Below are 57,671 nucleotides of genomic sequence, written 5' to 3' on the forward strand. Positions count from 1 at the left end.
ATAAAGTCGAAATCTTCGTAAGAAGAATAGGGTTGTGCAACTCTTACATCATAATCTACCCCTGCTGCACGTAAATTGGGACCTGTGAAACCATAGCTTAATGCTCTTTCTGCAGAGATTGCTCCTGCTCCGATGGTTCTATCCATAAAAATTCTGTTTCTTTCTAATAAAGTACCGAATTCTTTGAATCTTGCCGGGAAAGTTTTAAGAAAATCCTTTAATAACTCATGGAACTTTGGTGTGAAATCTCTTTCAAAACCTCCGATTCTTCCCATATTGGTTGTCATTCTCGCTCCGCAAATCTGCTCGTACATATCATAAATACGTTCTCTTTCGATAAACATATAGGTAAGACCTGTAATCGCTCCTGCATCCATCCCGGTTACCCCATTACAAATAAGGTGGTCACCGATTCTTGCTAATTCCATTAAAATTACACGCATATAATCTACACGTTTAGGAACTTTAACACCAATTAGTTTCTCAACTGTCATGTGCCAACCTAAATTGTTGATCGGTGCAGAACAGTAATTCATACGGTCGGTAAGGGTAGTGATCTGAGAATAATTTCTTCTTTCGGAAATCTTTTCAAATGCTCTGTGGATGTACCCTACAGTCTGCTCTGCGTGAAGGATTCTTTCTCCATCCATCGTTAAGATATTCTGGAAAATCCCGTGCGTTGCAGGGTGAGTGGGTCCTAAATTGAGGGTGTATAACTGACCGTCAATCTGCTCCTTACTTTCGTATTGGTTTAGTATATTAGATAATGAGTTATCTTTCATAATATATAATTGATATTGATAAGCGATAATTGAGTATTAATCAATCATCATTAATCATTTATATTTTTTATCTTCCGAACATGCTATCGTTCTTGTCTGTTCTTGTGCCATCTTCAAGACGATACTCCTTCAACATTGGGTGATATCCAAGATCTTCCATATTTAAAATAGCTCTAAGATCAGGATGTCCTTTAAATTTGATTCCGTAGAAATCAAAAGTTTCTCTTTCCATCCAGTTGGCTCCTGCGAATAATTCTACAAGAGAATCAACCTCGATATTTTCTCTGGACATAAAGATTTTAAGACGCAATCTGAAATTAGCCATCATATTATGCAAGTGATAAACAACGCCTATTTCCTTGTCCGGAAATTCCGGGTAATGGATTCCACAAATGTCTGTAAGAAAATTAAATTCCAACGATGAATCTCTAAGATAATGAATAATCTTCTTAATATCTTCTTTCTTCACTTCGATCGTCAACATTTCATAAGGCTCTGAACTAGAAATTACAGACTCCGGAAATTCTCTCGTGATTGCTTCTAATACAAATTCGTTCGTCATTCCGTTAGTTGCTTATGTTGTAAGAATCTAATAATTTTTGGTATTCAGGCATATCTCTTCTTCTGATGCTTTCGCTTTCTGCCAAAGCCTGAACCTGCATTACACCTTCGATAATCTGCTCCGGTCTAGGAGGACATCCTGGAACGTAAACGTCTACCGGGATAATTTTATCAATTCCTTGTAATACTGAATAGGTATCAAAAATACCACCGCTGGAAGCACAAGCTCCAACTGCAACCACCCATTTTGGTTCTGCCATCTGAGTGTAAACTTCTTTTAGGACAGGTCCTAATTTCTTAGATATAGTTCCGCAAACCATCAACATATCTGCTTGTCTTGGCGAGAAAGAGTTTCTTTCCATACCAAATCTCGAAGCATCATAAGTGGGGTTCAGGGTAGCCATAAACTCGATACCACAACAAGAGGTTGCAAAAGGTAACGGCCAAAGTGAGAACTTTCTTGCCATCCCGATTACACTGCTCAGTTTCGTTGCGAAAAACCCTTCTCCTTCAAATCCTTCCGGAGCAGGTGCATCTGTTCTTATTACTGGTTTGTTATCTGACATTTTAGTAGATTTTAGATTTTAAATTAGATTCTAAATTGTTGTTAATGTTAACTTTAATTCAAAATCATCATCTAAAATTTATAATTTTTAATTTAAAATTTTTATTTATCCCAATCTAGTGCGCCACGCTTCCAGACATAGAAAAATGCCATGAAGAAAATCGCCACGAACATCAATACTGCCAAGAATCCTTCCATTCCGAATTCTCTGAAGTTTACAGCATAAGGATAAAAAAATACGATTTCAATATCGAATAGTACGAATAATACCGCAGTCAAAAAGTATTTAATGGAAAACGGCGTTCTTGCATTTCCTTCTACTGGGACTCCACATTCCCAGCTTTGGTTTTTCACAGAATCTCCTTTTTTCTGTTTTGGACCTAAAAAATGCGCTCCAAGCAAAGAAACAGCTACGAATGCTATCGCAACACCTGCTTGTAATAGGATTGGAATATAACTTTCAGGTAAATTCATTTTTGCATTATTATCTCAATTTGCAAATTTAGCGAATAAACAAGAAAGCATGAAATTAATAAGCTTAAAAGTGGAATTAAAATGAGGAAAATAGGTAATTTAGAATCAGTAAAAATTAGCTATTGATAATTATTTTTTTGGTATATGTTTCCCCTTTTTTTGTACTTACCGTCAATAAGTAGTTTCCGTTCGAAATACCGGAAATATCTAAGCTTTCAATATCTGTCTGATACATGATATTGTTTTTTGCAGAATTAATGAATTTCCCTTATTTCTTCATTTTTTTAAGCAGAGAAAATCCCATAAATGAAATATAGGCAAAAAGAATACTTGCATATAAGATATTAACAATAGTATTCATTCTGTCGTCTGCAATTTTGAAAAACAGATTGTAAACGATAAATCCAGCAATTAAAATAGCGAAAATTATGAGGTGCGGCTTCATTTTTGAGTGTTAGCGTTTGAGTATTTTATTGTATTATTTTGAGTAAAAAATTACTCATGACCAATTACTCATTATTTATAGTTAACGAATACGTTCTTCTTCGTTTATGATTTGTAGGATTGTAATCTTGCCAAAGAACCTGAACGCTTTTATTCTCTTCCAATTCAGGATTTGTTTCGGCAAACTCGATACCCATACTTGTGAAGCGTTCATAGATTTCTTTAAAAATAACCGCTGTTACGCCACGTCTCTGATATTCAGGGTGAATACCGATCAGATAAAAATTAGCACGGTCATTTTTTCTTTCAGCCTGCATAAAATGCCACCAACCAAAAGGTAAAAGTTTTCCTTTCGATTTTTGTAAAGCTTTTGAGTATGAAGGCATTGTAATGGCGAAAGAAACCAATTCATCGTTTTCATCAACTACACAGATTACATAATTTTTTGCAATCAGCGGGAAAAATTTTTCTCGGTAGGTTTGTATTTGCTCTTTCGAAATAGGAGTGTAGGTAGAAAGCGTCTTATAAGTTTCATCAAGCAGCTTAAACATCGGCTCCACATAAGGTAAAATCTCCTCTTTGTTGTTGAATTTAAGAACTCTTAATTTATATTTCTCGGCAATCAATTTGCTGAATTTTTCTACTCTTGGAGGTAAAATTTTAGGGAAATTCATTTCGAATTCTACCCATTCTTTTTCTTTTACCAGTCCCAGACTTTCAATATGTTGTGGGTAATATTCGTGATTATAGATCCCGATCATTGTCGCGATTTTTTGAAAACCGAAAGTCAGCATTCCTGCTTTATCAAGATTGGTAAAACCCATTGGTCCTTCAATTTTCTCTATCTGATGCTCTTTTGCATAGTTGATCACCGTATCGATCAATGCTTTAGAGACTTCTTTATCATCAATAAAGTCGATCCAGCCGAAACGAACCTTTTTTATACCGAGTTCTTTTTCTTCTTTATGATTGATAATTACAGCGATTCTGCCTACAATTTTGTTGTCTTTTTTGGCAATAAACTGTTTGGCTTCACAATAGCTTAATGCAGGATTTTCTTTCGGATCCCAAACATTTATTTCATCTTTAATAAAAGAAGGAACGTAATAAGGATTATTTTTATAAAGATCCATCGGAAACCTTACAAATTGTTTTAATTCGCTTGGGTTTTTTACTTCAAGGATTGAAACTGTAGACATAGATTTATGAGGTAATTTAATAGCAAATATAAAATAAAATGTAATACTTTGGCACAGTTTTTACACCTTGGATAGTAAATTATTCATAAATGTAAATAGAAAAAATGGGTGGTTATTATATAATTATTATAATTTCAATGATCGTGAGCTGGTATGTTTCATGGAAATTGAAATCCAAATTCGAATTTTATTCCAAAGTACACCTCAAAAATGGGCTTTCAGGAAAAGAAATAGCAGAAAAAATGTTGAGAGATAATGGGATTAATGATGTTCAGGTAATTTCTGTTCCCGGACAATTAAGCGATCATTACAATCCTTCCGATAAAACGGTAAATCTTTCAGAGTCGGTTTATATGCAGAGAAATGCAGCTTCTGCGGCAGTTGCGGCACATGAATGTGGTCACGCTGTACAACATGCAGTAGGATATTCGATGCTTCAGCTTCGTTCGAAATTGGTTCCTGTTGTGGATGTCAGTTCCAATTTAATGCAATTCGTGCTTATTGCAGGAATTTTGATTATGGCGGCAACCAGAACGATACACGATCCTAATGGAAATACAATCGTATTGGCAATCGGAGTTTTGATGTTTTCATTCACCACTCTTTTCGCATTTATTACGCTTCCTGTGGAATATGACGCGAGTAACAGAGCCATGAAATGGTTAAAAGATACCGGAACGGTAACTTCTGAAGAATTTGTAGGAGTTCAGGACAGTCTGAAATGGGCAGCCAGAACGTATGTGGTTGCTGCAATCGGATCTCTCGCACAACTGCTTTACTGGGCATCTTTGTTGATGGGAGGAAGAAGAAGTTAGTCTTTAAATTCAAAAGAAATATGCTGCATCTCTGAAAGTTTTTCTGAGATGTTTTCTTTTTGAACCAGTTTTAAAGAAGCAGTGAGAATACAGTTTTCATCAGCATCAAAATTCAGAACTTTTGCATCATATTTTGAAAGCAATGTGAAAATGGTATTTTGTTGATTAAAATTAAACTGAATCTCAATCACGGTTTCCAGTTCTTTTGTAATGATATTGGCTTCTTCCAACGTTATTTTTGCACATTCTTTATAAGCTTTCACCAAACCGGAAACACCCAGTTTTGTTCCGCCGTAATAACGAACAGAAATTACCAGAACATTTGTAATTTCGTGAGCCAGCAATTGATTATAAATTGGTAAACCCGCACTTCCGGAAGGCTCTCCGTCGTCGTTTGCACGATAATTCTCACCATTTAAACCCATTCTGAAAGCATAACAATGATGCGTTGCTTTCGGATGCTCGGTTCTTACTTTTTCCAATGCATTTTTGAGATCTTCTTCATTATTGACGGGGAAAGCAAATCCGATGAACTTGCTTCCTTTTTCTTTTAATAAAGTATTTTCTATGGGTTTTTCTATGGTTTTGTATTCAAACGTCATAATCCGGCTTTGGTTTGCAAATGTATAAAATGCTTTACAATCTCTATGGGTATTAATGAAAAATACCGTCGAAAGACGGCATTTGTATGATTTTCTGTTGAATATTTTCTACTCAAACAAAAGAAAGCGTTTCCGCCTTTTAATTTATGAGATCGGATCTATAAGAAAACATAAGTTTTGATTTTGACGGCAAGATCCATCGGGACATTTATAATATCCGGGTTTGCACGGGCAATACAATGTTCCGTTTGCTAAATAGTAACAAGCTTGTGCTGCTCCTTGAATTGACTTCAATTCTGATTTTGATAATTTTTTTAAATTTTTCATGGTTGGATATTTAGTTTGATTTGATAATTACCAAGTTAGTGAATTATTTTAACTTAAAATTTAAAAATGGATAAAATAATATAGTGTAAAGTTGAATAAACAATAAAAGAACCTATTTCAGACTCTTTTTAGCTTAGAGTCTGTTTAAATTTGATTCAAACATTTTAAAATTTACTGCTCATTTTTTAACGCAAAGTTTTAATTCAATATTAATTAAATTTAAGTGAGCAAAGATGAATCAACAAGTTGATTTGATGAAGCGTCGTTTTCACGCTTCGCGAAGCAAATTTTATTTGCCTTTGCCTTCTAAAAATAATGCGTAATGTAAATATAATCTTTGCGTTAAAAAAAATAGCGTATTCTGTTTGAAAAGATCTTAAGTCTTTCAATACAAAGCTTTCAGTTTCAAAATATATAAAACCCATATTTCAAATAAGGTTATAAAAATTTGTAATATAAAATTTAAATAGGCTCTTATATAAAAGTGATTTTTAATGTTTAAAAAATAAAATAGTATTATCTCTGAAACTTTCATTTTTAACAGGAATGAATTCAAATTCCGGAGCTTTTGTTCCATTTACCAGCTTCAGGTTTTCATTTTTAATAATAATCGCTTCGTCCCAAAAATTGGCATTAATGAATTCCTGCAAAGTAAATCTTCCGCCTTCAATAATGACAGACTGAATTTGTTCTTTATATAAAACATCCATTAAATCAGATAAAAAGTTTTCTTTTTCTATTTTAATAAATTGAATATTGTCCTGAATTTCTTCTTTAACGGAATTAAAAACAAGCGTTTTCGCATCCTTATTATAAATGTTGAAATCACGCGGAACTTTCAAATCAAAATCAATTAAAATCCTTACAGGATTTGTTCCTTCTACATTTCTTACATTTAAACTCGGGTTGTCGTTCAAAGCGGTTTGTGTTCCTACTAAAATAGCGTGTTCATCGGCTCTTAACTGATGTACAAATTGATTGACCAAAGAATTTGAAATAGAAGTAGGTTTAAAATCTTTATCTAAAAATCCATCTCCGGATTCTGCCCATTTCAAAATAATATAAGGTCTTTTCTTTTCGTGGTACGTGAAAAATCTTTTGTTTAATTCAATACATTCGTTTTCCAACACTCCAGAAACCGCTTCAATTCCTGAATCCTGAATTATTTTTTTGCCTTTTCCGTTTACTTTATCATGAGAATCCATCGCACCGATCACCACTTTTTTGAATCCCAGTTCTTTAATTTTTAAAGCACACGGCGGAGTTTTTCCGTAATGAGCGCAAGGTTCCAGAGAAACATAGATCGTAGATTCCGGAATCAGGCTTTTATCTTTAACCGAATTAATCGCATTGATTTCTGCATGATTTTCTCCGGCTTTATGATGATACCCTTCACCAATTATTTCTCCGTTATGAACGATCACGCTTCCTACCAAAGGATTCGGATATGTTTTACCAATAGCTTTTTGAGCCAGTTCGATGCATCTTTTTATGTAAAATTCGTCTTGCATAGGAAAGAAAAAAGCGAAGACAAATTGCTTTGCTCCGCCTTTTTAGATTTTTTAAATTATTTTATTCTCCGGCAATAATGCTGTGAAGATTTTGTTTTAAAGTTTCCAAATGAGCTTTTTTCTCGTCGATCGTATTGAAGGTGTCTCTCAACAGAGCGTTTTCTCTTGACGGGTTTTTGAAGAACGCCAAATTGTTTTCCAATTTCACAATTTCACCTTCAAGATCAGAGATTTGGCTCTTGATTTTTCTTGCTTTATCAGTTAATTGATTTTCAGATAAACCTTCTTCTTTAAGCTCTAACTCATTGATTTTGTTTAATTTCAATTTTTCTCTCAACGTTTTGTTGAATTCTGTGTTAATTGAAATTTTATCTCTAGGTACTTTTCCAATATTGTTCCAAGCTGTTTTAATTGCTTCAATTCTTTCGATACTTCCTTCTTCGTCGGTAACAGTTTTCAGATCATCAAGAATTACTTTTTTGTTCTTATAATTTTCTTTCCAGTTATCATTAGAAGCATTGCTTTTTTCTCTGTAATTGTTGAAGAAAGCGTTACAAGCATCACGGAATTCGTCCCAGATTTTATTCGTCATGCTCTTTGGAACGTGCCCGATTTTTTTCCAGTCTTCCTGAAGTTTTTTGAACAACGGAACCGCAATATCCCATTCTTCATTGCCCGCATTATCTTGAGCAGTCTGAATTAATTTTAATTTTTCATCCAGATTAGCTTGCTGAGAACCTTTTAAAGATTTATAATAGGTATTTTTTGTCGTATTGAAACTTCTTAAAATGGTTTTAAAATCATTCCAGTTTTGGTTGGAAAGTTTTCTTGGTACGCTTCCTGTTTTTAAGAATTCTGAACGAAGATCTTCCACTCTTCTTATCGAGGTCTGCCAATAATTGTGGTTTGGATTTTCAGAAGGTTCAGTCAGTTTTTTAATTTCAGCGATAATCTGATTTTTCTTTTCAAGATTGGCATTCTGCTCCGTTTCGATGGCTGCAGAAAGTTCAGATTTTCTCTCGTGAATTTTGTTTGAAATTTCTTTAAACTCTTCCCAAGTCTTTTCACGGAATTCTTCTGAAACAGGTTCTGCTTCTTCTTTCCACAACTTATGAAGATATTGAAGTTCGTTTAACGCTTTTTGAATGACAGGCTCATGTTCAAGCTGTTTTGCACGCTCGATGATGTGTTGTCTTTTTTCAAGATTATGGCTGTATTCCTGCTCCAGAAATTCTTTGTTAAGATCCAACATCTGATAAAACTGATTCAAATGGTGGAAATAATTATTGTTAAGAATTTTGAATTCAGATTTTGCAACCTGTCCTGCATTCGACCACTCTTCCTTTATATCACGAATAGATTTAAAAAGATTGGTTCCAGGTTCAGAGTTGGTATACAAATTTTTAAGCCTTTCAATAATATTCTGACGGTGATCCAGATTTTTCTTTTGCTCTTCTTCCTGACCTTTTTGGTAATTGTCGTGTTTTTCTCTGAAGATATTCACCAAAGCAGAAAACCTAGCCTGAGAAGGATGTTCATAGCTGAAATTTTCAGAAGCGTTTCCTGCATCTGCGTATTCATGTTTTTTATCTTCCACTTCATCATGAATAAAATGACTTGCTTTTTCTTTTAACAGATTGAATTTTTTGAAGTCTTCACCCGCATTTGCCGTGTTGATGATTCTCTCCATTTCCTTCAAAGCATCCGCTAAAGTGATATCTGTATCTACATGCTCTTCTTCATGATCGGCTTCCCCATCGTGTACTTTTTCATCGGTGGGTACGGTATTTTCTGATGTTTCTTCTGGAGATACTTCGTTAGAATTTTTCATTTCTTCGTTTTCAGAAAGATTGTTTTCTGTAGTCATAGCAAATCGTTTATGTGAGTGGCATTAATATCCTCTAAATATAGCTAAAAAGCCAAATAAAGTACTAATTTATGTTATTTTTTTTGAAAATTCCAAATTTCCCAAGCTTTTTCTGCCTGCTGTTCCAACATGTAATATCCGTTCACTGTTTTGGCTCCTTTTTCTGAGGCTTTAATAATGAATTGGGTGTAATTTGGGTTGTAAATTAAATCTATAATTAAATGATCTTTAGAGATTCCTTCAAACGGAAAATTAAGACAATCTTCAACATTCGGGAAGGTTCCGACCGGAGTACATTGGATAATAAGTTGATGGTTTTCTACCGTTTCCTGATCCAGATTCTCGAAATTGGTTTCCGAGTTTCTGGAAACTGTAATAGAAGAAATTCCATGTTTATCTAAAACATATTTTACAGCTTTTGCAGCACCTCCGCTTCCTAAAATCAAAGCAGAATTTTGATGTGGCTTTTTATGGAGAAGCAATGTTTTTTCAAAACCGAAAGCGTCTGTATTATAACCTGTTTTTTTTCCGTTTTGAATGAGAACACAATTTACCGCACCTATTTTTTCGGCTTCGTCGCTTAAAGCGTCTAAATAATCAATGATTTTTTCTTTGTAAGGAATCGTTACATTGAAGCCCAGAAGATCCGGAGTGGAAAGTAGATTTTCAACTTCATTAATTTCGTTAAGATCAAAAATGTTGTAAGAATAGCCTTTTAACATTAGCTTTTGAAATTTGTCTTCAAAGAATTTTTTCGAAAAAGAGTAGGAAATGTTTCTTCCGACCAACCCTAGTTTTTTATTAGAATCCATACTATAAAAATAAAAAAAAGACCGGAAAAAACCGGCCTTTACTATGAAATATTTTTTAAGTCTTAGTCTACGATGAATTTTGTAGAGAAAGAATCTGTTTTAAGGATGTAATTTCCTTTTACCAATCCTTTAAGGTTGATTTTATTAGAGTTTTTGAAAGGGTTTTCAATCGTCTCAATTAATTTTCCTGAGAAATCATAGATCTGAGCTTTTGAAATTTTGCTTAAGTTTTCACCTTTTACAAATAATTCGTTGTTTTTAATAGGATTAGGATACACTTTGAAACCAGATTTATCTTTCGTAGTTTCTGCAGTTCCTAATGTACTGAAACAAGTCCAGCTTAGATCGTCGATGGCAACTCTGTTTCCTGAAACCGGATTTATAAGTTTGATAACAACATTTCCGCTTACATTAATATTGTTGATTGTAACTGGTGCTAAAGTTGTTGCAGTGTAAGGTATTGTTCCTACCACAACGCCATTAATTTCAACATTTAAACTGCTGTCGCTACCTGTGAATTTTAACTGTGCTGTTACGGTAAGACTTTGGATTCCTCCCGAAATAGAACTGCTGGTAAGATTTCCGTTTCTGATTGTAATTGCCTTATTTCCTGTACCATTTATATTTTGATCTGTTCTTGCATCTGTTGCAATCCATGTGATATTATTGTTTGTCCATGTCTGAGTTGCGTAGCTTGTAGCACTTGGTGGAATAGTAGAGAAATCCTCTGTACCACAACTTCCTCCTCCTCCAGGTTGCCCTGCAAGCGTAGTTCCTGTTGCTGTATTACTTTGTGGAGATGGGTTTCCTGCTGCATCTTTAGCAATAATATAGAAATTATAAGTTGCAGACGGATTTAATCCGGATACGGTTGCAGTAGTTCCTGAAACGGTAGAATAAAAAACTCCGTTTACATAAATATCGTAACCTGCTACACCGATATTATCAGTAGCGGCTGTCCAGCTTAATGAAATTGAATTTGATGTAGGATTGCTTGTTGCCAAATTTGTAGCAGCAGTAGGAGCTTGAGTGTCAACTACCGGAGTTCCCCAGATCTGAGCAACATATTCCGGGTGATCAATATATGGATTTCTGTTTCCTTGGTAAACGTAAGATGCATTATTTCTAGCAATCTCAGCAGGAGAAACCGGGTCTAACGCGCTCCAAGCCAATAATTGATTAAGTTCCCAAGTCTGTAATCCCGGGAAGGCTGAACTTCCAAGCATATCTCCGGAGTCGAATCCTGAAAGCTGAGTTTCATATCTTGTTACAAAATAAAAGATCATTCTTGCGATATCTCCTTTGAAAGCATCAATCGGCTCAAAAACTGTTCCTGAATATCCTGCAGAAACAGATGTTCCTAATTTTGATCCGTTTTGAGAAGTGTAAGATGTTGAGCCTACTTTTCCGTATGGATAGTTTGATCTCATCCCATTTACTTTTCCATCAGTAGGACGGATAAAATTGATGTCCGATTTCATTGGGAATTGCTCATTAAACAAACTTTGAGGAACAACATGTTCTCTGTTGTAGCAATCTCCCTCACCGCTGTAACTTCCACATTGGTTTGATCCGTAAGTGAATGTGTAAGGATCTGTACCATTGGGATTTTCAGAGTACATATCTAAGATTGTATTGTCGTTTTCATATCCTGAAATTCCGGCAATATTATCGCGGTCAGTCGTTTGGTAACCAGTCCATAAACCATTATAACCATGATCAACATGACCAGCCGTAATAATTTGTTTAAGTTGAGTTTTTAAAGCAGCTCCCGAAAGACCTGCAGTCGAGTCGTAATATCCCGTAGGAATCTGAGCAAATGCACTGATAAAGGCAAAACTCATTAAAAAAGAGAGTAGAGTACGTTTCATTTTTAAAAATTGGGACGCAAAGGTACGAAAAAATGAAAGCCTATAGTGTTAATTTTTAGTAATATACTCCTTGCTTATTTTTGAAAATACCCATGAAATACCGATCCCAAAAACAGATGCGGTGATCGCTACAGTAAGGTAGTTTTTACCTACAATTTTTACAGGAAAAGGTAACGTTTCATTGGCTTTGAAAAATTCTGAGTATTGCTGGAAATAGCAAAGTGCCGTTCCAAGAATCAAGCCTGAAATTACCCCTAAAACGACAATGAGAATTCCTGTATAAAAATAGATTTGTCTTAAATGGCTTAAAGGAAAACCTAATGAAATAAGAGATTTTGCCTGTTCTTTTTTGTCTAATTGTAAAATAATAATCGCACCCGCCAAATTGAAAGTCGTAATGAAAATTACCAAAGCAAAAATTAAATAGATAAATAATTTTTCGGTATTAATCATCTTCCAGAATGCTGCATTTTCTTCTTCTTTCGTTTTAATCTCAATATTTTTACCAAGAGAAGAAAGCAGTTGTTGTTTTACGGAATCTGTATTATCCGAATTTTTTAATTTAACAACAATTTGATAAGCAGAATGTTTGGGTAAATTTAAGAGCTCTTCCGTCAGTTCGATTGGAGTAATGATGTAATTATCCAATTGATCTTTTCCCGGGAAAACTCCCGTCACCAAAATGTCTTTTTTGTTATAAATATCTTCTTCTTTATTAATGATTCCCGTTCCCGGTTTAGGCATGAAGATGGTTGCGTAATCGCTGTTTGAAGAAACAGGAACCGATAATCTGTTGTCCAGAGAGTTTTCCATCAACGCTTCATTAGAATATTTGAAGGTAGGATAAGATCCGTAGAAAACATCCTTGTTAATAGGATTTACCTTTGTATAGGCTGAATCAACACCTCTTAAATAAGCAATATCGCCTTTTCCGTTATAACTGACGTAAATTTTCTCCTCAATTACCCTTGAAAAACTGCTGATTTCTTTATTATTTTTAAGAACAGCATTAATTTTATTAAAATCTTTCAACGTTTTTCCGGAAGTACTTTTAATCGTAAGATCCGCATGAAGATTAGAAATTAAATCTTTATTAAGGTCTTCAAGCCCCGAAAAAACGGAAATAATGACAAACATTGCAGTAACGGCAACCGTCATCGCTCCCACAGCCAACCACGTAATAAACGTGACGGCAGTACTCCCTTTTTTTGCTAAAAGGTATCGTGAAGCTATGTAAAATGCAATGTTTTTCAAGTTCTATAAAATAGGATTGTCGCCTTCTCCTCTTAATTCTTTTTCTAATTTTTCAACATCATCAAGAGCGGTATCCAAATAAAAATTAAGATTAGGAATTACACGTACCTGTTTTGCCATTTTCTGACCGATGAAATTTCTGTATTGCGCTCTATTTTCTTCAATTTCTTTCATCACAGCTTTACGATGTTCCTGCGGAAATATGCTTAAATAAATTTTGGCAATACTAAGATCTGCAGATATTTTCACATCTGAAACCGATACCAAAATGCTCTGCTTGCTTTCTGAAGCCTGCTTGCGGAAAAGCTCTGCGAAGTCTTCCTGAATAATCTGAGCTACTTTTCTTTGTCTGTTACTTTCCATAATTTCTGCAAATTTAGTACTTTTGTTTGAATTGATACTTTGAAATTTGGTCGCTGTATCAAATTTACAACTTAATTTATTTAAATATTTTATGAAATTAGAACATATCGGTATTGCCGTGAAATCTTTGGGCGTTTCTGACGAGCTTTTTACAAAACTTTTAGGAAAAGAATCTTACAAAAAAGAATCTGTGGAAAGGGAAGGAGTGGTAACTTCATTTTATGCCACTGGAGAAAGCAAAATTGAGCTTCTGGAAGCAAGTAAAGAAGATAGCCCGATCTCAAAATTCATCGATAAAAAGGGAGAAGGCATTCATCATTTGGCTTTTGGGGTAGAAAATATCCTTGAAGAGATTGAAAGATTAAAAAAAGAAGGATTTCAGTTTATTTCCGAAGAACCGAAAGAAGGCGCTGATAATAAATTAGTTGTCTTCCTACACCCTAAATCAACGAATGGGGTACTGGTAGAACTTTGTCAAGAAAAGCAATAAAAAGTTTTGTAGTGAAAGAAATTTTGCTATTTTTGCAATCACAAAATTTAACCAAATTTTGAGGTCCTATAGCTCAGTTGGTTAGAGCACCTGACTCATAATCAGGTGGTCCCTGGTTCGAGCCCAGGTGGGACCACTACAAAAACTCAAGCCCCTGTTTATGGGGCTTTTTTATTTCTAAAAATCGCAACACTGAAATATACGCTTAAACTTTCCCGCAAAAACCTTGCTGGATTGAGTTTATAATGATGTGGGTTCTATTTTAAAATAAAAATTAAATGATTTTGTGATCACAAAACTGGAGATGTCAATCACTTTTTTTTAATATCAACCCTTAAAATCTTAACTAGTTAATGTTGGAAAATGTTTACAAAAAAATTAAACAGACTCTTAAAAAATAATCACTGCTAGTTGAATGTCTAAAAGAAAAGTTTAGACTTTAAGGGTAAAAAGATGATAATTTTCATCACTTAATTTATATATATTAACATATGAGAATAGAAAAATATATTATAAATTATTATATTTGCATAATAAAATACACCAAGTGTTGATTTAAACTAATAAAATAATATAGTTTATTTGTAGTATGGAGAATGCTTTTAAAATCAAGGAGCTAAGATATGTGCCTAGGTGGTTAATTTTTTTTGTTGATATTGCAATCATTTTTTTTTCAATTTTACTTTCCTATTTCTTTTTACAAACTCTGAATGTGAAAATTAATTTTCCGGAGTATTATGATGAAAAAATTTTTGGAATTATATGTGTCAATATTCTTTTTATGTTCCTTTTCAAAACATATGCAGGAATTATAAGATATTCTACTTTTTTTGATTTTTTTAAAATTGTCTGGTCTTCAGGGGGTACTCTTATTGTACTTTTGGGGGTAAGCTTTATATCAGGTCTGATCTTTGGTAAATCAATCTACGTATATCCGGTTATTTTCTTTGTTTTTTTCGTCTCTGTTTTTCTGATGTTTTTTTTCAGAATGTCTACCAAACAGTTTTTCAGCATGGTTTTGAAGTATAAAGGTAAAGATATTTCATCCAAAATAAAAGTTGCTGTTGTTGGTATAGAAGACGATTCAGTGATGTTAGCCAACGCAATTATTCATAATCCTAATCATGCATATCAGTTGGCGGGATTTTTTAGCGCAAGGTTGGATTGTAGAAAAGCAATGTTGCTTGGCTATAAAATTTATAATAGAAAAATACACTATAAAAGCCATACTTTAACAAGTCTGTTTGATGCAATCTTAATCAAGGATACGATTAAGAAATCAGAAATGGAAGCATGGACTACCTTTGCATTAGATAATGGATTGAAAGTATTAAAAGGTAAAATAACGGCAGACAATATTGTGGGAAATATCCGCCCCCTTCAAATTGAAGATTTGCTAAACCGCTCTCCTATAAAAATGGAAAGTGAAGAAGTGACGAGACATCATTATAATAAAAGTGTTTTAATAACCGGAGGAGCCGGTTTCTATAGGAAGTGAGATTGTGAGGCAGGTTGCCCAGTTAAGTCCATCGCTTATTGTGATTATAGATCAGGCAGAATCTCCTTTATATGAATTGAAACTTGAGTTGCTGGAAAGATTCCCCAATCAAAATTTCAAATTTGTACTGGCAGATATTTCTAATAATAACAGATTAGAAAAGTTATTTGAAGATTATAGATTTTCAATAGTTTATCATGCCGCGGCATACAAACATGTTCCTTTGATAGAAGATAATCCGCATGCAGCTATTTTAGTAAATATTAAAGGGACTAAAAACTTAGCTTTATTGTCTAGACAATACAAAGTTAATCACTTTGTAATGATATCTACAGACAAAGCGGTGAACCCGACCAACGTAATGGGAGCTTCTAAACGGGCTGCTGAACTTTTTGTACAATCATTACAAAACTTGCCGGATACCAATACAAAATTTATTACAACGCGTTTTGGAAATGTTTTAGGCTCCAACGGCTCTGTAATACCGCATTTCAGAAGGCAGATCGAAAAAGGAGGTCCCGTTACCATAACTCACCCGGAAATCATACGTTATTTTATGACCATCTCCGAAGCTTGTGAATTGGTACTGCAAGCGGGATCGATGGGAAGAGGAGGTGAGATATATGTTTTTGATATGGGTAAACCTGTAAAAATACTAGATCTGGCAAAAAAGATGATAAAATTATCTGGATATACACCGGATGTTGATATCAAAATTGATTTTGTTGGCTTAAGACCTGGTGAAAAACTTTATGAAGAACTTTTAACAGATAATTCTACTACAATTCCAACATTTCATGAAAAAATAATGATTTCAAGAGATGAGGTGATGGAATTTGAGGAGATAGAAATTTTATTTGAGCAGATTGTGAGAGCTGCTCAGCAAAAAGATAGTTTTCATGTTGTTAAAATTTTAAAAATAATTGTGCCCGAATTTTTAAGCAATAATTCGGAATTTGAAATCCTGGATAAAACCCCAGAACTACAAGTGTCACAATAAATAAGTAAATAAACCCCAATTAAAAACTTAGGAAAAAGCAATTTTAATATTATGTTAAATCCTATGTTAAATATAATTCTTGTGGTATTTATTTATTAATCGGAACGAAAATTGCTAATTAAAATATTTTTTACAATTTAAAGAATACTATTTTTACTGTACTCTTATATAATAATAAATTGAGCCTAACTTTCAGGTGATAAATCGAATATGAAGAAAACTATTATTACATATATAATACTGTTATCAGTTATTTTACTTTCATGTAGGCCGAAGCAGAATATGGTATATATGTCAAAACATGACATGACAGAGGAAGTTAACATGGCAAAGTTTCAGGGTTTGCATATTCAGGAAGGGGATGTACTTCTCATTCTTGTTTCTGCATTGGATGAAATTGCCGTAAAACCTTTCAATCTTAATACAGTAAATAAGGTAGGAAGCGAATCTAACGCAGGAATAAACCAATATGTACAGCCAAGTGAATATTTGGTAAATGAAGAAGGAAATATATATTTTCCGGTAATAGGAAATGTATATGCTAAAGGAATGACTCAGATACAACTAAAACAAGATCTGGAGGCTCGATTAAAAAGGTATCTTACTGACCCTATGGTTACAATTACCCTGAAAAACTTCAATGTAAGTATTTTAGGAGAAGTAAAAAATCCTGGGCAGAAGGAAAGCGTTTCCCAAAAGATTAATATCTTTCAGGCATTAGGTTTGGCGGGTGATATGACGGATTATGGAGATCGTACAAATGTGAAGCTTATCCGTACAGGAGACGATGGGGTTGACCAAATTGTTCAAATTGATCTTACCAGATCCGATATCGTTAGTTCGCCTTATTATTACATGAAGCAAAACGACATATTATATGTACAGCCGGATAAAAACAAACAAGTTCTGGCAAACACTAATCCGAATAGAGCTCTTACGTTCCAGATTATTGGGGCATTATTAACGGCAGGAACCCTTATTATTGCGTTAACACGAAAATAAATATGCAGAAGATAGAAATTCAGGCACAAGAAGAAAGATTAGATATTAGGAAAGTTGTATCTAAATATCTGTATAAATGGCCGTGGTTTATTGCCTCTGTATTGTTATTCTTAGCAGGGACTTATGTTTATCTGAGGTATAGTGTCCCTCAATACCAATCAAAAACTACCCTTAAATTTGATAAAAAACAAAATGATCTTTCGTCAGCTTTATCCGATCTCGATAATCTTGGGATAGGTTTAGGTAATGCTGATGAGCTGAAAAGTGAGGCAGCGGTTGTGAATTCGAGACCCATACTCATGCAGGTTGTACAAAATCTTAATCTCAATGTAGAGTATTACAATTCGGGAGAAATTAAAGATTCGCAGCTATTTTCCAATGTTCCCATAACTGCAAAGATTATAACTTATAATAACAATAAAAAATTCGTATCCTCTCAATACACGATAACAAGTGTAAAAGGCGATGAATTTACTCTTACAAGTCAGAAAAAAGAAAGTTTTAAGGGAAAATTCAATATTCCTTTACAGTTGGACTTTGGAATAGTGGTATTACAAAGAAATCATTCTCTTCCTTTTAAACCGGAATACAAAATTATTTTTTGGAATCCGATCGAGAAGGTAAAAAAACTGGAAAAAACAATTCAGGTTAATTTACCGGATGAAAAGGCAATGTTGATGGATATCAGTCTGATCGGTTCTCTTTCTGAGAAATCAGAAGCTATTCTGAATGAAGTGACAAAGCAATATAATATCGACGGGCAACGAGATAAAAATTTACAAGCTGAGAATACTCAGAAGTTTATTGATAAAAGGCTTGAGGTGATCACCAGAGACCTTTCCGGAGTAGAAAACCAGAAAGAAGATTTCCAAAACCGCAATCGTATTGTTGATTTGCAGGCACAGGCAGAGCTCGCGCTTCAAAATACAAGTGAAAATACCAAAGCTCTTCTTCTTCAGCAGACGCAGCTTGATCTCCTGAACTCTCTTACAGCAGAAGCTTCGAAAAACACGAATCAGCTTATGCCGTCTAATTTAGGATTAAGCCCTTCATTGGAGCAATCGATTTCTCAGTATAACCAACTTCTTATCACGAGAAACAAAACCATGAAGCAGGCAACCAATGAAAACCCTGCTGTCATAGAAATGAACAAAGAAATTGTTTCATTAAAGGATATCATTCGCGACAATATTCACGAACAGAAAACAGCTGTACAGGCGGGTATTTCTCAACTTCAGAATCAAATCACGACCAGCAATAGCGTCATAGAAAAAGTTCCTGGTCAATCTAAAGTGTACAGAGGAATTGAACGTCAACAGACTCTTAAAGAACAACTCTTTTTATTCTTACTTCAAAAAAGGGAAGAAAACGCAATCAATCTGTCAGTAGATGTACCGAAAGCCAAAATTGTAAACCCTGCCTTTACAGAAGATATTCCGGTATCACCTAAAAGAGGTGTTCTTCTTCCGGGAGCTTTGTTCTTGGGATTATTAATTCCTTTTGCAATTTTCTATATCCTATTTGGGTTAGATGACAAGATTTATTCAAGAGATGATATTAAGGAACGTTCCAAATTAGGTATTTTGGTAGATATACCATCACTTAAAGACAGTGAAAACCATTTGGTACAGAAAAACGACTTTTCGGAGTTGGCGGAAGCATTCAGGGTACTTGTTTCCAACCTTAAGTTTGTTTTACCTGTAAAAGATTCTGCGAAAGTTATTATAGTAACTTCTTCGGTAAAAGGAGAAGGGAAAACCCTTGTCTCTGTGAATCTTGCCCTTACTTTAGCCAATAAAAACGGAAGAGGTCTTTTGATAGGTTCAGATATTCGTAATCCTCAGCTTCAGAGATATGATAGTGAACCAACGAGAAGAAAAGGTCTTACAGAATATTTATATGATGATTCGGTAAATGTTGAGGAGCTTATCCATACATCAACAACCAATCCTTCATGTGATGTGATTTATGCAGGAACAATTCCTCCGAATCCTCAGGAACTACTTTCCAACGGAAGATATCAGAAGCTTATCGCTCAGATGTCTTCTCAATATACTTATATTATTATTGACTCTGCACCGCTTATGCTGGTCTCAGATACACTAAGTATCGCTGATACCGCAGATGCGACTTTATACGTAGTAAGATCAGGAGAATCAAGAAATATATTGATTGATTTTGCTAACGATCTGGTGAATGACAAGAAATTGAACAATGTATCTTTTGTCATTAACGATGTTTCAAAACGCGCAGGAGGTTACGGATATAATTACAGCTATGGCTATGGTTACAGTCAAACGAAGGATAAGAAAAGTTGGTGGAAGAAAATGTTTAAATCATAGAAATGCATAAAATTTTAATTACAGGCGGAGCTGGTTTTATTGGTTCTAACTTAACCGAATATTTTTTAAATAAAGGCTATTACGTAGTTTGTTTAGATAATTTTGAAACAGGTCATCGTCACAATGTCGAGCCTTTTCTTCAAAACCCAAATTACAAACTAATTGAAGGTGATATACGCGACTTGGAAACCTGCCAAAAAGCAGTAGAAAATGTAGATTATGTGTTACATGAGGCTGCATTAGGTTCTGTTCCAAGATCTATTAAAAATCCTATCACAAGTAATGATGTGAATGTTTCAGGTTTTTTAAATATGTTGATTGCTGCGCGTGACGCCAATGTAAAACGTTTCGTATATGCTGCTTCATCATCTACGTATGGTGACTCTGCATCATTACCGAAAGTAGAAGACGTAATCGGAAAACCATTATCACCTTACGCCATTACCAAATATGTCAATGAATTATACGCTGATGTATTCTCAAAAACATACGGAATGGAGTGTATCGGTTTAAGATATTTCAACGTATTCGGACGCAGACAAGATCCCAACGGAGCTTATGCAGCCGTGATTCCTTTATTTATAAAACAATTCATGAATCATGAATCTCCTAAAATCAATGGAACGGGAGATTATTCGCGTGATTTCACTTACATTGATAATGTCATTCAGATGAATGAACTAGCGATGTTAACTGAAAATCCGGAAGCAATCAATACAGTCTATAATACAGCAGTCGGAGATCGTACAACATTGAATGATCTTATTGGATACCTTAAAAAATATTTAAGCGAATTCGATGAAAAAATTGCCGAAGTTGATGCTACTTATGGCCCGAACCGTGTCGGTGATATACCGCACTCATTAGCTTCGGTTGAAAAAGCAGAAAAATTATTAGGATATCAACCTACCCATACTATAGAAAAAGGCTTACAGGAAGCTATAAGCTGGTATTGGGAAAATTTAAAATAACATTTTTAAATCGAATCTTTTTGGAAAAACAATTTAAAATTGCCGTTATCGGATTAGGATATGTAGGTCTGCCTTTGGGGAGATTATTTGCAACCCAGTATCCGGTTGTAGGTTTCGATATCAATCAAAATAGGATTGAGGAACTGAATACAGGAGTAGACAGTACTTTAGAGGTAGAGCCCGAAGTATTGAAACCCATATTAACACAGGAAAACCCTTTTCAAGCCGATCAGAATGGATTGTACTGCTCTTATGATATCAATGATATTAAGGATGCAAACGTTTACATTATTACAGTTCCGACTCCGGTTGATAAACACAACCGTCCTGATCTGACGCCTTTGTATAAAGCTTCAGAAACGGTAGGTAAGGTATTATCTAAAGGGGATATTGTGATTTATGAATCTACCGTATATCCCGGCGCTACTGAAGAAGAATGTATTCCTGTTTTGGAAAAGGTTTCAGGAATGAAATTTAACGAAGACTTCTTTGCAGGCTATTCTCCGGAACGTATTAATCCCGGAGATAAAGAACATACGGTAGAAAAAATCTTAAAAGTGACTTCTGGTTCGACACCCGAAATCGGAGAAATTGTAGATTCTTTATATAGATCTGTAATTATTGCAGGAACCCATTTGGCACCAACAATCAAGATCGCTGAAGCAGCCAAAGTAATTGAGAATTCACAAAGAGATATTAATATTGCTTTTGTGAATGAATTGGCAAAAATTTTCAATCTTTTGGAAATTGATACTCATGCTGTATTAAAAGCTGCCGGAACGAAGTGGAACTTTTTACCTTTCAAACCCGGATTAGTAGGCGGTCACTGTATCGGAGTCGATCCTTATTACTTGGCACAAAAAGCACAGGAAAATGGGTATCACCCGGAAATTATATTAGCAGGACGTCGTCTTAACGATTCAATGGGGCAATATGTTGCTTCACAGTTGGTGAAAACGATGATTAAAAAGAAGCTTACTATAAATGACGCTAAAGTTTTAAACTTAGGAATCACTTTTAAAGAAAACTGCCCGGATGTACGTAATACAAAAGCGGTAGATGTGATTCGTGGGCTTGAGGACTATGCATTGCAGGTAACTACTTTTGATCCGTGGGCTGATCCTGCGGAAGTAAAGCATGAATACGGTCTTACAGTTGTCAATGAGATTCCGGATGAGAAGTTTGATGCGATTATTCTTACCGTTGCACACAACGAGTTTATGAATTTAGATTTACGTAAGCATTTAAAAGAAGGAGGGGTGATTTATGATGTAAAGGGAATTTTAGAAGAATGTGATTCTAGACTGTAAGATAATAAATATAAGAATTTATTGAATAATATTATTTATTATAAACCGCAATTATAGCACACTTTAATAAGGTTGTTTGAATGAATTTAGATAAGACTTTAATTATATATGATTCTATACAGTACTTTGTACCCAGTATAGAAAAGAAAGGGGTGAGATGTTTCCCATCCTTCAGAAAGGTTAATAAGATCGAAAAAATTTTTAGAAAAATTTCATTCAAAACTGGCATTAAAAAAAGTGGTTGGTATGGTGACTGGAGAAAGCATGTTACAACTATTGATACTGTAATTATATTTGCAACTAACCGATTTGATTTTATCGAATATCTTGCAGATAATTACCCCGATATACGCATTATAGTATGGTATTGGAATCCTGTTTTTAGGTGTTTTGACCCGAGTAAATTAAAAAGAAAAAATATAGAATACTGGTCTTTTGATGAAGATGACTGTAAAAAATATAATTTGAAGTTTAATACTACATTTTATTTTGACAATATTGATGTTGATAAAAATGAAGCAATAAAATTTGATGTAATTTTTCTAGGTGCAGATAAAAAAAGAAAATCTGTTTTAGATAAAATAAATAAAGACTTGACTGCCATTAAAATTAAAACATTGTTTCATATTGTACCGGATAAAGGTCAACCAAATCCTCAAGATATTAAACCTTTACCTTATTATGATTATTTAAAGCTAGTTTCTCAGTCAAGCTGTATCCTTGATTATATACAGGCAGGGCAATCAGGAAATACTTTAAGACCAATGGAGTCCATCTTTTTTAGAAAAAAACTGATAACGAATGACAAAAATATTAGAAAGGAGCGCTTTTATGATCCTGCTAATATTTTTATACTGGATCATGATAATTTCGAAAATATAAATGATTTTATTAATGGTTCATATCATGAAATAAGGTCAGAATTAGTTAATTATTATGACTTTTCTACTTGGTTAAATAGATTTTAATTTTTATGAATAATTTCTTAAAAGCATTTTTATCCTTTGGATTGGCAACATCTATTGAAAAGTTGTTAGGTTTTATTCTTCTGCCTATCTATACTAAGTATTTCAATGCAACGGAGTATGGTATTATAGATATGATAGGAACTATTTTACAGGTTACTTGTATATTTGGCTTATTACAACTGGAAACGTCTCTACAAAGATATTATTATGAATATAATTCTCTTAAGAAGAAATTATTGGTTTCTACTGTTTATTATTGGATTTCAGCTTGTTCAATAGTTATTGGTTTATTAATATTTTTTATCTCACCTTTTTTATCACAGTGGCTTTTTGGAAGCGTTGAATATTCTCTGTTGATTAAAACAATAGCAATACAACTTCCATTAACTAACATAAGTATGCTGGGACTTGTTCTATTACGATTTGAAAAAGAGAATGTAAAATTTTTAATAGTTATTGTTACAAAAGTTGTTACAACATTATTGTTTGTCTATATTTTTATTATTTACCTTAAATTGGGGTTAAAAGGAGTATTTATCGCACAGGTAAGCGCTATATTTTGTTCGACTGCCTTGGTCACGTTTTATGTTCGTAAACAATTTGTATACAAATTATCTAATATAATGTCCCGTAAAAATTTGCAATATGCTTTGCCTCAATTTCCCGCAAGAGTAGGGAGTATGGTGTTAGGTCAGGCTAATCGCTTTTTTATGTTGGGATACTTATCTTTAGCGGCTATTGGTATTTATTCTGTGTCTATGAAACTTGCATCTTCGATACAGTTGGTGAATACAGCTTTCATTATGGCATGGGCTCCTTTCATGCATGCTCAGTTTAAAAAGGATAACAACAAAAAGTTGTTTGCCGATGTATTCCCAATTGTTGTTGGGGTTACTTTCCTATTTGTTTGTTTGATCAGTTTATTTTCTCTGGAACTGGTTAAATTACTAGCAACAAAAGAATTTTATTCAGCATATAAGTATGTAGGCGGGCTATCATTATTCTTTTCATTATATATAATTAAAGAAACGGTTGATATAGGTCCTAAAATAAAGGAAAAAACAAAATATTTATCCTTTACTTTTATTTTATCAGTAATTGTTAATATTATCTCTCTTTTTGTCTTAATTCAACTGTTAGAATTAAAAGGCGTTGTTTTAGCTATGGTGATTACCAATTTATTTTTAGTAATCTTATCTTGGTTTATTTCCAATAAGCTTTACCCAATACCTTTTAGTATAGTTAAGTTCGTACTAATGTTAGTACCTACATTGATTGTAGTTATATTGATCATGTACATTGAAATTAGTTTATTTATAAGAGTATTAATAGGAATAGGAATTTGTTCGTTCTTTGGAATAAATCTAATATTTGCGTATAAAAAGACAAAGGAAATAACAGAATGATTTACTTAATAGTCTTTATTTATTTATTTATACTCTCTATATCTTTTGACTTTTTAAAAGCTAAAGGACCTAAAAACTTTTTTTATTACCTGTCAATGATTATCCTTATTCTTATTGCAGGTTTGAGATGGAAAGTTGGAGGAGATTCTTTAGTATATCAGGATAGATTTGAAAAACTAATTTATCCAATATATCAATTGGGCAATACAAATTTTCTTAAAGTAGGATGGGAACCGGGATATATTTTGGTAAATTCTTTATGCAAAACAATTGTTCCTGAGTTTTGGTTTTTTCAATTGGTACAGGCGACATTTGTTAACATTTTTGTTTTTCAATTCTTTAAGCGCTATACACAGTTTTATTTTACAGCTGTTTTGTTTTATTCTGTGTTGTATTATTTCTATTTTAATATGGAAATTTTAAGAGAAATAATTCCGATATGCATTTTTGCCAGATTTATGTTTCCGGCACTGAAGGAAGAAAATCACAAAAAATATTATATAGTGAATATTATAATGATTTTTTTCCATACTTCTGCAGTGGTTTTGCTGTTGCTTCCTTTTCTTAGTAAGTTTAAGTTAGATAAAAAAGGACTAATTATTTTAGGTGTTGCGGTATTAATAACTACGGCATTATTTTCATTATTTCCTAATATTGCAGGTGTTTTTGCTTTTACAGATAGCTTATCATCAAAATTTGTTAAATATTCTAGATATTCCCTAAGTATCAACGGGATGATTTATAATTTCATTATTTTTGCTTTATTCCCATATTATCTTATTAAGCTGAATGAAAAATATTATGATAAGTTGGATTTTGAAAAATTAATTTTTCCTTACTTTTTTATAATTTCTATTTATATTTCTTATTCCGGGTTTGGTCGTTTTATTAATTATTTTGGATTATTTATGTTGGTGTTTTTTGTAAATACACTGTATTTGGTAATGCATGTAAGTGTATTTAAAAAAGTGAGATTAATATTAATTCTTTTGTTGTCATTTTGTCCATTATATTATAAATATCAATATTATTCAACTTCATACGATCACATTATTAGAGAGGCTAATAAATTTAATATGTATTACCCATATTCAAGTATTTTTAATAAAGAAGATTATTATAAATACAGAGCAATTATTCATAGTAGGGGCATGAGCGATTCTTATAACAATTCTAATAAAGGAAAGAATTAAAGATAGATGATTGAATTGATAAGAAAATTATTTATTCTGCCAATATTTGGGAATCACTTTAAATAGTTTTTAGTCTTAAAGTGCTTGTTTATATCTTAAAATTAAATAAAAATCAACTTAAAAAATGATTAAATTAAATATAATATTTTTCGGAATATTTCAATTTTTTTGCTGTTTTGCTCAAAAGGTAAATACTACGGAATATGTTGATATTAAAAATCAATACTTTAAAGATGCGGTTAATATTGAAAAGTATTTACCTAAAAATATAGATAAAAAAGGGGGAACAGATTATACAGATTTGTTTCAAAAAGCTCTTGATGAAAATACAAAACTGATATTACCAAATTATCCGGTACTTATCTCTGATAAAGGGCTTAATTTACATTCAAACCAATATATTTTATTTCAGCCGAATTCAAAAATAATCTTAAAGAGCAGTATTAGAGGAGGTTATAAATTAATTAATATAAGTAATGTTATGAATGTTACTATCTTCTTTTTAAATATAGAAGGAGATAAATATACTCATCTGTCCAATGAAGGAGAATGGGGAAATGGTGTGTCAATAAAATCAAGCAGCAATATCAAGTTGTTTAAGCCAATGATTTCAAAATTTTGGGGAGACGGCATTTATATTGGGCAAGAAACTACAGTTCCCAAAAATATAACTGTAAATGGTGGGCTAGTAAATGATAACAGAAGAAATGGAATTTCTATAATATCAGGAATCAATATTTTGATAAAAAATACTACGATTAGTAATACCAGAGGTCACAATCCACAAAGCGGTATTGATATCGAACCCAACTCAAGTAGTAATGAAATAACAAATGTGGTATTAGACGGTATTATCACAAAAAATAATGCGGTGCATGGCATTATTGTTTCCACGGGGAATTTAAACGGTACCATTAAGCCTATTTCAATTAAAATAAATAATCATCGTGATATTAATTCAGGAATTGCTTTAGGTCTATCTATTACCAGAAGTAAATTAGATTACAAGCAATTACTTGCCGGGAAAATTATAATTACTAATTCTAACTATACTTTACCTGGTAAAGCATTTATTAGGAACTATGAGGGCAAAAAAAATAATGTAAGCTTAATATTAAAAGATATGAAGTTTAATAAATCAACGGCGTCAAAAAACTCTGCTAATTCTGTTAATCAATTTTTATCTGATTATACTATTAATAAAAATAGTGATATAAAATGAACATATTAATTTTTTGTTAATAATTCCCTAGAAATAATAAATTATTGGTTAGTATTATTCAATCGCATGTGAGATATTATTTTTTTTGTATATTTGATCTAAATATAGAAATATATAAACTCAAAATATAATTATATAGCAATATGATAATATAATTATATTGTTTTCGGAATAAAATTTTATTTCATTGCTAAGATATCGTAACACACAGATCTGAAAAAAATCATCTTTATTAATAAAAACATAACAACATTTTCGGGATTTGAATCTCTGAGAATATGGTGATTATTGATTCATAGTAGCTTAAAAAAGACTTATAACCAATTTTATCTTATGAGAATATTAATAATGAAAGTGAAATAAAAAAATGAATATAATTTTCCTTGAAGCCGTTCAAATTCATGGTGGCGCTCGTAAAAGTACTATCGAATTGGCCAAAAGATTAAATGATGAAGGACATAATTCGGTTATCGTAGATTTTTGGGGTAATTGCAACGAATTTGTTGATGACGTACAAGCTAACGGTATCCAAATTAAGATATTAAAGAAAAATGATACCCCAATTGCGATTTTCAGTTCCAAAAATCCGGTTAAGATATTTGTAAATATCATTTTATTCTTATTGGATTGGTTTAAGCTGAAAAAAGAATTTAATACTTTTCAAAGTACCTTTAAACCTGATGTAGTAATTGTAAATAACATTAAAACCAATTCTATCTTAAAGAAAGGGAAGAACTATAAGATAGCCTATTTCGCAAGAGGCTGGTTCGCTTATAATTCTATTGGTTTTCTTAAAAAATTAATGTTTAAGTATAATTCCGATTATTTCATCGGAGTGTCTCAATCTACAAGACAGGCGATATTTACAGGAGGTTTGGCTCCTTTAGAAAAGATTTTTGTTGTACCGAATGCCATTGACTTAACAAAAGTTGATCAATATAAAAACAGCAGAGAAGAGCGTAAAAACAGTGATCCTATGGTCATTTTGCATTGCGGTGGATTTTTACCGGCAAAAGGGCAAAACGTATCTATTTCTTTGGCTAAGAGATTAAAAGAAAACAACATTAATTTTAAGATGATCTTAATGGGAGCTGTTTATGATACGCCCGTTTCAGAGAATTTTTTGAAAAAGATCCGTAATGATATTAATCAGTTTAAGCTTGATGATAATGTAGAGATTTTGCTTAATCAAAAAGATCCTTACAGCATTTTTAAAAGCAGTGATATTTTAATACATCCGTCTGATACTGAAGGTTTACCTCGTGTCATCATGGAAGCGCTGGCTTTTGAAATGCCGGTTATCGCAAATCCTGTAGGTGGAGTTACAGATTATATTTTACACAATTTTACAGGATATATCACGACTCATAATAATGTAGATGACTATTATGAATATGTTTATAAGCTTTATCATGACAGAGAGTTATACCAATTTATTGCAAACAACGGAAAGTCGTTAATCGTCAATAATTACGGTAAAAAGAATCAGGTTGAGGAGTTTGATAAAATATTTAAAAAATTGGGTCAATAATGAAATCAATTACCGTTTTTACCCCAACTTTTAATAGAGAAAAAACTCTCAAAAGGCTTTATGATTCTTTGTGCAATCAAAGCAGCCAGGATTTTAAGTGGATCATTATAGATGATGGCTCAAGCGACAATACCTCCACCCAAGCCGATAAATGGATAGAAGAAGGCAAGATCGAAATACAGTATCATTATCAAAAAAATAAAGGAAAACTGGCAGCTCAGATATTAGCCTTGGATTATATTGATACTGAATTGTTTACTTGCATAGATTCCGATGATTATATGCCTGAAGATGGTATCCACAAAATATTAAAATTCTGGAATGCCAATAAGAAAAGCAATTCTGCAGGAATTATCGGTTTAGATGCTTATGAAGACGGTTTCTGTGGCGGGTGAACTTTTACCGGATATCAAAGAATCTACCTATTCTGATTTAGTGGATCATTATAAGATTAAAGGAGACAAGAAATATATTTTCGATACAGAGAAATATAAGAAGTATCTGCCTTACCCTTATTTTGAAAATGAAATTTTTCATGAAGTAAGCTGGATATTTCCATTAATTGATCAGGAGTATAAATTTATTCTCTCAAACGAGATTTACTGTATCATAGAATACCAGCAGGACGGATTGTCCAACGGATTATATAAAAGATATAAAAATAGCCCCAACTCATTCATAGAATATAGAAAAATGAAAATGAAGTATGGGATTAATAAAAAAGTAGTGCTGAAGAACTCAGTACATTATATATCCTCATGCGTTTTTGCCAAAAAATGGAATTTTTTCAAAGATTCCCCCAACAAAACATATACACTCATCGCCATTCCTTTCGGAATACTGCTGAATGTATATATCAATTATAAGGTAAAACAAAACACACATAGGATAAAACAAGGAAAATTGATATAGAATGAAGAATGCTATAATAGTCCCCGGAGTAACAGATTTGAATAAAGGAGATCAGGCATTGGTCTGGGAAAGCTGGAGGCTTGCCAAAGATACCGGGCTTTATGATGAAGTATATATTTTGGATGCGGGTGATAATGCAGAAGAAAGAGCATTGCTGTGCAAACAGTCTGAAGAACATGGTTTTAAATTATTAAACAATATTTTAAAACATCCTCGCAGAGGACAACATAAGTCAGGAGAGCATATTAAAGAATCAAAGTTTGAACTTTTAAAACAGATTAGAAATGCAGGACTGGATTTTAAAAATACGAGACATCTAATTAAAATCTGCAATGATCTCGAGAAAGTAAAGAAAAATTTTGATGATAAAACATATCAGACGGTAAAACAATTCCATGATGCAAAAACTATTTTTGTAAAAGGGGGAGGTTTTATTCATGCGTATGGTGAGAAAACGGCGCCGTATTTAATGTGGTATTTTTTATTTTATGTAAGACTGGCAAAAGCATTAGGAAAGAAAGTTGTCTTTTTACCCAACTCATATGGTCCGTTTATCGGATTAACGGTGAAGCAGCAAGTACGCACAGTTTTTAATCAGCTGGATCTGGTTTATGCGCGAGAGAATGTTTCATCTCAAAGTTTAGGGGAGTTATTAGAAAAAAAGATCCCGGTAGAAATGGATCTTGGTTTTTTCTTAGAAAAAGGAAGTCAGGAAGAAGCTTTGAAGATTTTAGAGAAATATAATTTAACAACAGAAGACAAGATTGTCGGAGTTACAATTAGACCTTGGCGTTTTCCAGGCTTATCAAATCCGGAAGGGTTATATAAAAAATACATCGACTCGGTTGTAGATCTTACAAAACATATGTTGAGTAAAGGCTACAAAGTGGCTTTATGTAATCAGTCATTAGGACCGAATTCTCATGAAGATGACCGTAATGCTATTAAAGATTTGCTTAAAAAGGTTCAGGATCCGAATATCATCTGGATTAATGAAAATTTACCTTGCGACACATTAAAAGCACTGTACTCCAACTTTTACTTCTTCATAGGAACGCGTTTTCATTCAATCATATTTTCATTGACTTCATTAGTGCCTTCGATTGCGATCGGATATGGTGGTAATAAGGCTTTGGGAATCATGGGAGACTTTAATTTGGATGATTATGTAGTTCAGATTCAGGATGTACAGTCTGATTTGCTGATTACTATGTTTGATAAAGCTATTTCAGAATATGACAATATAAAATCGCAGTTGAATCAGTCGATGAGTTTGGTGACAGACAGCAGGAACAGGTTAATAAAAGACATACAATCCTTATACTAATATGAAAATAATTCGGACATCAACAGTACCATTGTCTTTGAATGTTTTATTGAAAGGGCAATTGAAGTTCTTAAATGAGTTTTATGATATTGTAGGAATTTCTTCTGAAGGCGAATTGCTCGATGAGGTAGAACAGAGAGAAGGTATAAAAACAATTGAAGTGAATATGGAAAGAGGGATCAGCCCTTTAAAAGATTTAACTTCTCTTTATAAATTATACAAAATTTTAAAAACAGAAAAACCGGTAATTGTACATTCCATAACGCCTAAAGCAGGGCTTTTAACGATGCTTTCTGCGAAAATGGCGGGAGTGCCGATCCGTGTTCATACCTTTACGGGGCTTATTTTTCCGACGAGAAAGGGTATGATACAGAAACTTCTCATAGGTATGGATAAGCTGTTGTGCTCGGCAGCCACTCATATTTATCCGGAAGGAGAAGGAGTAAAACAAGATTTGATTGATTATAAAATCACTTCAAAATATTTAAAAGTTATCGGAAATGGTAATGTGAATGGGATCGATCTGGAGCATTTTTCACCCGACCGGGTTTCCCAAGCACAGAAGGAGTTCCTAAGAAAAAAATTAAATATTAAAAATGAAGACTTTATTTTCGTATTTGTAGGTCGTTTGGTAGGAGATAAGGGAATTAATGAGTTGGTGAAAGCTTTTTTTCTTTTAAATAAGACAAAAGATCCGCAGCACCGATTTAAATTATTATTGGTTGGTCCTTTGGAACAGGAATTAGACCCTTTGCCTGAAGATATTTTATATGAAATTAAGAATAATCCGGATATCATAGATGTAGGTTTTCAGAAAGATGTTCGCCCTTATTTTGCGATTTCAGATGTATTGGCTTTTCCAAGTTATCGTGAAGGCTTTCCCAATGTAGTAATGCAGGCGGGAGCAATGGGATTGCCAAGTATAGTTTCTGATATCAACGGATGCAACGAAATCATTGTAGAAGGAGAAAACGGAACAATAGTTCCTGCTAAAAATAGTAAAAAACTTAGCGAAGCAATGAAAATGATGGTGTCAGATAGCGATTATTACGAGAAATTAGAAGTAAATGCTCGACCAATGATTGAATCCCGTTATGAGCAATCAGTAGTTTGGAATGCCTTGTTAAATGAATATAAAGGCTTACTTCAAGAACAAGTCTAGACAATATAATTATCTATCATCAGATAAAATTACAAACCTTTCTAATTTCAGGAAGGTTTTTTTGTGTTCATTAACAGCGACTTACTTAAAAATACTAAAATTTTTCCAACCCTTTTCCAACTTTCTGCATCTTTATAAATAGAGACGTTTGTTACACTACAAATTCACTTTTTATGAAAAGCTTATATATAAAATTACTGTTGTTTTTCCCCGTTCTGTGTCTGGCGCAGGTTCCGACCATTGAAACGGCGGATGGGAAAGGGGGATATGAGAAAAATAATCAGGTCATTCTTCAGAAATTAAATATCGAAACCAAAATCACGGGCAGAATTTCTACCAATGTTGTGACCATGGTTTTTAAAAATAATTCGAACAGATTGAGAGAAGGGCGACTCACTTTTCCGCTTCCGGAAGGAGTAAATGCGAGTGGTTATGCTTTGGATATTAACGGAAAACTTCGAAATGCCGTTCCTGTAGAAAAAGAAAAAGCCAAAGAAGTCTACGAAACCATCAAAAAAAGGAATGTCGATCCCGGAGTGTTGGAAAAAGTGGAAGGAAACAACTTCCGTACAACGATTTACCCGATCAATGCGAATGGCGGTGAAAGAACAGTTCAGATTACTTATAATTACGAATTAAAAAAATCAGGGAACAATTATCAGTATTTTTTACCATTAAATTATACTTCTGAAATTCCGGAGTTCAATATTAAAACAACTGTTTTCCAGAATACGGATTCTCCACAATTGGAAGAAAAACCGGATGGAAGTTTTGATTTTGTTAAAAATGGAAATGTTTGGGTTGCAGAAATTCACAAGACAAAATACAAACCCGGAAATAATTTAAAGATAAATTTACCGCAAAATAATGAAAACCAAAGTGTTTTGATTCAAAAGGCTTCCGGCGATTCAGCCTATTTCCTGGCAAATCTGAATATTAATCCAAACGAAAGAGCAAAAAAGCTTCCCAATAAACTGGCGATTGTCTGGGATAATTCTTTAAGCGGAAAAAAACGCGACCACACCAAAGAATGGAGCTTGCTGGAAGAATATTTTAAGACCAATAAAAATCTGACCGTAAAAACATATTTCATTAATAACACGTTCGATGAAGGAAAAACCTTTAAAATAAATGATGGAAACTGGACGGAATTAAAAGCCTATTTATCTCAGACAACATATGACGGCGGAACAGATTTCGGACAACTGAAATCAGTAAGAGAAGATGAAATTTTGTTTTTCACAGACGGATTATCTTCTTTCGGAGCATTGAAATTAGGCTGGAACAAACCGACTTACACCATTTCATCATCCAATAATGTGAATTTTAATCAGTTGAAATTCATCAGCAATAAAACCGGAGGAGAATTTTTGAACTTAAATGAAAATGATCCCAAAAAAGAAGTCAAAAAATTATTATCTCAGCCTTTGAAATTTTTAGGAATTGAAAATAATGATTCGCTTTCGGAAGTTTATCCTTCTTTGACGCAAACGATTTCGCAGGATTTTGTGTTGACAGGTATTCTGAAAGGAAATCAAACAACAATTACAGCGAAATTCGGGTACGGAAATGAAGTGACAGAAACAAAAACAATGAGTTTAAATGTTAGTGAACAAATCATAAAAGATTGGGAAATTTCAAAATTTTGGGCTCAAAAAAAACTGAACGAACTGGAAATTTTTGAGAAACAAAATAAAGATGATATTAAAACTGTAAGCAAGCAATTCGGTTTGGTTAGCAATAATATGAGCTTAATGGTGCTAGAAAATGTGGAAGATTATGTTCGGTACGATATTACTCCGCCTGCAGAATTGAGAACTCAGTTTAATGAAATCGTAAAAAACAACAGAACGGCAAAAGATGAAAGAGTAAATGATCTCATGAGTGACGCCGAAGAAATGACCCAAAACCTGAAAGAATGGTGGAAAAAAGAATATAAGCAAAACGATAATAAACGTTATCCTGAACCTAATCAAGATTATGTAGATATAGATTCTGCTACAGGAAGAAGTATGAGAATTGAAGAAGTTGTAGTAACAGGAGTTTCCTCTCAAGCAACGGCTGCACCAACTTATGCACCAACTCCTCCGGTAGCAAATACAGTTGCAGATGCAGCACCACAATCTGACGAAGCTGTTGAGATTAAATCTGAATCACCAGTTGCTGATCGTCGATCTAATGACATACAAGAAGTTGTGATGGTAGGTTATAACAAGGTTTCTCGAAAAGAAGCACAAACTTCTTCATCTGTGAGTATTACTTCTGAACCTGTACGGGAACAAGCACAGATCAGTGTAAGAGGGATGTCTTCTATTGCTTCTAATAGTACAAATAGTACGAATCTGACATTGGAAGGCAGAGTTGCAGGACTTGATGTAAGAAGAAATTCTGAAAGTGAAAATCCTATTGATATTTTGAATTCAGGAAGAATGAGTGTAATAGACGTAAAATCCAGTGCAGAATACATGAAGTTGTTTAATGAGGCTAAAAATGCAGAAACAATTTATCAGATTTATCTTAAAAACAGAAAAGAGTATGAAAATCTGCCTCAGTATTATTTTGATATTTCTCAGCTGTTGTTTAAAAATAATGATAAAAAATTAGGCTTAAAAGTCTTGAGTTCCATTGCAGATCTTGATATTGAAAATGAGGAATTGTACAAATTACTGGCTTATAAATTGAAACAAGCTGAGGTTTTTGATAAAGAACTTTTTGTGACTCAAAAAGTATTGGAATGGCGACCTTTTGATCCTCAAAGTTATAGAGATTACGCGCTAGCTTTGGAAGATAATAAGCAATATCAGGGAGCTTTGGATAATTTGTATAAAGTGTTGACGCAGTCTTACACTCAGGAATTGGCAGATCGTGATAACGGAATTGAAGAAACCATCATCATGGAGATCAACCAGCTGATTGCTAATTACAGAAACAAATTAGACCTTAAAAAGATCAACCCGAAAATTATTGCAGATCTTCCGGTAAACATCAGAGTGGTCATCAGCTGGAACAAAGATGATACAGACATCGATCTTTGGGTGACAGATCCGAATAACGAACGTTGCTATTATTCTCATCCGACAACGGAAATAGGAGGAAGATTGAGCAATGATTTCACCAGAGGTTTCGGTCCGGAACAATTTTTACTGAAAAAAGCCATCAAAGGAAAATATAAAATTCAGACCAATTTCTTTGGAGAAAGACAGGTCGGAATTGCAGGACCAACGGCGATGATGGCGGAAGTTTATATCAATTACGCAACAGGTAAACAGGAAAGAAAAATAGTGGTTTTCCAAAATCAGAAAGACGATGAAAGAGGCAGTGACGACGGAATTCTGATTGGTGAGTTTGAGTTTTAGGTGGAAACTTTTTCAAATTCCGGTGATTGTGGTTATGGAATTTGGTCAGGTTTTATTCCCGCAGGCAAAGCAAGTACAGTGTATTTAATTAAGCCGTATGATCTGAGACTTTTAATCAATTTAATTAAAAGCTGTATCATCTACAAACCTGCGGGATTTTTTTTAACAAAGGTAAAAACATAAATAAATATTGAATGTGAATGTAAGTTTTCAAATGGTCGATGTCTAATGAAGGAGATTGAGTTTGAAGCGTCTGCAGAAATGCCGGCGCTTTTTATTTTTAATGATAATTTTTTGTATCTTTTTTACTAAATTATTTTAATATAAAGCCTTATGAAACAATTGTTTATTCTTTCATTACTCTTTTTTGGGTGAAACTTTCTTTGTGAAATATTCAAGTTCGGCGGGTTGGAGAAATAATGCTAAAAAATATTTGATGTATTAATAAAAAAAGGACAACCCCGAAAGGTCGATTAATAGTGGAATTGTGAGGAAATCCTGCTAAAAATTATTCATAATAATCGATTTGATGTGAATTTATGTGATTAAATTTAATTTTGAATTAAAAAAAATATTATATTTGCAACGTTGAAGTATGAAATTCAATAAAAAAAACACACATTTATGAAACACACATTATTTCTAGTACTCTTTTCAGTACTACTTTCTGGTATTTCCTCAGCTCAAGTAGGGATAGGAAACGCCAATCCTTTAGTAAATCTTGATGTAAGAGCAGCAAAAGGAAATTCTGCCATTGCTTTTGGAAACACCAATCAAACAGCATCCGCAGCAGGAGCGGGAGCCATGAAGTATGATAATTCTACAAAACAAATGTATTACAGGGTACAAACTGGGTGTCTATGGCAGGAACTCAGGCTGCAGTATCCACAGCATTTATTCCGAAAGTAGTGGCTGCTGGAACGAAAACTGTATCACAGGCTACATCAGGAGGAGGGGCATATGCCAAATGGACATTCCAAAATGTACTTACAAATGATGGTAACTGGAATACAACGAATAATACATACACTGTTTCTAAAGCAGGATTTTATGAAGTTTCTATTGCCGGTCCGATACAGGCAAATGCTACAAACAATGCATCAGCTTGGGTTGTTGCGATTGGGAATAATAAATACATTTTAAATAATTTAAGTAAAGGGAGTGCTGTTGCCAATAACCCAATGTATAGTGGAGGTGCGGTAGCATTATATTTTTCGGTAGGAACAACCATTACTTTTGGCTCTATCCATTGTATGGGAGCCGATTGTAGTGATACAACATATAAGGTGGAACCGGGTTGTACTTTTACCATTACCGATTTAGGTTCATAAAATTAGGTAATAAAAGTCTGCTTACTTTTCATTACTCTTAAAATATAAATATTTATTTAAAATTATTGAGGAATTCACCTATGTTTATTTAGCTCTTAATTTTAATCAAGCATTATAAAGTCTGTTCTTTAGAGCAGACTTTTGTTTTTTACAAAGATTTCTCATTTATTGACCTTGTTTAAACTTTTATTTTACCACAAAAGAGACAACAGATTGATACATAGTTATTAAGTTCATTACTAAACAGTAAAAATAAGAACATAATAGCTTTTAAAAATCTTTGATTTTTGCTCTTTATTAGCTTTTGTTTTCTCAATAAGTAAAATAATAACACATCAATAATAGCTTTTGCCTCTTTTGCAGTTAAATTTTTATTTGTTTAAACAGCTTTATTGTTAAAAATTAATCAATCTCCGTAAATTTGATAACTAAAAGTTAATCATGCAATTCACTGAGAAATTGATCCTCGATAAAGAAATCAAAGATTCTTTTCAAATTAAAAAACTCAACAATACGGTTTTTGATGGAGGAAATTTGGTAAGTGTGGTGAACAATCGAATATTCATTATACATGAAGGAACGGGAAATGTGATGATTGATGAAAATCATTTTGAGATTAACGATCAGGAAATCATTTTAATCTCCAAAGCTCAGGTTTTTTCGTTTTCAAATGAGACAAAGCTTTCAGGTTTTGAAATTATTTTTGGGAATTGTTTTTGGGAGAAAACTCCGGCAAGCGCGTCCAATTGTAAGCAGTTGTTATTTAATGATGCGGCGCTTCACCAGAAAATGCTTTTGCAGGAAAAAGATTTTTCAGAATTAAATCCGGTTTGTGAGATGATGTTTGATGAATTCAGTGCTGAAGATTATCCGAATAAACTCGATGCGATGGCGGCTTATCTTAAAATTTTAATGATAAAATTAGCCAATCTTGCTCCTTCTTTTCATGATGGGATTGATGATTTCGACAATCAGACTTACAGAAAATTCCTCGAATTGGTAAGCTCAGAATATATTGAGATGCACGATGTTCAGTATTATGCAGATCGACTTTCTGTGACACCGCGTAAGCTTTCGGATATTTCAAAAAAGAAAACCGGAAAAGGGGCAAAAGAAATTATCGCCGGACAAATCGTTGCAGAATCAAAGCGGAATTTACAATTTACCACCAAAACAATCAAAGAAATCGCTTACGGATTGTCGTTTAGCACACCGGAGCAGTTCAGTCACTTTTTCAAAAAATATACTCAGATTTCACCGTTGGATTATCGGAAAATTTTCGTCAATATTGGCAGATGATAAGACTATTTTGACATTCCCCTCATCGTTTTTGGATGCTACTTTTGTATCATTAAAAATCAAGAAAATGGCAGTCCAAAAATTAAAAAATGTTGCAGGAATTACCATTCCCGACAGTAAAATAGCAAGCGAAGCTACAGAATTATTACTCGAACACGGCACAGAATTCATTTACAATCATTCTCTCAGGGTTTTTCTTTTCTCTTCATTAAACGGCAAAAGACAAAACATGAAATATGATGAAGAATTGTTGTATGTAAGTTCTGTTTTTCATGATTTGGGACTGGTTTCCGCATTACAGCAGTCCCGATTTGAGGTTTGAAGTTGACGGAGCCAATGCAGCCAGAGATTTCCTGAAAAGCCATGGAATTTCGAACGATAAGTTACAATTGGTTTGGGATACGATCGCACTTCATACAACCATCGGAATCGCAGAACATAAAGAAAATGAAGTCGCTTTAATGTATTCCGGAGTCGGTCTGGACGTAATGGGAGAGGGCTACGAACATTTGAGTGAAGGCAACAGAAACGAAATTATCAAAGCTTTTCCGAGAAATGATTTTAAGAAAAATATTATTCCCACGTTTTTTGAAGGTTTTAAACATAAAACTGAAACGACTTTCGGAAACATTAAAGCCGATGTCTGTGCATTCATGATCCCGAATTTTGAAAGAAAGAATTTCTGCGACTGTATTTTGCACTCGCCTTGGAGCGAATAATATTTTTTAATAATTTAGATTAAAATTTTAATAAATATGGATAATTCTTTGCTCGATAAAAATAAAGAAGTGGTGAGACGGTTTAATGAAGAAGTAATTCAAAATGGTAATGTTGAGGTATTTAATGATTTGATGGATGATGATTTTGTTAATAATTCTGCACCTGAAGGAGGTGATAAAACTAAGAATGGGATGATTCATACTTTTAATAATATTCTCCGCCCTGCAATGCCCGATATGAAAGTGACAGTTTATCAGCAAATTGCAGAAGATGATTGGGTGACGACAAGAAAAAATATTAAAGGCACACACAGCGGTATTTTTTTAGGAATTGCAGCTACCGGAAGAGAAATAAGTATTGATGTCGTTGATATGGTCCGTCTAAAAAACGGAAAATATATTGAACATTGGGGACTCAATACGCTTTCAGCTGTTTTGGCAGAATTGAGAAGCGGTCAGTAATTTAATATCTCATATTAAAAATATTAAATCCTTATCATTGATGAGGATTTTTTATATTTAAACGAAAATTATTTTTACTTTTGGTAAAATTATCTTATTGAATAGAATTATGTTCACAGCTAAAAATTCCTTTGTCGGATCAATATGTGCAATCGGTTGCATTAAAAAGGATTTAGTGAAAGCTCAAACATCCATTCACGTGATAAATTCTTTGGATTTTTCTAAAAATGAAATGATTGCAGTTTTTGTTTCACAATTAAAATCATTTTTAACTAAAAACAAAGAAGCTGATCTTAGAATAAAAGACACAAAAGGAAAATATCTTGAAAAAACAATTTCAGATTATCACAAACCCTTTAACAGTAAAGGTAAAATAAATTTTTAAGGATGAATAAAATATATACAATCGCTCTTGGGTTAATTGCCATTAACCTTTCCGCTCAGGTAAAAAAAGATACTTTGGCAGAAAAAATGTTAGTTTATCAGCTTCCAAACGGAGGTTGGGGAAAACAGCTTAGTGATAAATCTGTGGTGAATTACGATTTGCCGTTGGATAAAAACCTGTTGAAAAAGATAAAAGAAGGTGGCGACGATCATGCAACGATTGATAACAATGCGACTTCAAAGGAAATTAATACCTTAATAAAAGCGTATTCCACGACAAAAAATCCGGAATATCTGAAGTCGGCAGAAAAAGGAATCAGCTATCTTCTTTTGATGCAGTATAAAAATGGCGGATTTCCTCAGTATTATCCGAATTCGGGATTGTATAGAAAGCAGGTGACGTACAATGACAACGCCATGATTAACGCATTGACGGTTCTTTACAATGTTGCGGAAGGGAAAAATGACTTCGATGTGGTGGATTCAAAATTAAAAGAAAAATCAAAAATTGCCGTACAAAAAGGAATTGATTGTATTTTAAAAACTCAGGTTTTACAAAAAGGAATTCCTTCAATTTGGGGAGATCAGTACAATGAAATTACCCTTCAACCCGACAAAGCCAGAGCTTTTGAACCTATTTCATTAGCAACCGGAGAATCTGTAGGAATCGTAAGGTTCTTAATGATGCAGCCGGTAAATCCTGAAGTTGAAATATCAATTAAATCGGCAGTCAAATGGTTTAAACAAAATAAAATCGAAGGCTACAGCTACAACGTTTCAAAAGTAAACGGAAAAGCGGTCCGAACGTTAGCTGAAGATAAAAACTCTGTGATCTGGGCAAGATTTTACGATATTAATAGCAATAAACCTCTTTTCGGAGATCGCGATGGAAGTGTAAAATACAATTACAACGAAGTTTCCGAAGAAAGAAGAAACGGATACAGCTGGTTTGGTGATTTTGCCGATAAACTTGTCAACAAAGAATATCCGAAGTGGCTTGAAAAAAATAAGATTTCTGATAATTAACTTATTTCCGATTTGTGGGAAAGATTTTAACTTTATCATCTTTTTTAAATTTTTTATTTGAAGCTATTTCCCGCTTTCCGCACTCGCTATTTTGATGAAGTATCGTCGCGGTGGCTTTGCCGCCGCGACGATACTTCATCAAAATGAGCTCAAACAAATGCTCCAATCGCGGCTAGGAATTGTGTTATTCTTTCAATGGTTGGAAATAAACACATATTTTGTCATTCCGCAGGAATCTAAGCACAGTTTTTAGAAAGTAGTACGGAAAGATTCGCACCTAGATTCCTGCGGAATGACAAACCTTGTGGAAAATTATATTGTAAAATTAGCAATATCCTTTTTCATATTCAGCCTTGACAAGGCTTTGCTGTAGAAAAAAATAACGGAAAGATTAATGTCCAGATTCCTTTTCAGGTCGACAAATTTTGTGGTTATTTTGAACTGCTGAAAATATCACCTGCAACCATAGCCCCGATTGAAATGAAAATCCTTTTTTGCAAAAAAAGATTGCAATGGAAAGCGGGAAATAGCTCCTTAAAAAATAATAAAAGTACAATTCGACGGAGTCAAAAAGCTTCAAATAAAAGTGTAAAAAAGTTTATCTCTAAAAAATGAATGATAACAATTCAATTATCAAAAAAAACTCTATTTTTAACTTTTTAAACGAAATAACTATGAAAAAACTATTTTTTGCACTTTGCATGATGATTTTATGCGGCAGTAATGTGGCAATGGCACAAGCAAAATCCACCGAGACCAAAGCGTCTATGTTAAAATCAATTCGAAACACAATGGCGAAAGAGATGATTAAAGATGGCAGCCCTAAAGAAAAGTCTGAAAAATTTGCGGATTGCTTTACAAAAGCATTAGGTGAAAAACTGAGTCTGGATGAGCTTAAAATATTTTATAAGCTGAATGACGTAAAACCCGGACAAGCACCTCCGAAAGAACTTATAAAACAAGCAGAAAAAATGGGTCTAAGAGAAAAAATGGAAACTGTGGGAACGGATTGTGGATCTCTCTTGCAATAACAATATATCAACCAGCTATACAAGGACAGAATAAGAAAAAAGACTGAGAATTTCTCAGTCTTTCTTGTTTTTAATCTTGTTTTAGAAGACCTATGTACGGTATATTTTTTAATTACTCATTTCCGATTACTTATTACCTATCGTTTTCAGCCAGTCTGCGCACAATTTTTTCCAATTGTCGGTAAGTTCTGCTTTGTTGGTGATTCCAATATTATGTTCGCCTTCCGGAAATATAAAAAGAGCACCTTTTACTTTGTTTTGAAGCATCGCTTGATAATACAAAATACTATTGATCACAGGAACTGCGGGATCATTTTGAGCATGAAATAAAACCGTTGGTGGAGTTTTTTCCGTCACCCGATTTTGCATAGAATATTCTTTTATTTTTTCGGCAGAAGCATTTTCTCCCAACAGATTAACTCTGCTTCCTTTATGCGCAAATTCTCCAAGATCAACAACCGGAGAAACCAAAATTGCAAAGTTCGGGATCGTTGAAATATTTTCCCAATCGCCTTTTAATTCTGTATAATCTTTAGGAATATCACTTACCATTGCCGCTAAATGTCCTCCTGCAGAAGTTCCCAAAACACCAATCTGATTGGGAGAAATTCCCCATTGAGCTGCATTTTTGCGGATGAGTTTTACTGCAGCCTGAACATCCTGTAACGGACCAATCTCTCTTTGCTTAAGATCCGGAGAAGTTGGAAGGCGGTAATTCAGAACGAAAGCAGAAATTCCTAATGTATTGAGCCATTTTGCATATTGATAACCACCCAAATCATACGTAAGATGGTGATAACCACCACCGGGAATGATGATAACTGCAATCTGTTTTCGATCTTCTTTCGGAGGTAAAAACGCAAAAAGTTCAGCTTCCTGAATTTGGGTAATTCTCCCTTCTTTTTCTTCTTCTATTTTTAATTTTAACCCTTTAGAATTAGGCATTTCTCCTTTTGGCCAAACCGTTATTTTTTCCTGTGCTGAAAACATATTTAAAAAGAAAATGAATACTACGAACACATATTTTGTCATGATTTGTTGATTTGTGATTATTGTAAGATATTTTCTAAACCTTCAAGGTTTCAAAAACCTTGAAGGTTTAAATTTTAAGAATTAATCTTTAAGAAAATAAAAAAAACCGACATTTTTTTTGCGATAATCAATTTTATCTAAGATAAAATCTTGTGTCTTAAAGCATTATTATAATTAAAAATCATAGCGCCCTTGCGATTATCCAACAAATATTTAATTGCTATTTATTACCTATCGTTTTCAACCAATCTGCACACAGTTTTTTCCAATTATCCGTCAGTTCAGATTTATTAATAACTCCGATTCTGTGTTCGCCTTCAGGAAAAATGAACATGGCACCTTTCACTTTATTTTTTATCATTTCCTGATAATACAGAATGCTGTTCATCACCGGAACGGTTTTATCATTCTGGGCATGAAGCAAAATTGTTGGCGGGGTTTTTTCCGTCACGCGATTCTGCATAGAATATTCTTTAATTTTTTCTGGAGAAGCATTTTCACCCAGCAGACTGTTACGGCTTCCAACATGCGCAAATTCTCCTAAATCGATGACAGGAGACACTAAAATCGCAAAATTGGGAACAGTAGAAACTGAAGCCCAATCTCCTTTTAATTCTGTATAATCTGTGGTAATATTACTTGCCATTGCAGCCAGATGTCCACCGGCGGAAGTTCCTAAAACGCCGATCTGGTCGGGAGAAATTCCCCATTGAGCCGCATTTTTTCTGATGTATTTTATCGCTGCCTGAATATCCTGCAACGGTGCAAGTTCTCTCTGCTTCACATCGGGAGAAATCGGGAGACGGTAATTCAAAACAAAAGCAGAAATTCCTAAGGTATTGAGCCATTTTGCATTTTGAAAACCACCTTGATCGTAAGTAAGTTTGTAATATCCACCACCGGGAATGACGATAACCGCCATCTGTTTTCGATCTTCTTTCGGAGGTAAAAAAGCAAAAAGCTCGGCCTCTTGAATTTGTGTGATGCTGCCTTGTTTTTCTTCCACGATTTTTAATTTTAAGCCTTTAGAATTAGGCATTTGTCCTTTTGGCCAAACGTTGATTTTCTCCTGAGCTGATAATTGAGTCAAAAGTGAAATTAATAGCATAAAAACAACTTTTTTCATAATGTGGTAATTTTTGCGCAAAAATATTTTCTAAACCTTCAAGGTTTCAAAAACCTTGAAGGTTTGAATTTTAGTCTTATTTTTTAGAATTAATCTTTAAGAAAATCTTCTCTAAACGGTGTAAACGAATCAATCAATTGTCCTTCTTCCAGACATTTTACGCCATGAAAAATATTAGGCTGAGCAAAAAATCCGTCACCTTGTTGTAAAATTTTAACTTCACCGTCAACCGTAACTTCAAATTTCCCTGAAGCAACATAAGTGATTTGCGAATGAAAATGCTGATGCAAAGCTCCGATCGAGTCTTTTTCAAACTTTACAATCACCATCATTACTTGTGAATTGTATCCAACGAATTGTCTTGATACGCCACCTCCTAAATCTTCCCATTCAGAATTTCCGTCAAAGAAAGGTTCTTTTTTGAATTTCATTTTTTCAATTTTTTATTGTTGGTTATCAGCAAAGACGCAAAGTTTTTTCATTATAATAATGTTTTAAGGCGCAAGAAAATCAAAGATTTTCAGTTATTCCGTGTGAAATTGTATCGAAGATAAAATCCTTGCGCCTTAAAGAATATTTACAAATTCAAGAATTCCTTGCGTCTTTGCGTTTAAAACTATTTAATGTATTTTTCTAAACCTGTTTTCAAAGTTTTCAAATCCTTTAACGCCAGTTTTGCAACCGATTCGGCTCCTAAAGTTGATAAATGGGTATCGTCATCTTTACCTTTTGGATAATAAGGATCTTCACCTTCTTTATAATGCAGATGTAGTTTTTTTGATTTTTCCGGACCGTAAGCAATTTCCATTTGCTCTGTTAATAACTGCAAATCTACGAAAGCAACTTTCATATCATTGGCAACCATTCTTACCACCAAAGGATATTCTTTATGAGTATCCACCAAAACACCATTTTCAGTAAAGTCTCTTCTCACAATAGAGGTCATCAGAATCGGGGTTGCGCCTTTTGCTCTGGTTTCATTCACATATCTTTCCAAATTAGCTCTGTATTGCGTATAAGGATTGGTGAATTTTGTGGAATCTTTCACTTTCTGATCATTATGACCAAACTGAATGATTACAAAATCTCCTTTTTTCAATTGTTTTTCAACTTTATCCCATCGTCCTTCCGTTCTGAAGCTTTTTGAACTTCTGCCGTTCATCGCATGATTCTGAATTTCAATTCCTGTTTTGAAAAATTGTGGTAAAACCTGTCCCCATCCATGTTCCGGGTTTTTATCCGGATTTTCTTTGTTTGCCATTGTAGAATCACCGATTAGGAAAAGAGTCGGTTTTTGGGCAAATGTCATTATTGAAATGAAAACGGATAATAGTAAAAGAAATTTTTTCATTCTAATTAAATTGATTTATTAAACTTGAAAGATGCTTCGAGAACCTCAGCATGACATTGCTACAAATATACCTTTAATAAAGGTTTTAATATTTAGAATTGTCATGTTGGAACTGTCGAAACATCTTAATTATTTATCTGATTATTTATTTGGATTCCAGTCCTTAAGAATCTTTTCTAATGGGTAATTTTTAAGGTCTTTTTTCGTCAGTTGATGAGACCAGCTTACACGTTTTGTTGTGTTTCCGCCTTCGCCTTTGCTTTCAAATTCTGCATAGTAAGCGGTTTTTTCTTTATCAGGAAACATTTTATCGCCTTTCCAGGGATTCCAGCCTTCGGGAAGGATGTGTTTTCCCATTTCGGTATTGATGAAAACTGTTTTCGCATAAGGTCTCCAAGGTCTTCCCAAATAGACTTTTGTGATGCCTTCTTTAGCGATTAATTTACAGTCGAAAAACACAAAACCATACGGTCTGTCGGATTCCGTTGCGGCTGCAGTGATGTAAGAATCCGCTAAGCTTTTAATCGTACAATTCTTAAAAACAACGGTTGCCTGTCCGAAAATAAAATCTGTTGTTCCTTCGATATAACAGTTTTCAAAATATTGTCTGCTGTGATTGGTTGCCGAATAAAGCGTGTCCTGACAACCCAAAATCTTTGAATCTTTTATCACAAAACGATCACCTTCCACATGAAGAGAAACCGCCTGTCCTTCGTTGCAAGAAGAGTTTTGAATGGTCAGATTACTGATTTTAATATCATCTCCCATCACCAATAAAGTGTAGGAATTAAAGGTCGTCATTTTTTCATTAAACGAATCGATCTTTCCTGAAAAATCATTGTTGGTAATGATGGTATTGTCTTTATTTTCGCCTTCTAATGTGATTTTATGTTTCGAAGAAGGAATAACAACTTTCTCATTATACGTTCCTGATTTAATATAAACCAATGCTTCCGCCGGTCCTAAATCTCTGATAGAATTTATGGCTTTCTGAATCGATGTAAAATCTCCGCTACCATCTTTTGCTACAGTGATTTTTATGTAAGGATCATTAGCTGCAAAGAGAAATTGAGCCATTGAGATGAAGAGAATTAAAAATAATTTTTTCATAAACTGATGTATTATTTTTTGACGCAAAGATTTATTTTTACGAAACGTATAATTTTTAGAAAGCAAAGGCAAATAAAATTTGCTTCGCGAAGCTATGACGATAGCTTAATCAAATCAACTTGTTGATTCATCTTTGCTTCCTAAAATATTCGTTAGATTAAAATAAATCTTTGCGTTTAAGATCATATTAATATTATTTCAATACTTTATCTAAAAAACTAACCGTTAAATTCAATGTTTCTGTAAACCAAGGTTCTGCCGACCAAAAAGAGTGCGGTGTATCCTTGATTTCATGAAATTCTGTCGGAATATTATAACTCTTTAATTTTTTCATCATATCGTCTCTTCCTGCATGAAAACGAGGCTGCGAACTGTTGATGAAAAGGGTAGGAGGTGTATTTTTATCCACATATTCCAGTGGTGAAGCTTCTTTCCAGATTTTCGGATTGTCTTTTTGTTGATAACCCAGCCAATACGCGTCGTACGTTCCTTCTTTTCCGGATTCCTCATGAATAAAGGAAACAACGCCGTCTACATTTACGATAGCCTGTAATTTATTCTTTTTCTTAACGCCGACCAAAGTCGCAATTTGTGCACCTGCAGATTCACCCAAAACAACCATTTTCTTTTTATCTAAAGAATATTTTTTATGATTTTTCTTTAACCACTGAATCCCTGTTTCGATATCTTCAACTCCGGCAGGATATTTTGCAACATCAGCCAATCGATAACCGATTGCGATGACTACATACCCTTTTGAAGCCAATTCCATTGCCATGAATTTTTCATTTTCCTTGCTTCCCGAAACCCAGCCGCCGCCGTGAACCATTGCAATTCCGGGGTGTTTTTTTGATTGATCAAGAGGATAATAGACATCAGCTTTTAAGGAAAGCCCATTGATAGTGGTATATTCCACATCTTTATCGATCTTGATGTTTTGGGGAACAGGTCGGTCAATCGGACTGATAAAAGAATATTTCTTCTTGAATTTTTCGTACGTTCCTTCGTTAGAGTAAGGAGTGGCATTCGGTCTGTTTACTTGCCCGAATGCCATTGTCCCCACAAAAAAAATAGAAATATAAGTATGTTTTCTGTTAAAAATCATGTTGTCAAATTTTAAAATTTTGAACCATTAAGACGATTGAAGAAGTTAAGTTTTAATTAAGAAAATCATTCTGATTTTATCGTTAAACCAAAGCAACTTAAATATTCTTAACAACTTAATTTACCTTACTGGTTTAAATAATTGATACATTTATTTAACTGCATTTTTCGCTACATCCGTTCCGATAGAAAGTGCATTTTTATCAGACGTAATTTCTTTCGGCAACAATACTGCTCCCGTTTTATTTCCTAAAACTTTCACGACAGGTTTGTTTGCAGATTCAAATTTCACGGTTGAAAGGTTGATATTTTTACTGTTGTAAATCGTTGCACCCGTTCCTTCAGTATATTTAAGCTTTACATTTTTCAATTGAATTCCGTCTGCATCAACGATTGTCATTGCTTTTTTTGTATCAAACTGAGAATCTTCAATTACGATGTTTTTAAGATTCATCTCCGCTAAACCAAACAAAGTAATCGCTTCATAAGAATTAACGGCATTGATGTTTTTAAAGAAAATATTTCTGAAAATCGGAGTTTCTTCTGTGACTGGATAAATCTTTTCCGGTACTTTGTTACCTTCTTGTTTCTGTCCGTCTTCCAAAACCGGTGAAGCGCCTTCATAGAACATATTGAATCCAATTACCTGTGTCGGAATATTAATCATATCAATATTTTTAATGTAAATATTTTCAACAATTCCACCTCTTCCACGAGTTGTTTTGAAACGTAGACCGATATCTGTTCCGATGAAAGTACAGTCGGAAACGTGAATGTTTCTCGCTCCTCCCGACATTTCGCTTCCTATCACAAAACCTCCGTGACCGTGATACACGACATTGTTTTTAATGATGACATTTTCAGTTGGCATTCCTCTTTTTCTGCCATCCTGATCTTTTCCTGATTTAATACAAATCGCATCGTCACCAACGTCGAATGTATTATCGTAAATCAAAACATTTTTACAAGATTCCAAATCTACACCGTCACCATTTTGAGAAAACCAAGGATTCCTTACCGTAAGATTTCTTAAAATAACATTCGAACACATCAATGGATGAAGGTTCCAAGCCGGAGAATTCTGGAAGGTCGGACCGTCCAGCAAAACCTTGTCGCAACCGACCAAACTTACCATTACCGGACGAAGAAAATCTTTAACCGATTTTAGCTCTTCTTTAGAAATTTTATCAGGAACATTGAAGCTTGAGCTGCTTTCAAATCCTTTTTTGTAGCTTTCCGAAGGGTACCAAGTTTTACCATCAGAAGATAAAATTCCACCCGATTTTACAATTTCTTTCCATTCAGATTCTGCCATTTTGCTTTTCTTGATGGCTCTCCACGCATCACCGCTTCCGTCAATCACCCCTTTTCCTGTGATGGCAATATTGGTTGCATTTCTTGCGGAAATCGGAGACTGACAACGGATGGTATTTAATCCTTCAAAACTCACGTCAACCAAAGGATAATCGTTTTTATCTTTACTGAAAATAATGAACGCGCCTTCTTCTATGTGAAGATTGATATTGCTTTTTAATTCGATAGGACCAGTTAACCACATTCCGCGGGGAACGACTAATTTTCCACCTCCTTTTTTAGAAAGATCATCGATTGCTTTTTTGAAAGCTTCAGTATTTTTTACATTTCCGCCTGAAACTCCACCGTATTGCGTGATAGAAACGGTGTTGGCTGCAAAAGAAGTTTCTGTAACCTGCGGCATTTTAAACTCAATATTTTTATAAATATCCAGATTCTGAGCATATATTTGCCCCGAAAACATCATTGCTGCTACTAAACCGATAACTTTGAGAGACTTCTTCATTTTTATTTTTTCTGAGTTTTAATTAGTTTTTTAAATTCTTGATAAACAATTGACGCTACCACTTTTGCACCATCCGGCTGAAAATGCGTATTGTCTTTCTGACCTTTCGGATAGGCTTCATACACATTCTCCGGAAGATTCATGAAGTAATGGTTTGTGGTAAAATCTTGCCCTTTTTTCGTAAAATATTCCATTGATAATTTGTTTAAATCGATGTAGGGAACATTCATTTCTTTGGCAATGTCAATCGGAGCCTGCGCATATTCTCCGTGTACATTTTCCAGTTTTCCGTCTTTCCATGGATAGTTTCTGGCAACCGGAGTTAAGATGACAGGATTTCCTCCTTTTTGTCTTGTTTGACTTACAAATAATCTTAAAAATTCTTTATATCCTTCAATATTTACATAACGTTCCGGGTTCTTTTCTGAACCGTCGTTGTGTCCGAATTGAATGAAAACATAATCATTCGGCTGCAAGTGTTCATACACATATCTCCATCTTCCTTCCTGAAAAAACGTTCGGGTACTTCTTCCACCGTGCGCTCTGTCGATAATAGCGACAGAATCTGTTGTAATCGCGGGTTTCAAAGAAGCCAGACTGTCTTTCGCAAAAAACGGCTGAAAAACCTGTCCCCATCCTGTAATCGGATAACGGACTTTCATATAATCTTTGCCGGGTTCGTAATTTCCCGTATAATCTGCCATCGTGGAATCTCCGATAAGATAAATATGAGTGACTTTTTTATTCTGTTTTGTAGTTCCCTTTTGAGCATTGTTTTGTGATTCACATGCAGTCAACAATAAAACGACAGATAAAAATGAAACGATATGGTATATTTTTTTTGTCATTGATTTATTTTTTTCTCCCACAGATTTCATGGATTTTTATGTAATATTTTTATTTATAGGTTTTAAAAACTATGCGCAATCATCTGTGAAAATCTGTGAAATCTGTGGGAAACAATTAATTTCTAGTAATTCTAAACCAATCAAAATCCGCATATCCTCCGCGAGAAGCTTTTGCTGTGCTTACGCTGTATAAACCGACTTTAGCTCCGATCCATTTTCCAGGTTTTGCTTGGAAAACATCGCCTACTTTTGTGAAAGTTTTTCCGTTTTCGCTGTAGCTGAACTGGCATAAACCATTCGGTTCGTTTACATTTACTTTTAAATAGGCTTCGTTGCCTTTTAATTTTGTTTCAAACAAAACCTTTTCCTCACCGCCTTTATCTGCTTTTTCGGCTCTTCTTAATTGAAGATAAAATCCGTCCGGCTTATTGGTAATTACAATCGATTCATGATCTAATCCCATCACCAATAATCCTGCGGTTTTTCCTTCTTTGGCGTCTTCAGGAGTTAATTTAACTTTTGTGGAAGCCACAAAATTCGGAGCAGGGAATTTTTGAGTCAATAAATTTGGAACGTTCCAAAGGTTTTTTTCACCTTCAGAAACTTTCATCGAAAATAATCTTAAAAATTTCTGTCCGGGAAGTTTGGATGACCAAACGATATTTTCGTTCGCACTCCATTGCCATTGAATTCCTAATTTTTCTCCATCAAATTCATCTGTTTCCGGAGGTGTAGCGATAGGATAAGTTTGTCCAACGTTTGGCTTTTTATAGGTTAAAACCGGTTCACCGATTCCGTTTTTATTATTATCGATTCCGATGATAGGCCAGTCTTTTTCCCATTTCATCGGCTGAAGATGAACGACTCTTCCTCCTGCATCAATATCCTGAAAATGATAAAACCAATCTTCACCGGAAGGCGTATCTACCCAAGCTCCTTGATGAGGTCCGTTGATTTTTGTAAAACCTTGTTCCAGCACCACTTTTTCCTCGTAAGGACCATAAATATTTTTTGATCTTAAAACCAATTGCCAACCTGTAGCCACTCCGCCTGCAGGAGCAAAAATGTAGTAATAACCGTTTCTTTTATACATTTTAGGACCTTCAACGGTTGGATGTGCATCGTGACCGTCGAAAACATGAACACCTTTATCCAGAACTTTTGTTCCTTCAGGATTCATTTTATTAAGGCTTAAAATACTTTTCACTCCGGCGCGGCTTCCCGCCCAACCATGAACCAAATAAGCGTTTCCATCTTCATCCCAAAACGGACAGGAATCGATCAATCCTTTTCCTTCCATGACCAAAACAGGCTTTTCCCAAGTTCCCAAAGGATCTTTAGTTTTAATCATATAAATTCCGAAATCGGGGTCGCCCCAATAAATGTAGAATTCACCTTTGTGAAATCTGATACTCGGAGCCCAAACTCCGTCACCTCTTTTTGGAGTAGAAAAATGTTCGTTCGGAAGGACGTCTGGAAGTGCATAATTCACCAATTTCCAGTTGACCATATCTTTTGAATGAAGAATGGGCAATCCGGGAGCTTCATTGAAACTTGAAGCCGTCATATAATAATCGTCACCAACACGAATCGCATCCGGATCAGAATAATCTGCGTATAAAACAGGATTTCTGAAATTCTTCCCCTGATCTGCAGTCCAGACTTCGGAAACGTAGTTCTTTTCCTGTGCGTTGAGATAGGTGGAAGCAACTGAAAATATCGTAATTGCTGCTATATTTAAAATTTTTGTCCTCATAAAATCCAGATTCATTGTTTAGGTAATAGGAGTTAGGTTGCAGGGCTTAGTTTTATTTTTCAAATTCTAAACTTGCCAAGATGAAAGGTCCTGTTCCTTTTGCATCATTAGAACGAATTTCCTCATTCACATAATATTCGTAAGAACCGTCTCTGTAAGGTTTTCCACCCAAACCAGCAACAGCACAACATTTATTTAAATTGACCACTCCGTTTTCATCAACAGTAATTAAGTTTTTGATGATTCCGTCGTAGCCTTTTTTAGCATAAGCTTTATATGATTTTGGAAGATATCCTCTGTTGACAGATTTCATCATCGTATACACAAACATCGATGAACCCGTTGCTTCCAGATAATTTCCTTTTTCGCCGCCTTTATCCAAAACCTGATACCAAAGTCCGGTTTCTTTGTCCTGAACTTTGATCAATGCATCGGTGTAAGACTTTATATAAGAAATTAATTTTGCTCTTCCAGGATGGTTTTGCGGTAAATAATCTAAGACATCCACCATCGCCATTCCGTACCAACCCATCGCTCTCGACCAGAAATTTGGTGATTGTCCGGTTTGTTTATTCGCCCATTGTTGTTCCTTACTTTCATCCCAAGCGTGATACAATAACCCTGTTTTTTGATCTAAAAGATGCTTTTGAATCAAATCAAATTGATTGATGATATCGTTGTAAGCCTTGTCTGCATCGGCTCCTTTTACAAAATCTTTGGTATAATGAGTATAAAACGGTTCGCCCATATACAAACCATCCAGCCACATTTGATTAGGATATATTTTCTTGTGCCAGAAACCGCCTTCTGAAGTTCTCGGTTGTCCATCGATTTGAGAACGAAGCGTTTGTAAGGCTTTTAGGTATTTCTCTTTTTTCTCTTTTTCGTAAAGATAAAGCAATACGTTTCCACTGTTCAGAAAGTCGATGTTGTATTTGTCGAGTTCATAGGTAAGAATCGTGCCGTCTTCTTGTATTAGCTTATCACCAAAGCTGGTAATGTAATCTGAATATTCTTTTTTGCCTGTTTTTTCGTAGATTTTCTCAGCAGCATCCAAAACAATTGCTGTAGGATAAGTCCATTTTGGGCTTTTGCTGAAATCGATCATCCAAGATTCCGGGAAACGGTGCATTTCGGAAAGTAGCATTCTTTCAGACCATTTCAGATTCGTGGGAACTATTTTTCCGGATGGAGATGTTGTAGTTTTTGTCTGAGTTGCAACTTTTGATTGAGCACAAGCCAAAAACATTCCTGAGCCTAAAATTGCAATCGAGCAAATTTTAATTGTATGATTAATGAAATTCATTTTTTTTAACTTTAAAGTTGATTATTTTTTATCTAAAATGTTCAGTTTTTATCTAAATTTTGATAAATGATTTTTCGTTGAATTTAATAAAGAATTTCATGGTTATTAGTTTTGGTTTTCAGTTATTTTTTTGACTATATCATTAAAATAAACTTCAATATTATCGTAGTTTTTATCTAAATCTCTTCCGTTTGCGTTCGCAATTTTCGGATTTAATTTATTTTTAATTTCCCATTCATCGGGCATTCCGTCGTTGTCTGAATCGGGTAGAGGTTTTCCTGAATTTAAGGTTGGAAATCCGCCGACATCATTTTGTGAATCGATGATTCCGTTGGTGCTTCCTTTCGAACCTTTATACGTGAAACTCCCGTTTTTTACATCTTTCAACACATGAAGATCAATCGCGTCTCTCATCAAACTTGCCCCTCCCAATTGTAAAACTTTCTCGTACGCTTCTTTGGCGGAATAGGTTTTTACATTATTCTGAATATCGTGTGGTTGACTGATTTTTATGGAATTTTTATCTTTATCCGTGAGATTGTAAGAGGGTTTCATCTGACTGAAAACGCCTTCCGTCCAATTATCTTTTGTGACTTCCGAATTTCCTTCTACAACGTTTCCATTGATGTAATATTTTCCCCAGATGTTGTAGACTTCTGTCTCCGGTTTTTCGTTTTTATCGATGGCAACAATTCGCTGTTTCGTCATTGTCGCAGGTCCCGGTTTGTAGTAATTATTAACAATATTTACGTTCATTCCTTCACCGCCGTAGATATTATTGTGTCCCCAATTATAAATGACATTATTTCTGAAATCGGTAAGATCGGTCAAAGCAAATTTACTTCCCGCATATTCTCCCAATCTTGGGTTTCTGCTGTCGTGATGAGCGTAGATATTATGATGGAATGTAGCAAATTTTCCGCCTGCAATTCCGCCATATCCGTGAGCGCCTTTCTGATGAAAAGAATTTCTTAAACTTTCCGCGATTACGCACCATTGAAGCGTAGTATTTTCGTTCACATAAATGGAAACCGTCTCGTCTGTAGACCAGCTCATCGAGCAATGATCTACCATCAGATTTTTGATGAATCTTGCGCCCAACGCATCGCCTTCATATTTTTTCTGATCACCCATTCTGAATCGCATGTAGCGTATAACCACATTATCTGCGCCTACAAAAGTTTCATAGTTGGCAACGGTAATTCCGTCTCCGGGAGCGGTTTGTCCGGCAATGGTGACGTTGCCTTCTTTTATTTTTAACGGTGATTCTAAGTAAATCGTTCCGCCTGTTTTAAAAACAATATATCTTGCACCTTTTTGGTCTAAAGCATATCTCAAAGTTCCTTCTGAACCGTCATCCGTCAATTTATCAACAATATAAACCTTTCCGCCACGACCGCCGGTTGTGTATCTTCCGAAACCTTCTGCGCCAGGAAAACTTACAGTATTTTGAGCTTCAACAAAAGTTGAAATCCCGCATAAAATTCCTATCGTCAATATTTTTGTGAAGTGTTTTTTCATAAGTGGAAATTCTTTGGTGTTGCTGTTTTGGTTTAAATTATTTTAAACTTTTTTTCGTGTTCCAGTTGTCTTTTCCTTTAAGAATATTGTTTGTTGTATATTTTTTGCTTTCTTCTTTGGTTAATTGATGCGACCATGAAACTCTTTTAGAAATATTACTTCCTGCTCCTTTTGAATTAAATTCTCCGTAGAAAGTTGTCTTTTCAGCATCGGGTTTGCTCCAGTTGTGCCATCCTTCAGGTTTAATTATGGAATCGATTGCACAATTTATATAAACTGTACTTGCATATGGTCTCCACGGACGACCCAAATATACAGAATTTGTATCTGCATTTCCTGTTAAATTACAGTTAATAAATACAAATCCGAACTCGTTTTCCTGTGGAGTAGAGGCGGCTGTAACGTAAGATGCATTTTTTTTAGAATAAATGGTACAGTTTTCAAAAACGGCTGTTCCGGCTCCGAAAATGTAATCGGTTGTACCTTCAATGTAGCAGTTTTTAAAGTAATTTCTTGAAGGTTTTGTTTTGTCGACTGAATCCTGAACGCCTTTTAAATAAAGAGTATCCTGATTTCCTAATAATCTGCAGTTTTCGAAAGTAATCCTGTCACCTGAAGTCAATACCGCAACGGCTTGTCCGACTCTTCCCGAACTGTTTTCAAACGAAATATTTTTTGCTGTAAAATCATTTGAATAAATAAAAATCGTTGAAGAATTTGTTGTTCCGATGTCTTTGCCTTCCGAATTCTTTTTTGAAGCAAAATCGTCGTAAGTAATGATGGTATTTTCAGGATTTTCTCCTTCCAATAAAATCGCTCCTTTTGTATGGGGAATGGTAATTTTTTCTTTGTAAGTTCCGGCTTTAATTAAAATTTTTGTTCTCATAGAAGAACCATTTTCAACGGCATCGATCGCTTGTTGTACTGTGGTAAAGTTGCCTTTTCCGTCTTTCGAAACTGTGATTAATTTATCATTAGTTTTGAAAGAAAGAAGACTTAACAATAGCATCGAAAATATTGAAAAGAATGTAAAACTTTTAATAAAATTGGAAGTTTTCATTGAAAGATTTTTAGTTAAAATACAGACTTCTCTTTTTACGGAGAAAGTCTGTATTTCTTTGATATGAATGTGAAATTTTTTTGTCTAGTAACCGTAATCCTGTGTAAGATTGTAGTTAGAATTTACAACATCTAAAGCCAATGGAAGCAATTCTCTTTTGTTTGGCTGGAAATAATATGCATAGCTCTTCACCGGATCTCCACTGATGTATGGCTGCGTCATGGCAAGTCTCCAGTTTACTTTTGTATATCCGGAAGGTGTTGCCACACTTTGATTCGGGCTATAGAAAATGTCTGCTTTTGCAACTCCTGTAGCGGTATAAAAATCGATATCAGAAATATTTTGCTGAGCTGTTTTTGTAGGAGTATACGCTACTTTTTTGTAGAAAATATATTCCGGAACGTTGGCATAAGCTCCTGTACCATTCATGAATTGGGTAAGCTTGGCTTTTGTTTCGTTGATTTTAGTTTCTAATAAATTCCAACGGATCAGGTCGTATTTTCTAAGTCCTTCTCCACCAAATTCCAATTGTCTTTCTTTTACAATGTAATTAAAGAACCCTGTTTTGTCTGTAGGAATCGTTCCTACTTGTCCCAAATTACCTGCATAAGCTCTTTGTCTTACCGACATCACTGCATTGATAGCTTCTGTAGAAGGCCCGCTGTGAAGTTCGTTGTCTGCTTCAGCAAACATTAATAAAATATCAGAATATCTTAATAATGGCCAATCAATTCCAAGGTTCTGAGAAGTTCCTGTAATAGCAGTCCAAGATTTTCTGAATTTACCGTCATTCCAGTTAATTGATGTCTGAAGTTCTTCCTGTTTTGTCGTATTTACTCTGAAAATAGCTACGTTGATGTCTCTTCTTAAGTCATATTTAGTAAATTCATAGAAATATACCGGAATTGCACTGATCCCTCCTGAAGATTTCCAATCTGTATCATCGTGTCTCAACCCATTGTAGTAACCGATTTTACTGTCTGTTTTTGAGTTTCCTCCGAATGCTCCGATTGCGTAGATAACCTCATTCGTTGCATCTTGAGTATTGGTATGTAAAGATCTGAATAATCCTTCATAACTTGGGTTCAATTGGTGTTGTCCTGAAGTCATGATATCTTTACATTCATCATAAGCGATCTGATAATATTTTTGAGGATTAGAACCCTGTAACATTTGCTGAGGCGCTCTTCTTAAAGAATATCCGGCTCTTGCCAAAGCGATTCTTGCTCTTAAACCTTTTACAGCACCTTTTGAAATTCTTTGTGCGGTAGTTGCTCCTTCAGATCTCCAAGGAACAAGGGCTTCAGCTTTTAATAAATCATCAAGAATTTTATCGTAGATAACGTCTCTGTCTGTTTTTGCAAGATATAGATCCGGAAGATCTGCTGATGGAACATCCTGAAACGGAACGTCTCCCCAGTTTTTAATAAGATCAGAATAGAATTGAGCTCTCAGTGTTAAAGCTTCACCCAAATATCTGTCCATTAATTTTTTGTCTGCTGCAGAAACCTGTCTGATAAACGGGAGAAAGCGGAATATTCTTAATAACAAGGTTTGCTCTTTCAATCCCTGCATAAGTATCTAAGAAAGGTCTTAAAAGCTCTGTATTTGTAGGAATTGCACCAAAACAACTGATTCCTCTTCTGTCATTAGCATTGTAATCTCCTGAAGTTCTTAAATCGTCTCCTGATTGGGTAAGAATCAGGTTCATTCTCTGTCCATAGGTATTATCACCCATAGTTGCGTTGTAAACTCCCACCAATGCGGAGAAAGTATCGGAAGCTGAATCGAATTGCTGTGCTTCAGCTGTATTAGATAAGCTTTCTACATCCAGATATTGTTCACATGAATTTAAAGATACTAATCCAACAATGGAAAATAGAATAGCTAAAAATTTATTTTTCTTCATAATATTAGGGTTAAAAAGTGATGTCAACTCCTGATAAGATAAATCTGCTACGCGGATAAGCGGCATAATCTACACCAGGTGTTAAAGGATTTCTTCTTGTATTGGCTTCCGGATCATATCCGGAGTATCCTGTGATTGTAAATACGTTGTTCATGGTGAAATACAATCTGAAATTTGAAAGACCTAATTGTTTAGTAAAATCTTTTCCAAGAGAATATCCTAATGTTACGTTGTTTAGTCTTAAGAAAGATCCGTCTTCAATTGCGTACGAATGTAAGAAGTAGGCTCCTGCGGGTGGAGTCCATCCTGTAGTATTCGCATTTAAAGCTGCTAATGCAGT

The 57,671-nt window shown here is 34.2% G+C and carries 54 protein-coding genes, 1 tRNA gene and 1 pseudogene (2 of these 56 running past the window's edge); 27 read left to right on the forward strand and 29 right to left on the reverse strand.

The annotated features are described in order from the left end of the window. The 6 genes from J3D55_RS05605 to J3D55_RS05630 all read right to left on the reverse strand — a co-directional run. Positions 1-782, reverse strand: the 5' portion of a protein-coding gene (locus J3D55_RS05605) for an NADH-quinone oxidoreductase subunit D (protein ID WP_259128890.1). It extends 442 nt beyond the left edge of the window; 782 of the gene's 1,224 nt are visible here — the first part of the coding sequence; it begins with the start codon at positions 780-782; its stop codon lies beyond the left edge, outside the window. A gap of 67 nt (positions 783-849) precedes the next feature. Then, positions 850-1,344, reverse strand: a complete 495-nt coding sequence (locus J3D55_RS05610; protein WP_259128892.1) for an NADH-quinone oxidoreductase subunit C — start codon at positions 1,342-1,344, stop codon at positions 850-852. A 4-nt stretch (positions 1,345-1,348) separates the two neighbouring features. Next, the gene (locus J3D55_RS05615; RefSeq protein WP_047397471.1) at positions 1,349-1,909 is read right to left on the reverse strand and encodes an NADH-quinone oxidoreductase subunit B; all 561 of its coding nucleotides are present in this window, start codon (positions 1,907-1,909) and stop codon (positions 1,349-1,351) included. Between the two features lie 101 nt (positions 1,910-2,010). Further along, a complete protein-coding gene (locus J3D55_RS05620) occupies positions 2,011-2,382 on the reverse strand; it encodes an NADH-quinone oxidoreductase subunit A (protein WP_259128894.1) in 372 nt (123 codons plus the stop codon). Between the two features lie 115 nt (positions 2,383-2,497). After that, positions 2,498-2,641, reverse strand: a complete 144-nt coding sequence (locus J3D55_RS05625; protein WP_510185688.1) for a T9SS type A sorting domain-containing protein — start codon at positions 2,639-2,641, stop codon at positions 2,498-2,500. 250 nt (positions 2,642-2,891) lie between these two features. Beyond that, positions 2,892-4,025, reverse strand: coding sequence for a GNAT family N-acetyltransferase (locus J3D55_RS05630; protein WP_259128905.1), 1,134 nt, complete (start codon positions 4,023-4,025; stop codon positions 2,892-2,894). Positions 4,026-4,129: 104 nt separating this feature from the next. On the opposite strand from J3D55_RS05630, the gene J3D55_RS05635 reads away from it, so the two are divergent. Further along, a complete protein-coding gene (locus J3D55_RS05635) occupies positions 4,130-4,840 on the forward strand; it encodes a zinc metallopeptidase (RefSeq protein ID WP_259128906.1) in 711 nt (236 codons plus the stop codon). Here J3D55_RS05635 and J3D55_RS05640 read toward each other — a convergent pair. From J3D55_RS05640 to rbfA, 8 genes are all read right to left on the reverse strand, one after another. Beyond that, positions 4,837-5,442, reverse strand: coding sequence for an IMPACT family protein (locus tag J3D55_RS05640; protein ID WP_259128907.1), 606 nt, complete (start codon positions 5,440-5,442; stop codon positions 4,837-4,839). The two genes, J3D55_RS05635 and J3D55_RS05640, sit on opposite strands and share 4 nt — an antisense overlap. A gap of 144 nt (positions 5,443-5,586) precedes the next feature. Next, positions 5,587-5,769: a bacteriocin-like protein gene (locus J3D55_RS22665; protein ID WP_445432965.1), complete on the reverse strand. Its 183-nt coding sequence runs from the start codon at positions 5,767-5,769 to the stop codon at positions 5,587-5,589. 491 nt (positions 5,770-6,260) lie between these two features. Continuing rightward, the gene (gene ribD, locus J3D55_RS05645; RefSeq protein ID WP_259128928.1) at positions 6,261-7,280 is read right to left on the reverse strand and encodes a bifunctional diaminohydroxyphosphoribosylaminopyrimidine deaminase/5-amino-6-(5-phosphoribosylamino)uracil reductase RibD; all 1,020 of its coding nucleotides are present in this window, start codon (positions 7,278-7,280) and stop codon (positions 6,261-6,263) included. A 61-nt stretch (positions 7,281-7,341) separates the two neighbouring features. Beyond that, entirely contained in the window at positions 7,342-9,147 is a 1,806-nt protein-coding gene (locus J3D55_RS05650) for a DUF349 domain-containing protein (RefSeq protein WP_259128930.1), read from the reverse strand. 74 nt (positions 9,148-9,221) lie between these two features. Beyond that, the gene (locus J3D55_RS05655) at positions 9,222-9,959 is read right to left on the reverse strand and encodes a shikimate dehydrogenase family protein (protein WP_259128955.1); all 738 of its coding nucleotides are present in this window, start codon (positions 9,957-9,959) and stop codon (positions 9,222-9,224) included. Between the two features lie 62 nt (positions 9,960-10,021). Next, on the reverse strand, positions 10,022-11,830 hold the full coding sequence (locus J3D55_RS05660) for an endonuclease (protein ID WP_259128961.1): 1,809 nt from the start codon (positions 11,828-11,830) through the stop codon (positions 10,022-10,024). A gap of 48 nt (positions 11,831-11,878) precedes the next feature. Further along, complete coding sequence (locus tag J3D55_RS05665; protein ID WP_259128962.1) at positions 11,879-13,084, reverse strand: ABC transporter permease; 1,206 nt, start codon at positions 13,082-13,084, stop codon at positions 11,879-11,881. A gap of 3 nt (positions 13,085-13,087) precedes the next feature. Then, a complete protein-coding gene (gene rbfA, locus J3D55_RS05670) occupies positions 13,088-13,447 on the reverse strand; it encodes a 30S ribosome-binding factor RbfA (protein WP_259128965.1) in 360 nt (119 codons plus the stop codon). A gap of 91 nt (positions 13,448-13,538) precedes the next feature. On the opposite strand from rbfA, the gene mce reads away from it, so the two are divergent. The 26 genes and pseudogenes from mce to J3D55_RS05800 all read left to right on the forward strand — a co-directional run bounded on the left by mce (position 13,539) and on the right by J3D55_RS05800 (position 41,389). Beyond that, the gene (gene mce / locus J3D55_RS05675; protein ID WP_259128967.1) at positions 13,539-13,937 is read left to right on the forward strand and encodes a methylmalonyl-CoA epimerase; all 399 of its coding nucleotides are present in this window, start codon (positions 13,539-13,541) and stop codon (positions 13,935-13,937) included. A gap of 62 nt (positions 13,938-13,999) precedes the next feature. After that, positions 14,000-14,073, forward strand: a tRNA-Ile gene (locus J3D55_RS05680). A 453-nt stretch (positions 14,074-14,526) separates the two neighbouring features. Next, positions 14,527-16,435, forward strand: a pseudogene (locus J3D55_RS22490) (polysaccharide biosynthesis protein). A gap of 291 nt (positions 16,436-16,726) precedes the next feature. Next, complete coding sequence (locus J3D55_RS05690) at positions 16,727-17,437, forward strand: polysaccharide biosynthesis/export family protein (protein ID WP_259128968.1); 711 nt, start codon at positions 16,727-16,729, stop codon at positions 17,435-17,437. Positions 17,438-17,439: 2 nt separating this feature from the next. Further along, positions 17,440-19,779, forward strand: coding sequence for a GumC family protein (locus J3D55_RS05695; RefSeq protein WP_259128977.1), 2,340 nt, complete (start codon positions 17,440-17,442; stop codon positions 19,777-19,779). A gap of 2 nt (positions 19,780-19,781) precedes the next feature. Next, positions 19,782-20,750 (forward strand): SDR family oxidoreductase, encoded by a 969-nt coding sequence (locus tag J3D55_RS05700; protein ID WP_259128979.1) that lies wholly within the window; start codon positions 19,782-19,784, stop codon positions 20,748-20,750. A gap of 20 nt (positions 20,751-20,770) precedes the next feature. Next, positions 20,771-22,060: a nucleotide sugar dehydrogenase gene (locus J3D55_RS05705; RefSeq protein WP_310466811.1), complete on the forward strand. Its 1,290-nt coding sequence runs from the start codon at positions 20,771-20,773 to the stop codon at positions 22,058-22,060. Between the two features lie 80 nt (positions 22,061-22,140). After that, positions 22,141-23,028 carry a WaaS/CpsH family glycosyltransferase gene (locus J3D55_RS05710; protein ID WP_259128981.1) on the forward strand — a complete coding sequence of 296 codons (888 nt, stop codon included), beginning with the start codon at positions 22,141-22,143 and terminating at the stop codon, positions 23,026-23,028. A gap of 5 nt (positions 23,029-23,033) precedes the next feature. Then, positions 23,034-24,434: a lipopolysaccharide biosynthesis protein gene (locus J3D55_RS05715; protein ID WP_259128983.1), complete on the forward strand. Its 1,401-nt coding sequence runs from the start codon at positions 23,034-23,036 to the stop codon at positions 24,432-24,434. Continuing rightward, entirely contained in the window at positions 24,431-25,627 is a 1,197-nt protein-coding gene (locus tag J3D55_RS05720) for an EpsG family protein (protein WP_259128985.1), read from the forward strand. The genes J3D55_RS05715 and J3D55_RS05720 overlap by 4 nt, the downstream gene beginning before the upstream one ends. 124 nt (positions 25,628-25,751) lie before the next feature. Next, entirely contained in the window at positions 25,752-26,849 is a 1,098-nt protein-coding gene (locus tag J3D55_RS05725) for a hypothetical protein (RefSeq protein WP_259128990.1), read from the forward strand. 367 nt (positions 26,850-27,216) lie between these two features. After that, the gene (locus J3D55_RS05730) at positions 27,217-28,380 is read left to right on the forward strand and encodes a glycosyltransferase (RefSeq protein ID WP_259128992.1); all 1,164 of its coding nucleotides are present in this window, start codon (positions 27,217-27,219) and stop codon (positions 28,378-28,380) included. After that, a complete protein-coding gene (locus J3D55_RS05735; protein WP_259128993.1) occupies positions 28,380-28,775 on the forward strand; it encodes a glycosyltransferase family 2 protein in 396 nt (131 codons plus the stop codon). The genes J3D55_RS05730 and J3D55_RS05735 overlap by 1 nt, the downstream gene beginning before the upstream one ends. Beyond that, a complete protein-coding gene (locus tag J3D55_RS05740; RefSeq protein WP_259128995.1) occupies positions 28,750-29,292 on the forward strand; it encodes a hypothetical protein in 543 nt (180 codons plus the stop codon). The genes J3D55_RS05735 and J3D55_RS05740 overlap by 26 nt, the downstream gene beginning before the upstream one ends. Position 29,293: 1 nt before the next feature. Beyond that, positions 29,294-30,619, forward strand: coding sequence for a polysaccharide pyruvyl transferase family protein (locus J3D55_RS05745; RefSeq protein ID WP_259129000.1), 1,326 nt, complete (start codon positions 29,294-29,296; stop codon positions 30,617-30,619). A 1-nt stretch (position 30,620) separates the two neighbouring features. Next, a complete protein-coding gene (locus J3D55_RS05750) occupies positions 30,621-31,781 on the forward strand; it encodes a glycosyltransferase family 4 protein (protein WP_259129001.1) in 1,161 nt (386 codons plus the stop codon). Positions 31,782-31,954: 173 nt separating this feature from the next. Continuing rightward, the gene (locus tag J3D55_RS05755; protein WP_259129026.1) at positions 31,955-35,137 is read left to right on the forward strand and encodes a DUF2135 domain-containing protein; all 3,183 of its coding nucleotides are present in this window, start codon (positions 31,955-31,957) and stop codon (positions 35,135-35,137) included. A gap of 624 nt (positions 35,138-35,761) precedes the next feature. Next, positions 35,762-36,046 (forward strand): hypothetical protein, encoded by a 285-nt coding sequence (locus J3D55_RS05760; protein WP_259129028.1) that lies wholly within the window; start codon positions 35,762-35,764, stop codon positions 36,044-36,046. Continuing rightward, complete coding sequence (locus J3D55_RS05765; RefSeq protein WP_259129030.1) at positions 35,998-36,468, forward strand: hypothetical protein; 471 nt, start codon at positions 35,998-36,000, stop codon at positions 36,466-36,468. The genes J3D55_RS05760 and J3D55_RS05765 overlap by 49 nt, the downstream gene beginning before the upstream one ends. 441 nt (positions 36,469-36,909) lie before the next feature. Beyond that, positions 36,910-37,767, forward strand: a complete 858-nt coding sequence (locus J3D55_RS05770; RefSeq protein ID WP_259129031.1) for a helix-turn-helix domain-containing protein — start codon at positions 36,910-36,912, stop codon at positions 37,765-37,767. 67 nt (positions 37,768-37,834) lie between these two features. Continuing rightward, complete coding sequence (locus J3D55_RS05775; RefSeq protein WP_259129033.1) at positions 37,835-38,089, forward strand: HD domain-containing protein; 255 nt, start codon at positions 37,835-37,837, stop codon at positions 38,087-38,089. Beyond that, the gene (locus J3D55_RS05780; RefSeq protein WP_259129034.1) at positions 38,040-38,486 is read left to right on the forward strand and encodes a hypothetical protein; all 447 of its coding nucleotides are present in this window, start codon (positions 38,040-38,042) and stop codon (positions 38,484-38,486) included. Before J3D55_RS05775 ends, J3D55_RS05780 begins: the two co-directional genes overlap by 50 nt. Before the next feature lie 36 nt (positions 38,487-38,522). After that, positions 38,523-38,948, forward strand: coding sequence for an ester cyclase (locus tag J3D55_RS05785; RefSeq protein ID WP_259129036.1), 426 nt, complete (start codon positions 38,523-38,525; stop codon positions 38,946-38,948). A gap of 211 nt (positions 38,949-39,159) precedes the next feature. After that, complete coding sequence (locus tag J3D55_RS05790; RefSeq protein ID WP_259129038.1) at positions 39,160-39,333, forward strand: hypothetical protein; 174 nt, start codon at positions 39,160-39,162, stop codon at positions 39,331-39,333. Between the two features lie 2 nt (positions 39,334-39,335). Further along, entirely contained in the window at positions 39,336-40,358 is a 1,023-nt protein-coding gene (pelA, locus tag J3D55_RS05795; RefSeq protein WP_259129048.1) for a pectate lyase, read from the forward strand. Between the two features lie 611 nt (positions 40,359-40,969). Beyond that, on the forward strand, positions 40,970-41,389 hold the full coding sequence (locus tag J3D55_RS05800; RefSeq protein WP_259129056.1) for a hypothetical protein: 420 nt from the start codon (positions 40,970-40,972) through the stop codon (positions 41,387-41,389). Positions 41,390-41,515: 126 nt separating this feature from the next. Here J3D55_RS05800 and J3D55_RS05805 read toward each other — a convergent pair whose 3' ends face one another. The 15 genes from J3D55_RS05805 to J3D55_RS05875 all read right to left on the reverse strand — a co-directional run. Next, entirely contained in the window at positions 41,516-42,421 is a 906-nt protein-coding gene (locus tag J3D55_RS05805) for an alpha/beta hydrolase (protein WP_259129058.1), read from the reverse strand. A 220-nt stretch (positions 42,422-42,641) separates the two neighbouring features. Then, a complete protein-coding gene (locus J3D55_RS05810; RefSeq protein WP_259129060.1) occupies positions 42,642-43,547 on the reverse strand; it encodes an alpha/beta hydrolase in 906 nt (301 codons plus the stop codon). 89 nt (positions 43,548-43,636) lie between these two features. Then, positions 43,637-43,978 (reverse strand): cupin domain-containing protein, encoded by a 342-nt coding sequence (locus J3D55_RS05815; protein ID WP_259129062.1) that lies wholly within the window; start codon positions 43,976-43,978, stop codon positions 43,637-43,639. 185 nt (positions 43,979-44,163) lie between these two features. Next, entirely contained in the window at positions 44,164-44,898 is a 735-nt protein-coding gene (locus J3D55_RS05820; protein ID WP_259129064.1) for a rhamnogalacturonan acetylesterase, read from the reverse strand. 141 nt (positions 44,899-45,039) lie between these two features. Beyond that, entirely contained in the window at positions 45,040-46,008 is a 969-nt protein-coding gene (locus J3D55_RS05825; protein ID WP_259129066.1) for a pectinesterase family protein, read from the reverse strand. A 193-nt stretch (positions 46,009-46,201) separates the two neighbouring features. Further along, positions 46,202-47,113: an alpha/beta hydrolase gene (locus tag J3D55_RS05830; protein WP_259129068.1), complete on the reverse strand. Its 912-nt coding sequence runs from the start codon at positions 47,111-47,113 to the stop codon at positions 46,202-46,204. A gap of 150 nt (positions 47,114-47,263) precedes the next feature. Continuing rightward, positions 47,264-48,931, reverse strand: coding sequence for a glycoside hydrolase family 28 protein (locus J3D55_RS05835; protein WP_259129076.1), 1,668 nt, complete (start codon positions 48,929-48,931; stop codon positions 47,264-47,266). Positions 48,932-48,933: 2 nt separating this feature from the next. Beyond that, on the reverse strand, positions 48,934-49,779 hold the full coding sequence (locus J3D55_RS05840) for a rhamnogalacturonan acetylesterase (protein ID WP_259129077.1): 846 nt from the start codon (positions 49,777-49,779) through the stop codon (positions 48,934-48,936). A gap of 115 nt (positions 49,780-49,894) precedes the next feature. After that, positions 49,895-51,535, reverse strand: a complete 1,641-nt coding sequence (locus tag J3D55_RS05845; protein ID WP_259129087.1) for a glycoside hydrolase family 43 protein — start codon at positions 51,533-51,535, stop codon at positions 49,895-49,897. 52 nt (positions 51,536-51,587) lie between these two features. Beyond that, complete coding sequence (locus tag J3D55_RS05850; protein WP_259129089.1) at positions 51,588-52,841, reverse strand: glycoside hydrolase family 88/105 protein; 1,254 nt, start codon at positions 52,839-52,841, stop codon at positions 51,588-51,590. A gap of 105 nt (positions 52,842-52,946) precedes the next feature. After that, positions 52,947-54,362, reverse strand: a complete 1,416-nt coding sequence (locus tag J3D55_RS05855; RefSeq protein WP_259129090.1) for a pectate lyase family protein — start codon at positions 54,360-54,362, stop codon at positions 52,947-52,949. 37 nt (positions 54,363-54,399) lie between these two features. Beyond that, positions 54,400-55,422, reverse strand: coding sequence for a pectinesterase family protein (locus J3D55_RS05860; RefSeq protein WP_259129093.1), 1,023 nt, complete (start codon positions 55,420-55,422; stop codon positions 54,400-54,402). Positions 55,423-55,506: 84 nt separating this feature from the next. After that, a complete protein-coding gene (locus J3D55_RS05865) occupies positions 55,507-56,907 on the reverse strand; it encodes a RagB/SusD family nutrient uptake outer membrane protein (protein ID WP_259129099.1) in 1,401 nt (466 codons plus the stop codon). After that, positions 56,888-57,331: a hypothetical protein gene (locus tag J3D55_RS05870; RefSeq protein WP_259129101.1), complete on the reverse strand. Its 444-nt coding sequence runs from the start codon at positions 57,329-57,331 to the stop codon at positions 56,888-56,890. Before J3D55_RS05870 ends, J3D55_RS05865 begins: the two co-directional genes overlap by 20 nt. Before the next feature lie 10 nt (positions 57,332-57,341). Next, positions 57,342-57,671, reverse strand: the 3' end of a protein-coding gene (locus tag J3D55_RS05875) for a SusC/RagA family TonB-linked outer membrane protein (RefSeq protein ID WP_259129104.1). The gene runs 2,685 nt beyond the window's last position; 330 of the gene's 3,015 nt are visible here — the last part of the coding sequence; its start codon lies beyond the right edge, outside the window; it ends in the stop codon at positions 57,342-57,344.

This window comes from Chryseobacterium ginsenosidimutans, from assembly GCF_024807225.1.
In the GTDB taxonomy this organism is placed as follows: Bacteria; Bacteroidota; Bacteroidia; order Flavobacteriales; family Weeksellaceae; genus Chryseobacterium; species Chryseobacterium ginsenosidimutans.

Bases quoted from the DNA above. Each gene is read 5' to 3' on its own strand.
- J3D55_RS05860 (WP_259129093.1), bottom strand. From the start codon at position 55,422: ATGAAAACTTCCAATTTTATTAAAAGTTTTACATTCTTTTCAATATTT.
- J3D55_RS05735 (WP_259128993.1), top strand. From the start codon at position 28,380: ATGAAATCAATTACCGTTTTTACCCCAACTTTTAATAGAGAAAAAACT.
- J3D55_RS05755 (WP_259129026.1), top strand. From the start codon at position 31,955: ATGAAAAGCTTATATATAAAATTACTGTTGTTTTTCCCCGTTCTGTGT.
- J3D55_RS05615 (WP_047397471.1), bottom strand. From the start codon at position 1,909: ATGTCAGATAACAAACCAGTAATAAGAACAGATGCACCTGCTCCGGAA.
- J3D55_RS05730 (WP_259128992.1), top strand. From the start codon at position 27,217: ATGAATATAATTTTCCTTGAAGCCGTTCAAATTCATGGTGGCGCTCGT.
- J3D55_RS05660 (WP_259128961.1), bottom strand. From the start codon at position 11,830: ATGAAACGTACTCTACTCTCTTTTTTAATGAGTTTTGCCTTTATCAGT.
- J3D55_RS05835 (WP_259129076.1), bottom strand. From the start codon at position 48,931: ATGAAGAAGTCTCTCAAAGTTATCGGTTTAGTAGCAGCAATGATGTTT.
- J3D55_RS05640 (WP_259128907.1), bottom strand. From the start codon at position 5,442: ATGACGTTTGAATACAAAACCATAGAAAAACCCATAGAAAATACTTTA.
- J3D55_RS05850 (WP_259129089.1), bottom strand. From the start codon at position 52,841: ATGAATTTCATTAATCATACAATTAAAATTTGCTCGATTGCAATTTTA.
- J3D55_RS05715 (WP_259128983.1), top strand. From the start codon at position 23,034: ATGAATAATTTCTTAAAAGCATTTTTATCCTTTGGATTGGCAACATCT.
- J3D55_RS05870 (WP_259129101.1), bottom strand. From the start codon at position 57,331: ATGAAGAAAAATAAATTTTTAGCTATTCTATTTTCCATTGTTGGATTA.
- J3D55_RS05800 (WP_259129056.1), top strand. From the start codon at position 40,970: ATGAATGATAACAATTCAATTATCAAAAAAAACTCTATTTTTAACTTT.
- J3D55_RS05840 (WP_259129077.1), bottom strand. From the start codon at position 49,779: ATGACAAAAAAAATATACCATATCGTTTCATTTTTATCTGTCGTTTTA.
- J3D55_RS05760 (WP_259129028.1), top strand. From the start codon at position 35,762: ATGAAACACACATTATTTCTAGTACTCTTTTCAGTACTACTTTCTGGT.
- J3D55_RS05690 (WP_259128968.1), top strand. From the start codon at position 16,727: ATGTCAAAACATGACATGACAGAGGAAGTTAACATGGCAAAGTTTCAG.
- J3D55_RS05620 (WP_259128894.1), bottom strand. From the start codon at position 2,382: ATGAATTTACCTGAAAGTTATATTCCAATCCTATTACAAGCAGGTGTT.
- J3D55_RS05765 (WP_259129030.1), top strand. From the start codon at position 35,998: ATGGCAGGAACTCAGGCTGCAGTATCCACAGCATTTATTCCGAAAGTA.
- J3D55_RS05770 (WP_259129031.1), top strand. From the start codon at position 36,910: ATGCAATTCACTGAGAAATTGATCCTCGATAAAGAAATCAAAGATTCT.
- J3D55_RS05780 (WP_259129034.1), top strand. From the start codon at position 38,040: ATGATTTGGGACTGGTTTCCGCATTACAGCAGTCCCGATTTGAGGTTT.
- J3D55_RS05865 (WP_259129099.1), bottom strand. From the start codon at position 56,907: ATGGACAGATATTTGGGTGAAGCTTTAACACTGAGAGCTCAATTCTAT.
- J3D55_RS05745 (WP_259129000.1), top strand. From the start codon at position 29,294: ATGAAGAATGCTATAATAGTCCCCGGAGTAACAGATTTGAATAAAGGA.
- J3D55_RS05740 (WP_259128995.1), top strand. From the start codon at position 28,750: ATGAAGACGGTTTCTGTGGCGGGTGAACTTTTACCGGATATCAAAGAA.
- mce (WP_259128967.1), top strand. From the start codon at position 13,539: ATGAAATTAGAACATATCGGTATTGCCGTGAAATCTTTGGGCGTTTCT.
- J3D55_RS05720 (WP_259128985.1), top strand. From the start codon at position 24,431: ATGATTTACTTAATAGTCTTTATTTATTTATTTATACTCTCTATATCT.
- J3D55_RS05830 (WP_259129068.1), bottom strand. From the start codon at position 47,113: ATGATTTTTAACAGAAAACATACTTATATTTCTATTTTTTTTGTGGGG.
- J3D55_RS05655 (WP_259128955.1), bottom strand. From the start codon at position 9,959: ATGGATTCTAATAAAAAACTAGGGTTGGTCGGAAGAAACATTTCCTAC.
- rbfA (WP_259128965.1), bottom strand. From the start codon at position 13,447: ATGGAAAGTAACAGACAAAGAAAAGTAGCTCAGATTATTCAGGAAGAC.
- J3D55_RS05650 (WP_259128930.1), bottom strand. From the start codon at position 9,147: ATGACTACAGAAAACAATCTTTCTGAAAACGAAGAAATGAAAAATTCT.
- J3D55_RS05825 (WP_259129066.1), bottom strand. From the start codon at position 46,008: ATGAAAAAATTATTTTTAATTCTCTTCATCTCAATGGCTCAATTTCTC.
- J3D55_RS05750 (WP_259129001.1), top strand. From the start codon at position 30,621: ATGAAAATAATTCGGACATCAACAGTACCATTGTCTTTGAATGTTTTA.
- ribD (WP_259128928.1), bottom strand. From the start codon at position 7,280: ATGCAAGACGAATTTTACATAAAAAGATGCATCGAACTGGCTCAAAAA.
- J3D55_RS05700 (WP_259128979.1), top strand. From the start codon at position 19,782: ATGCATAAAATTTTAATTACAGGCGGAGCTGGTTTTATTGGTTCTAAC.
- pelA (WP_259129048.1), top strand. From the start codon at position 39,336: ATGAATAAAATATATACAATCGCTCTTGGGTTAATTGCCATTAACCTT.
- J3D55_RS05710 (WP_259128981.1), top strand. From the start codon at position 22,141: ATGAATTTAGATAAGACTTTAATTATATATGATTCTATACAGTACTTT.
- J3D55_RS05635 (WP_259128906.1), top strand. From the start codon at position 4,130: ATGGGTGGTTATTATATAATTATTATAATTTCAATGATCGTGAGCTGG.
- J3D55_RS05815 (WP_259129062.1), bottom strand. From the start codon at position 43,978: ATGAAATTCAAAAAAGAACCTTTCTTTGACGGAAATTCTGAATGGGAA.
- J3D55_RS22665 (WP_445432965.1), bottom strand. From the start codon at position 5,769: ATGAAAAATTTAAAAAAATTATCAAAATCAGAATTGAAGTCAATTCAA.
- J3D55_RS05855 (WP_259129090.1), bottom strand. From the start codon at position 54,362: ATGAAAAAACACTTCACAAAAATATTGACGATAGGAATTTTATGCGGG.
- J3D55_RS05805 (WP_259129058.1), bottom strand. From the start codon at position 42,421: ATGACAAAATATGTGTTCGTAGTATTCATTTTCTTTTTAAATATGTTT.
- J3D55_RS05610 (WP_259128892.1), bottom strand. From the start codon at position 1,344: ATGACGAACGAATTTGTATTAGAAGCAATCACGAGAGAATTTCCGGAG.
- J3D55_RS05785 (WP_259129036.1), top strand. From the start codon at position 38,523: ATGGATAATTCTTTGCTCGATAAAAATAAAGAAGTGGTGAGACGGTTT.
- J3D55_RS05695 (WP_259128977.1), top strand. From the start codon at position 17,440: ATGCAGAAGATAGAAATTCAGGCACAAGAAGAAAGATTAGATATTAGG.
- J3D55_RS05630 (WP_259128905.1), bottom strand. From the start codon at position 4,025: ATGTCTACAGTTTCAATCCTTGAAGTAAAAAACCCAAGCGAATTAAAA.
- J3D55_RS05725 (WP_259128990.1), top strand. From the start codon at position 25,752: ATGATTAAATTAAATATAATATTTTTCGGAATATTTCAATTTTTTTGC.
- J3D55_RS05775 (WP_259129033.1), top strand. From the start codon at position 37,835: ATGGCAGTCCAAAAATTAAAAAATGTTGCAGGAATTACCATTCCCGAC.
- J3D55_RS05845 (WP_259129087.1), bottom strand. From the start codon at position 51,535: ATGAGGACAAAAATTTTAAATATAGCAGCAATTACGATATTTTCAGTT.
- J3D55_RS05820 (WP_259129064.1), bottom strand. From the start codon at position 44,898: ATGAAAAAATTTCTTTTACTATTATCCGTTTTCATTTCAATAATGACA.
- J3D55_RS05810 (WP_259129060.1), bottom strand. From the start codon at position 43,547: ATGAAAAAAGTTGTTTTTATGCTATTAATTTCACTTTTGACTCAATTA.